The sequence below is a fragment of the Vibrio furnissii CIP 102972 genome (assembly GCF_000176175.1).
In the GTDB taxonomy this organism is placed as follows: domain Bacteria; phylum Pseudomonadota; class Gammaproteobacteria; order Enterobacterales; family Vibrionaceae; genus Vibrio; species Vibrio furnissii.
The window spans coordinates 1-57,671 of sequence record NZ_ACZP01000007.1 but is presented as its reverse complement, the minus strand read 5'-3'; the positions used below and the strand labels follow the sequence as shown (position 1 = coordinate 57,671).

Genomic DNA, 57,671 nt, shown 5'->3' with positions numbered 1-57,671 from the left:
CATCATTTAAAGAAAGCGTAATAGCTCACTAGTCGAGTCGGCCTGCGCGGAAGATGTAACGGGGCTAAGCTGTAAACCGAAGCTGCGGCAATGCGATTTATCGTATTGGGTAGGGGAGCGTTCTGTAAGCCGTTGAAGGTGTGTTGTAAAGCATGCTGGAGGTATCAGAAGTGCGAATGCTGACATGAGTAACGACAAGGGGGGTGAAAAACCTCCCCGCCGGAAGACCAAGGGTTCCTGTCCAACGTTAATCGGGGCAGGGTAAGTCGACCCCTAAGGCGAGGCTGAAAAGCGTAGTCGATGGGAAACGGGTTAATATTCCCGTACTTCTTACAATTGCGATGGGGGGACGGAGAAGGCTAGGTGGGCCTGGCGACGGTTGTCCAGGTTCAAGTGCGTAGGCTTGAGAGTTAGGTAAATCCGGCTCTCTTTAAGGCTGAGACACGACGTCGAGCACCTACGGGTGTGAAGTCATTGATGCCATGCTTCCAGGAAAAGCCTCTAAGCTTCAGATTGTAAGGAATCGTACCCCAAACCGACACAGGTGGTCGGGTAGAGAATACCAAGGCGCTTGAGAGAACTCGGGTGAAGGAACTAGGCAAAATGGTACCGTAACTTCGGGAGAAGGTACGCTCTTGATGGTGAAGTCCCTCGCGGATGGAGCTGATGAGAGTCGCAGATACCAGGTGGCTGCAACTGTTTATTAAAAACACAGCACTGTGCAAAATCGTAAGATGACGTATACGGTGTGACGCCTGCCCGGTGCCGGAAGGTTAATTGATGGGGTTAGACTTCGGTCGAAGCTCTTGATCGAAGCCCCGGTAAACGGCGGCCGTAACTATAACGGTCCTAAGGTAGCGAAATTCCTTGTCGGGTAAGTTCCGACCTGCACGAATGGCGTAATGATGGCCACGCTGTCTCCACCCGAGACTCAGTGAAATTGAAATCGCTGTGAAGATGCAGTGTACCCGCGGCTAGACGGAAAGACCCCGTGAACCTTTACTACAGCTTGGCACTGAACATTGAACCTACATGTGTAGGATAGGTGGGAGGCTTTGAAGACGTGACGCCAGTTGCGTTGGAGCCGACCTTGAAATACCACCCTTGTATGTTTGATGTTCTAACTTAGACCCGTTATCCGGGTTGAGGACAGTGCCTGGTGGGTAGTTTGACTGGGGCGGTCTCCTCCCAAAGAGTAACGGAGGAGCACGAAGGTGGGCTAATCACGGTTGGACATCGTGAGGTTAGTGCAATGGCATAAGCCCGCTTAACTGCGAGAATGACGGTTCGAGCAGGTGCGAAAGCAGGTCATAGTGATCCGGTGGTTCTGAATGGAAGGGCCATCGCTCAACGGATAAAAGGTACTCCGGGGATAACAGGCTGATACCGCCCAAGAGTTCATATCGACGGCGGTGTTTGGCACCTCGATGTCGGCTCATCACATCCTGGGGCTGAAGTCGGTCCCAAGGGTATGGCTGTTCGCCATTTAAAGTGGTACGCGAGCTGGGTTTAGAACGTCGTGAGACAGTTCGGTCCCTATCTGCCGTGGGCGTTGGAAGATTGAAGGGGGCTGCTCCTAGTACGAGAGGACCGGAGTGGACGAACCTCTGGTGTTCGGGTTGTGTCGCCAGACGCATTGCCCGGTAGCTAAGTTCGGAATCGATAACCGCTGAAAGCATCTAAGCGGGAAGCGAGCCCTGAGATGAGTCTTCCCTGATACTTTAAGTATCCTAAAGGGTTGTTCGAGACTAGAACGTTGATAGGCAGGGTGTGTAAGCGTTGTGAGGCGTTGAGCTAACCTGTACTAATTGCCCGTGAGGCTTAACCATACAACACCCAAGGGGTTTTGTATTGGACTCAAAGCTAAGCGCATAAGAATGTGTTGTGAGAATAGAAAACAGCTTTCCGAATTTTAAGAATTTGCTTGGCGACCATAGCGTTTTGGACCCACCTGATTCCATTCCGAACTCAGAAGTGAAACGAAACAGCGTCGATGGTAGTGTGGGGTCTCCCCATGTGAGAGTAGAACATCGCCAGGCTTTAAATTTAGACTCTTGAGTCTAACCAGTGCGGAGCGGTAGTTCAGTTGGTTAGAATACCGGCCTGTCACGCCGGGGGTCGCGGGTTCGAGTCCCGTCCGCTCCGCCACTTATTTTGAAAACCCAGTCTTTGACTGGGTTTTTTGCTATCTGACGTTTAGAAAACGCATCAAATTGCCATCCTTTATCTCAGCACGATTGCTCATTCAGCTCCCCTTCCCCTTTTTACGTCATGTTTCTCTGGCTTGATGAGGTTACCTACACAGCATCGCGCCGCCTGCACTCCCGTCCTTTTATGAATTGCACATCATGATTAGATTCCACACCAATGATCCCGTTACTGATTGAACCCATTGCTGATGGTGCGCTATTGAGGCGGTTATAGGGCGTCTAGGGGCTTCATTGTTTGAGCAGTGTGACAAACCGATGAGATAGCATGTGATTTGAGGAAGTGCTCGATGAGGTATTGAGACGTTGAGATAGAAGAGCGGGGGAGTCGAGACAAAAAAGCCGATGCAAAGGCATCGGCTCAAAGAGAGGGAGTCGCTCAGAGGATTTGTTTCAGCACGCGGTCGGCTTTGACGCGGGTGATTTTACGAATCAAACGCTGACGCTGAATGGTTATCGAGGCGTTCTCAACGTTGATCATCCCTGCTTACCTATGTTCGTAACAACTGACATGCCTACTGATTAAAAGGATAAACTGGAGAAGGAAGAGGAAGGATGTGGCGGCAATAAAAAAGCAGCAACGAAGTTGCTGCTTTCACCATGGATGACGATGGTGCCTTTAAACGTTTTGTTCTTGCTGTTCTTTGGCTTGTTCTGCCTCGCTTTTCGCAACCTGCAGTTCGTGTTCCATTTCTTTTTCAGCTTGCTTCGCTTTCTCAATCATTGGGGTAATGGTTGACCCTTGAATCAAGATAGAGAATACCACCACGGAATAAGTCATCACCAGAATCAGCTCTTTCACGTCAATGAGCTTGTCTGGAATCACCATCATGCCAGATGGAATTGATAGTGCCATTGCGAGCGCCAAACCACCGCGCAAGCCACCCCATGTCAGGATCTTAATCGACCAAGGGTTGTATTTCCGGTAACGCTTAAAACCGATGTAAGACACGAACACACTCAGGTAACGCGCGCACAGAACCAGTGGAATCGAGATGGCCATCATGATCCAGTCTTCCTCGTGGAATTCAAATAGCAGCATCGACATACCGATCAGCAGGAACAGTACGCCGTTGAGGAACTCGTCGACCAATTCCCAGAAGTGATCCAAATGTTCTTCACTCTCTTTCGAGAAACCGATAAAGCGGGTCCAGTTACCAATCATGATGCCCGACACTACCATTGCTAGCGGGCCAGAGACGTGAATCACATCAGCAAACACATAACCTGCGGTTGGAATACCAATGGTCAGTAACAGTTCCATGGAGTGGTCGTCAGTGGCACTGATCAAGTAGTGGAAAATTAGACCCAATACGAAACCATACAGAATGCCGCCCATGGCTTCTTGTGCAAACAAACCAAACACACTGCCGACGGTTGGTGTTTCATGGCCGAATGCGATGGTAAAGATGGTCACGAAGATCACCAGACCAAAGCCGTCGTTAAACAGCGATTCGCCTTCGATTTGCGTGGAAATACGTTTTGGGGCGTTGAGTTTTTTGACGATGGCCAGAACAGCGATGGGGTCGGTTGGTGAAATCAGTGCGCCAAACAGCAGGCAGTAGACTAAATCAAATTGGATACCGATAAGCTGACAGAGGCCGTAGAGACCGAAACCAATGAAGAAGGTTGAGAAGAGCGTCGCACCCAGTGCTAAAACCGTAATTTCCCACTTTTGATCTTTCAGGTTCGGCAGTTTAATGCCCAGACCACCGGCGAATAGAAGGAATCCTAAAATACCTTTGAGGAGGAAGTTTTCGAAGTTGATGCTGGTGACTGTTTCAGTAGCAATTTGAGTCAGATGAAACCAGTTATTCTGACCGGCGATGAGGATAAGTAAGGAAAGCAACATGGACCCGGCAGTGATTGCAATCGTGGTTTGCATCTTACCTATCTTACTGTTTAAAAAGGCGATCATCATTGCCGCAGCAGATAGAAAGCACAGAGTATAGTAGACCGACATTTTCTTCTCGTTGTGTAACAAAATATGAACGAAATTGTCCTTCGATGCTGGGTAAATAGCAAACACTTTTTTATATACCCTTTTATCAATTCGCGGGTCAATGAATCGAGAAAATTAGCTATTTTAGACGTCTAGATTTCTATTCAATGTGTGATAGGATGGGAAAAAAGCAAAAGGAATGAGGCTGTATTGTGGGAACTAATGTAAGACACCAAATTGAATCGCAACTGCAACAGCGAATCTTGTTGATCGACGGTGGTATGGGCACCATGATCCAAGGATATAAGCTGGAAGAGCAGGATTATCGCGGTGAACGTTTTGCCGACTGGCACAGTGATCTGAAGGGAAATAATGACCTGTTGGTACTTACTCAGCCTCAGTTGATCAAAGAAATTCATACCGCTTACCTTGAAGCGGGCGCCGACATACTCGAAACCAACACCTTCAATGCCACCACCATTGCGATGGCTGACTACGACATGCAGTCGCTGAGTGCTGAGATCAATTTGGCAGCAGCGAAGCTCGCGCGTGAAGCGGCAGACGAATGGACGGCGAAAACGCCGCATAAACCTCGCTATGTGGCTGGCGTGCTTGGCCCAACCAACCGTACGTGTTCGATTTCACCGGATGTGAACGACCCCGGCTATCGAAATGTCACCTTTGATCAGTTGGTTGAAGCGTATTCGGAATCGACTCGCGCACTGATTAAGGGCGGCAGTGATCTGATCCTGATTGAAACCATCTTCGATACACTGAACGCCAAAGCGTGTGCGTTTGCGGTCGAGTCGGTATTTGAAGAGCTGGGCATTGAATTGCCCGTGATGATTTCAGGCACCATTACGGATGCCTCTGGTCGTACGTTGTCGGGTCAAACTACTGAAGCCTTCTACAACGCGCTGCGTCATGTGCGCCCAATTTCTTTTGGCTTGAACTGTGCTTTGGGTCCTGACGAACTACGTCAATACGTGGAAGAGTTATCACGTATTGCCGAATGTCATGTCTCTGCTCACCCCAACGCCGGCTTACCCAATGCCTTTGGTGAATACGACCTTTCGGCAGAGGAGATGGCCGAGCACATTGAAGAATGGGCCAAAACGGGTTTCCTCAATTTAGTGGGCGGCTGTTGTGGGACGACGCCGGAACACATTGCTGCAATGGCGAAAGCCGTGGAAGGTGTGACGCCTCGCGCGTTGCCAACGCTCAATGTGGAATGTCGTCTCTCGGGCCTTGAGCCGCTGAACATCGCCAGAGAAACGCTGTTTGTGAACGTGGGGGAACGTACCAACGTGACCGGTTCGGCACGTTTCAAGCGCCTGATTAAAGAAGAGCTGTATGACGAAGCGCTCGATGTCGCGCGTGAACAGGTCGAAAATGGCGCGCAGATCATCGACATCAACATGGATGAAGGCATGTTAGATGCCGAAGCTTGTATGGTGCGCTTTCTGAACCTCTGTGCGTCGGAGCCAGAGATTTCGAAAGTTCCGGTGATGGTCGACTCATCCAAGTGGGAAGTCATCGAAGCGGGCCTGAAATGCATTCAGGGTAAAGGTATCGTGAATTCCATCTCCCTCAAAGAGGGAAAAGAGAAATTCGTTCAACAGGCGAAACTCGTACGTCGCTACGGCGCCGCGGTGATTGTGATGGCGTTCGATGAAGTTGGCCAAGCCGATACTCGTGAACGTAAATTAGAAATCTGTCGCCGGGCTTACCATATTCTGGTTGATGAAGTGGGTTTTCCACCAGAGGACATCATTTTTGACCCGAACATCTTCGCGGTCGCGACCGGCATCGATGAACACAATAACTACGCACTCGACTTTATTAACGCGGTTGCGGACATCAAACGCGATTTGCCGCATGCCATGATCTCTGGCGGTGTCTCCAACGTGTCGTTCTCCTTCCGCGGCAACAACTATGTGCGTGAAGCGATCCACGCGGTGTTCCTGTATCACTGTTTCAAAAACGGCATGGACATGGGCATCGTGAATGCCGGCCAGCTGGAAATTTACGACAACGTGCCAGAGACGCTGCGGGAAGCGGTCGAAGATGTGATCCTCAACCGTCACAACGACGCGACCGAACGCCTACTGGAGATTGCTGATGCGTATCGCGAAAACGCGGTGGGCAAACAGGACGATGCGTCTGCGCTTGAATGGCGGACTTGGCCAGTTGCGAAACGTCTGGAACATGCGTTGGTCAAAGGGATTACCGAATTTATTGTTGAAGATACCGAAGAAGCACGCGTCAATGCGAGCAAGCCGCTGGAAGTGATTGAAGGCCCGCTGATGGACGGCATGAACGTGGTGGGCGATCTATTTGGCGAAGGCAAAATGTTCCTGCCACAGGTTGTGAAGTCGGCGCGCGTGATGAAGCAGGCGGTGGCGCACTTAGAACCGTATATCAATGCTGAAAAACAGTCGGGCTCAACCAACGGTAAGATTCTGCTTGCGACAGTGAAAGGCGATGTGCATGACATCGGTAAGAACATTGTCGGTGTAGTATTGCAGTGTAATAACTACGAAATCATTGACCTGGGTGTGATGGTGCCGTGTGAACAGATCCTTAAAGTGGCGCGTGAGAAAAACGTCGATATCATCGGTTTGTCTGGCCTGATTACACCATCGCTGGATGAAATGGTACACGTGGCCAAGGAGATGGAGCGCCAAGGGTTTGATTTGCCGCTGCTGATTGGCGGTGCGACGACCTCGAAAGCGCATACTGCAGTGAAGATTGAGCAGAACTATCATCAGCCTGTGGTGTATGTAAACAATGCGTCACGCGCGGTGGGGGTGTGTACCTCATTGCTGTCGAATGAGTTGCGTCCAGCCTTTATTGAAAAATTGGATTTGGACTACGAACGCACTCGTGATCAGCATGCGCGTAAAACGCCGAAGACGCGTCCGGTGACACTTGCGGAAGCTCGGGCAAATAAGGCGCCGATTGATTGGGACAGCTACACACCGCCAGTGCCTGCCAAACCTGGCGTCCATATGTTTGAACACTTTGAGCTATCTACATTGCGTCAGTACATCGACTGGACGCCATTTTTCATGACCTGGTCTCTGATGGGCAAATACCCGGCGATTTTGCAACATGAAGAAGTGGGCGAAGAGGCGCAGCGTCTGTTTAATGATGCCAACGAATTACTGGACAAGGTTGAACGAGAGGGGTTACTCAAAGCCAGCGGTATGTGCGCGTTGTTCCCAGCCGCGAGTGTCGGGGATGACATTGAAGTGTACCGCGATGAGTCGCGTACGGAAGTGGCGCACACGCTGTATAACCTACGCCAGCAAACCCACAAGCCCAAAGGAGCAAACTACTGCTTGTCGGATTACATCGCGCCGAAATCGAGTGGTAAAAAGGATTGGATTGGTGCATTTGCGGTCACGGGCGGGATTGGCGAACGTGAGTTGGCGGATCAATACAAAGCGCAGGGCGATGATTACAATGCGATCATGATTCAAGCGGTGGCGGATCGTTTGGCTGAAGCATTTGCGGAATACCTGCATGAAAAAGTGCGCAAAGAGATTTGGGGCTACGCGACGGATGAAAACCTGTCGAACGACGAACTGATTCGCGAAAAATATCAGGGGATTCGTCCGGCGCCCGGTTATCCCGCGTGTCCTGAGCATACTGAGAAAGGCACCCTGTGGGAGATGCTTAAGGTTGAAGAGACGATTGGCATGTCGCTGACCACCAGTTATGCGATGTGGCCGGGTGCATCAGTGTCGGGCTGGTATTTCTCGCATCCGGATTCACGCTACTTTGCCATTGCGCAGATTCAAGATGATCAGGTGCAAAGCTACGCTCAGCGCAAAGGGTGGGATCACCTTGAAGCTGAAAAATGGCTTGGGCCCAATATCAACGGCTAAGCACGGAAACAGCAAAGCACAGAAACAACAAAGGTCACCCTCGGGTGACCTTTTCTTTATACGTGTGACTCATGAAATGATTGATTACTCGAACAGATCTTCATGCAGTTTCTGAATCACGTTCTTCGACACGGGGGCATCGACCAAGAAACACAGGTTGTGATCACTGGCGCCGTAGCAAATCATGCGCAGGTTGAAGTCACCCAATGTGCTGAATACTTGTTTGGCGTAGCCTTTGGTTTCCATCTGGTTACCGATCAACGCCACCAGACACAGGTTATGTTCCACCTCTACTGTCGCCAATTCTTCCAGTTCTGCGCGAGCCTCTTGCGGCAGCTCCGGTGCGCCGCCAGCGGTGTCGGTTTTGTCCAATGTCAGCGAAACACTGATCTCTGAGGTAGTGATCAGATCGACGGAGATTTTGTACTTGGCCAGCACCTCAAACACTTTGGCGAGGAAGCCGTAAGCGTGGAACATTTTGGCGCTGCGCAGGGTCACCATGGTTTGGTTGCAGCGCAGGGCCAAGGCGCGAAATTGTGGCGAGTTTTCTACTTCTTGGCGAATCCAAGTGCCGCCTTTTTCTGGCTCTTTTGACGAACCGACAAACACCGGGATACCGTGACGAATCGCCGGAACCAGCGTCGAAGGGTGCAGGATCTTGGCGCCAAAGTTGGCCATCTCTGACGCTTCGCTGAAGCTAATCTCTGGAATAGGGGCCGCTTTGGGGGCAATGCGTGGATCGGTGGTGTAGATGCCCGGAACATCCGTCCAGATCTCAAGGCCGCTGGCTTCAACAGCTTCGGCAATCAGCGCCGCGGAATAGTCACTGCCGCCACGACCTAGTGTGGTGGTGTTGCCTTGTTCATCTGAACCAATAAAGCCTTGCGTGATAACCACGTTTTGCTGGCACAAAGGCACCAGTGTTGCTTTTGCCAGACGCTTGATCTCGTCGAGCTGAGGTTCTGCACGGCCGTAATGATCATCGGTGCGCAGCACGTCGCGAATATCAAAACGTACTGCATTGACGCCTCGCTCGCGCATCAGTTGCGCCAAAATATGCGTCGACATCAGCTCACCACACGCCACTAGATGATCGGTTAGTTTTTTGCTGGATTGAAACGAGGCTGCTTCAGCCGCGCTCGCGACGCTGTCTAAAATCGTGTGTACCTCTTTTTCGACCTGAGTCGGATCCGCCAATTGGTCAATGATGGCATGATGAATATCTGCCAACTGTTTGAGGATCAGGGCGCGTTGTTCTGACTCTTGCACGCCATTGGCCAGTTCAACCAATAGGTTGGTCACACCTGAGCAGGCACTGCTGACCACTAATTTGGTGTGTGGATTGTTTTCAATGATGGCAGAGCAACGGCTCATGGCTTCGAAATTTGCAACACTTGTACCGCCAAATTTGGCGACATTGAATGCACTCACGGCATTTCTCCCAGACTTCCCAGAAAATAAAATGGTTGGTAATCCAACGTCCAATGTTTTGAAGAGAGTGTTCTTAGAGCAAAAAAGAGAGGTGTACTTTGACAGGTTTCCTCAGAAGCTCTTCATCAGCGTTGTACTGATGACAGTTGAAGGGATTCAGCCCATTCAACCGACAAACCAGAACCACAATTCTGATCCATCTCGGCACTGCTCCCCCTGAGTGTTCTGTTTTGGAGTTGAGGCTCCACAAAACACCTGCCTGGGCAGTGCTCCTCTTCTGCTAGATAGCTCAGACATTGAACGGTTTTATGTACTTAATGTCAATCGTAAATGTCTTAGCAAATGAAAATAATTATGCACTGAATGTGACAGTGGTTCGACCTCTAGACCTCCGTCGAATTGTGGTGGCGAACGAATTGGATTAACCTTGATTTTCCTCAACCCCCAAAGCAAGGAGCACTTATGACCATCCGCAGTTTCATTCCCCCACACCGCATTTTGATGGGCCCGGGGCCATCGGATATTTCCCCCCAGGTTTTGCAGGCATTAAGCCGCCCAACAGTTGGCCACTTGGACCCGCTGTTTGTCGGCATGATGGATGAACTCAAGCAGTTGTTGAAATATGCATTCCAAACTCAGAACGATTTTACCATTGCAGTCTCCGCGCCAGGCAGTGCGGGCATGGAAGCGTGTTTCGTCAACTTGGTTGAACCGGGCGATAAAGTGATCGTGTGCCGCAACGGTGTGTTCGGTGAGCGCATGCGTGAAAACGTGGTGCGTTGTGGTGGCGATGTGGTGACTGTGGATGATGAATGGGGCGCCCCCGTCTCGGTTGACAAAGTGGCTGACGCGATCGCACAACATCCTGATGCGAAGATTCTGGCGTTTGTACATGCGGAAACCTCGACCGGCGCGTGCAGTGATGCCCAAGCGTTGGGCGCATTGGCAAAGCAGCATGGCATGTTGACGATTGTCGATGCGGTGACTTCACTCGGCGGAGTACCGTTGCTGGTGGATGAGTGGCAACTGGATGCAGTGTATTCGGGCAGCCAGAAGTGTTTGTCGTGTGCACCGGGTTTATCGCCGCTGACGTTCTCTGCTCAAGCGATTGAGAAAATACAGTCACGCAAGACGCCGATTCAAAGCTGGTTCCTCGATCAGAGTTTGGTGCTGGGGTATTGGAGCGGGCAGGGTAAACGCAGCTATCATCATACTGCTCCCGTGAATAGTTTATATGCGCTGCATGAAGCGTTATTGATGCTGAAAAATGAAGGGCTGGAAAGTGCCTGGGCACGCCATCGGCAGATGCACGAGAAACTCAAAACGGGACTGGAACAGCTCGGATTGACGTTTGTGGTGGATGAAGCCAGTCGTTTGCCGCAGTTGAATACGGTTTACATTCCTGAGGGGGTTGATGATGCCGCGGTGCGCAATCACCTATTGAATGAATACAACTTAGAAATTGGTGCAGGTTTGGGGGCGTTGGCGGGGAAAGCGTGGCGCATTGGCGTGATGGGTTATGGCGCGCGAGCGGAAAATATTGCGCTATGTCTTAAGGCTTTGGAAGATGCTCTGACGCAATAAATGGCGACGTTGCATGGCAAAAAGTTTTACTGCAAAAAAGGTGGCTGAGGCCACCTTTTTTATTCGTCATCTTCATCCAGATTCGGTACGCTCGAGACCGCCGCAGAGGGCGGCTCGTAGTGCACAGTGGTGAAGTCTTGACGAGGAAACAGGAATTCTGCTTCGGCACGGATCTGTTCGGCGCGGCTGTGATCGCCCAAGCCTTGGTAGGCCAGAATCAGGTTGCTGTAAAACGCAGGGCGAGGTTTGTGTTTGATGATCGCCAACGACCAATCAATATAAGGCTGAATGTATTGCGGCTGCTGATTGTACAAACCGATATTGAGGTAAGTGCTGTAGACGTCCCAATCATAGCGATCCTGCCATACCACGGGATTGGTGACCTGATTCAACAGCGCCGGATTCTTTGGATGTGAGCCTTCAAACTTCATCAGAATGTAGTTGGTGTGTAATGCGCTGAGCATATACACCGCCGTCAGGAACGGTAGCAACAAACTGGTGATGCGCAGGGCGGACTTGCTGATTTTGCTAAAGCGCGCAAAGCGATATTTTGCGACGCGCTGGTCGATCCAAAATAGGAGGATCACAAAGGTAATCCAGTGAATGGCAGAGTGATAAAACGGATATTCCAACTGGCTGTGCAGCACCATCGGCAACAACAGCGCAAACATCGCCAGTCGCGTGCCTTTTTTGGCCGAACGGATGCGCATCAACACAAATCCTGCCGCAATCGCCATGCCTAGTATCGGCAGCAATCCACCTTCGACGCCCCAATACAGGATCTCATTGTGCGGGTGATCCATCGCGGGCAAACCGGGCGGGTAGCGGTTGTTCAGTTGATGCTGGCGCGCGGTATACAACATGTATTTGGCTTCAAAATTCCCGTAACCGTAACCGGTAAACGGTTTCTCGATCAGCATGTCCACCGCTTGAGGAAAGGTGTAACGGCGCGGACTGTCCAAATCAGCTTTTTGCTCAATCAATTGCGCAGTGCCCGCAGAGTGCCCTGCGGCGAGACCGAGAAGGACACCAGCGAGGGTGGCCAGCAGCCAGTTGATAAAACGCTGACGCGTTGAAAAGCGGTAGAGATACGGCAGAATTAACGCCACCCCGAAGAGGGCCGACAACCACCCTGTCCGCGATGCCAGCACAACCAGCAGGGGGAGCGTCATGAGCGGGGTTAAATAGAGCAGGCTGACTTCACTGAGGTGTTTGTTGTATTTCTTGGGCTGGCGAGCGAGGAGATACCCTGAAAGTACCAACCCCGTGGCCAAGAAGCTAGCCATCACATTCGGTTGTTGGAAAATGCCGTAAGGGCGATTAGCCGTGGTGTTGTAGCCAAAGAGATTGCCGGGTTTGAGCTCAAAGTATTGAAACAGGCCAAAGGCGGCTTCTATCAGACAAGCCAGAACGATGAACCAGAGCAAGCGTTGTTTGTGTTTGTTGCTGAAATAAAATTGCTGGAGCACAACAAACAACAGCATCCCAGCCCATAGTCCGGTCAAGCGGCTCAGTGCGCCTTGCCAATTGGCGTTGGTGTAACACATCGGCAGCGTCATGATCACGCAACTGAGTACAAATACGACAGTCAGTTTGGAGTAACGCAGCTTACGGGAATTGGCCAGTTGATAGAGGCCAACGGCGAGCGCAATGCTCAGTACCAGCCACGTGGTGACATTGAACGATAATGCCAATCCGGCGCCGCCCGGATTGGGCATAAAAAAGTGCATGGCGAGCAGGTACACGCCCCCCAACGCAAGCAGAAACGGTTTATTCAACGGAACACTGGGCGCTTGCGGTTCGAGTTGAGTGCCACTCAGTAACAATGTTGCCATAATGTCTCACAACCAAATGGAAAAAAAGAAACCAGCGTGAGGTCGCTGGTTTCGTCACTTTACCGCTTTTTTTTATTTCAACATAGGCTTAAGGAAGCGCGCAGTGTGTGATCCTTCGACCTGCGCCACATCTTCTGGCGTGCCTTGCGCAATAATTTCACCGCCCCCTTGTCCGCCTTCTGGCCCCAAATCGACAATCCAGTCCGCCGTTTTGATGACGTCCAAATTGTGCTCGATCACCACCACGGTGTTGCCGTTATCACGCAAGCGATGCAGCACATCCAACAGCTGCTGAATGTCATGGAAGTGCAGGCCAGTTGTGGGTTCATCAAGAATGTACAGCGTTTTACCAGTGTCGCGTTTAGACAGTTCTCGTGCCAACTTCACTCGCTGCGCTTCCCCGCCAGACAGCGTGGTCGCCGCTTGACCAAGACGAATATAAGACAAACCGACATCGATCAGGGTTTGCAGTTTGCGCGCGATCACCGGAACCGGTTCAAAAAATTCACGCGCATCTTCCACCGTCATGTCCAGCACTTCATCGATGGTTTTGCCTTTATAACGCACTTCCAAGGTTTCGCGGTTGTAACGCTTCCCTTTACACACGTCACACGGCACATACACATCTGGCAGGAAATGCATTTCGACTTTGATCACCCCGTCTCCCTGACACGCCTCACAGCGACCGCCACGGACGTTGAAACTAAAGCGCCCCGGTTTGTAGCCGCGAGAGCGCGATTCTTGCGTGCCGGAAAACAGCTCGCGGATCGGCGTGAAGATGCCGGTGTATGTGGCCGGGTTAGAACGCGGTGTACGGCCGATCGGGCTTTGATCGATGTCGATCACTTTATCGAAATGTTCCAAGCCCTTGATCGATTTGTACGGCGCTGGCGTTGAGGTTGTTGCTCCGTTGAGCGCCACATGCGCAATGTTGAAGAAGGTGTCGTTGATCAGGGTGGATTTACCTGAACCGGAGACGCCCGTGATACAACTGAACAAGCCGACCGGAATCGACAGATTCACGTTTTTGAGGTTGTTGCCGGTCGCGCCGATGAGCTCAACGGTTTTCTTGGCATCGCGGGGAACGCGCTGTTTCGGAATGGCAATCGCTTTGGCACCGCTCAGGTACTGACCGGTTAAGGAGTCTTTGTTCGCGATGATCTCATCCACGGTGCCTTCTGCCACCACCGAGCCGCCATGTACGCCGGCACCCGGGCCGATATCAATCACGTGATCCGCCAAACGAATGGCATCTTCATCGTGCTCGACGACCAGCACCGTATTGCCCAGATCGCGCAAATGGTTAAGGGTTTTGAGTAATCGTTCATTGTCACGCTGGTGGAGGCCAATCGACGGCTCATCCAGCACATACATCACCCCCACAAGACCGGCACCGATTTGGCTCGCGAGGCGAATACGTTGCGCTTCACCGCCAGAGAGTGTTTCGGCACTGCGCGACAGGTTGAGGTAGTTGAGGCCGACGTTGACCAGAAATTGCAGGCGGTCGTTGATCTCTTTCATCACCTTCTCGGCGATTTGCGCGCGTTGACCTTCTAGTTTCAGCGACTGAAAGAATGCCAGCGCATCTGCAATGCTCAGCTCGACAATTTGCGGCAGGGTGGTGTCGTTAACAAACACGTTGCGCGCTTCAAGGCGCAGGCGTGTGCCTGCACAACTCGCACACGGTTTGTTGGAAATGTATTTCACCAACTCTTCGCGTACCGAGCTGGATTCCGTGTCACGGTAGCGACGTTCCAAGGTATTGAGAATGCCTTCAAACGGATGACGTTTGACACGAATGTCGCCACGGTCGTTGATGTATTTAAATTCTACTTCCGTGCGGCCCGAGCCGTGCAGAATGATTTCCTGAGTTTTCTTGGGCAGTTTGTTAAATGGGGTGTGTAGATCAAACCCATAATGATCCGCCAACGAAGTCAGCATTTGGAAGTAGTAGTAGTTTTTCTGATCCCAACCGCGAATGGCACCTTGCGCCAGGCTGAGGTTGGCATCTTGAATCACGCGCGCCGGATCGAAGTATTGTTGCACCCCCAAGCCGTCACACGTTTGGCAGGCGCCCGCAGGGTTGTTGAATGAGAACAGGCGAGGTTCGAGCTCGCGCATGCTGTAACCACAATGCGGACACGCAAAATTGGCAGAGAAGACCTGCTCTTCGCCTTCGCCTTCCATCGGTGCGACGACCACAATCCCGCCAGACAGCTCCAGCGCGGTTTCAAACGATTCCGCCAGACGTTGTTGTAGATCGCTACGCACTTTAAAGCGGTCGACCACCACTTCAATGGTGTGTTTTTTGTGCAGTTCTAAGGTCGGTGGATCGGACAAGTCACAGGTTTCCCCATCGATCCGAGCGCGAATAAAGCCCTGAGCGGCGAGGTTTTCCAACGTTTTAACGTGTTCGCCTTTGCGCTCTTTCACTATCGGAGCCAGCAGCATCAGCTTGGCGCCTTCGGGCATTTCCAGCACCTTATCCACCATTTGGCTGATGGTTTGCGCGGTCAGCGGGACTTTGTGCTCCGGACAACGAGGTTCGCCGACGCGAGCGTACAATAGACGCAGGTAATCGTAGACTTCGGTGATGGTTCCGACGGTTGAACGCGGGTTGTGGGATGTCGATTTTTGCTCAATCGAAATCGCCGGAGAGAGGCCTTCAATGTGGTCGACATCCGGTTTTTCCATCAATGACAGAAATTGACGTGCATAAGCTGACAGGGATTCGACGTAGCGACGTTGCCCTTCGGCGTACAAAGTATCAAACGCGAGTGACGATTTGCCTGAGCCGGAGAGGCCGGTGATGACAATCAGTTTGTCGCGTGGAATGGTGAGGTTGATGTTCTTGAGGTTATGGGTACGAGCGCCACGTACTTCGATTTTATCCATCAGATTTGCTCTATGTCATACCAAGTCGAACAAGTATTACATAGAGTGAGATTTGTGCAAAGAAGTACTGGATAAAAAAACAGTTAAAAAGAAAGCCATCGTCTCCGATGGCTTTCATACGTTCTCATCATCAATGATTACGATTTTTTAGTTGAATGTTTTGCCAATTCAACAGTTTGCTGATCTTTTTTGTACAGGTGTTCAAAGCAGTAGTTGGTTGCTTCGATGTAGCCTTCAACGCTACCACAATCAAAGCGTTTGCCTTTGAATTTGTACGCCAGAACACACCCAGCTTTCGCCTGTTTCAGCAGCGCGTCGGTGATCTGAATTTCGCCGCCTTTGCCCGGTTCGGTATTTTCGATCAGTTCGAAAATATCGGGGGTCAGGATGTAACGACCAATGATCGCCAGATTGCTTGGCGCCGTGCCTGCTTCCGGTTTTTCGACCATGTCATCGACACGGAACAGATCGTCTTTGATCATTTCGCCAGCAATCACGCCGTATTTGTGGGTCTCGTTTTCAGGGACTTCTTGTACGGCCACGATTGAGCAGCGGAATTGTTTGTAGAGCGCGACCATTTGCTCAAGGACACCTTGATCTTCGTTGACGCACAGATCGTCTGCCAGAACCACAGCGAAAGGTTCATCACCTACCAGTTCACGTCCGGTGAGGATCGCATGGCCCAATCCTTTCATTTCGCGTTGGCGAATGTAAGTAAATTGCGCGGTTTCGATGATGTGGCGAATATCGACCAACAGCTCTTCTTTATTGGTCCCACGAATCTGGTGTTCCAGTTCGTAGTTCATGTCGAAGTGATCCATGATCGAGTGTTTACCACGGCCGGTCACGATGCACATACCCGTCATGCCCGCTTGAATCGCCTCTTCGACGCCGTATTCAATCAGGGGTTTGTTGACGACAGGCATCATCTCTTTTGGCATGGATTTGGTTGCAGGTAAGAAACGTGTGCCATAGCCAGCTGCCGGGAATAGGCATTTCTTAATCATAATTAAAGCCCTATTTTTTATTAGATTTGCGTATGGGGAAGCAAAGATTGCGGGCACTTTATCATGTTCTCGATGTGAACTTCAGCACATTCTCGGGTCTAGGGCGAGAAATGTGCTGATCGACCCAATTATGAGAGCAGGTTTTGGTTGGCCCATGTGATGGCTTGAGTTCGGTTCTTGACCGAGAGCTTTTTAAAGATCTGATAGAGGTGCGACTTGACGGTAAATTCACTGATGAACAGGTTTTCCGCCATCTGCATGTTTGAGGCACCCGTCTGCAAGCTGCGTAGGATTTGTAATTCACGTGTGGTGAGCTCGATGGTTGCTTGCGTGTGATGATGCTGGAAAATGTGGCGATAGTAATGCAATAACTGACTGCTGACATGGCGTGGCAGCCAATTCTGACCGTTGATGATTTCCGCCAATCCCTGCGCGATCGATGAGGGCGCGTCATCTTGATAAAACAAGCCTTTCAGGTTGCCAAAGGTGAGAAGTTCTTCCGTGCGCAGGCGTTTTTCTACACCAAATAAAATGGTTTCCAAGTGGGGGCTGGTGATGGGCAAGGGGCCTAAACGCTGGCGAATCGCGTCATGTTCACCATAATTAAACAGTAGGATTTTATGTTTGTCGGCCTGATACGCTTGCAACAGTTGTTCGGGTTCAATCTGTGGCACAGGCAGGGCGAGTCGTGTGAGTGCGTCACCCAATGGGGGTGGCGGAGGGAGGGTGGCATCCAGACACAAATAGTAAATCGTTCGGGCGTAATTGGCGCGTTGCATGAGCTCTTCCTTGAGGGTGCAAAGTATGAATCAGTTACCTTGCCGAACTTTGTGCGTGCAGGCGAATTTTTACTGAGTGTTTGCGTGAGAATTCAATCTGTGGCGTAAATGAGCGTCCTATCAAAACTGAATTTTTCGATGGATGCCGAAAAAAGAGCGACGTTGGCGTGGATTTTTAACTCGGGACCGATAACAATCCGGCGGATGATTGGTACGCGAATGAAAGCGTGTTATCCTTGCGGACTTATCTAAAAAACACCAGATTTGAATACGGAGCAGAACATGGCAAGCCGTGGCGTGAATAAAGTAATTTTGGTTGGCAACCTTGGTAGTGATCCGGAAGTTCGCTACATGCCAAGTGGTGGTGCAGTCGCAAACATCACTGTAGCCACGTCAGAAACATGGCGTGATAAAGCAACTGGCGAACAGCGCGAGAAAACAGAGTGGCACCGTGTTGCTCTGTACGGAAAACTGGCGGAAGTCGCGGGTGAATATCTACGCAAAGGTTCTCAGGTCTACATCGAAGGTCAACTGCAAACACGTAAGTGGCAGGACCAAAGTGGTCAAGACCGTTACTCAACCGAAGTGGTTGTGCAAGGTTACAACGGCACAATGCAGATGTTGGGTAGCCGTCAACAAGGCGGTATGCCAGCACAGGGCGGTGGCATGAACCAACAGCAACAACAAGGCGGTTGGGGTCAGCCTCAACAACCCGCGATGCAGCAGCATAAACCGATGCAGCAGCAAGCACCTCAGCAATCTCAGCCTCAGTACAATGAACCGCCAATGGATTTTGATGACGATATCCCATTCTAAGCGTTCTGTTTCTGAAAAAAGCCGCGAAATTCGCGGCTTTTTTATATAGTTAAGTATCCATCTGTTCCATTAAGTGTTTGAAACCCAGCTCGGTCTTGTGTCCTCAACCGATGAATAGGAAGGGAATTCAGTTTCATGCGGTATACACCGACTCTTAAATTGAGTACGCGTTTGGTCGCGTTTGTCACCCTGATCGTCACCAGCGCCATGTTCATCTTGTTCATTGGCGGCGCACTTTCCTTTCAGCGGATGGGGCAGGAATACCTCAATCACTACTTGCAAGGGATCGTGGAGGTGGTGGATAAAGAGCTGGAAGATCCGGACGCTGCCTATTCAATGCAGCGCTGGATGCCGAAAATGTTGCAAGCGTCAAACATCGTCGAAATGCAGCTCTCTTCTCAAGCGGGCACCATCTATCGTTTCAAAGACACCTCCTCAAAAGCGGAGCCCGATCGGCTCTATGCCGTCGACCTACCTTTGGCGCGTAACCAAGGCTATTCAATTCATTTCAAAGCGGTGCCACCGTACCTCGGATATGGGTATTCGATGGGCGCGATGTGGTCGATTTCTTTGGCGGTCGCGTTGATCGTGTTCTGTCTGGTTCGCAGCATTAAGTGGTTGCGTGAGCAGTTAATGGGGTCTGAATTGCTGGAGGAGCGCGGGCGCATGATTTTAGCCGGGCGTGTCGAGCAGTTCGCCAAAGGGGATGAGCGCGAATGGCCCTACACCGCCAGTGAAGCATTGGACATGCTGATTGAGGAGTTACAAGATGCGCGCCAAGAGCGCAGCCGCTTTGATACCTTCATTCGCAGCCAAACCTTTTTGGATCAGCTCACCGGTGCTGCCAACCGAGTGCTGTTTGACAGCAAGTTAGAATCGGCACTGCTTGAAAGCGGCGCGCGTGGTGGCGTGATCATGATTCGTTTGGATGAATTAGATGCCGCGCGGGAAGAGCAAGAAAAACGCACCATCGATGAATTTGTGGTGGAAGTGGGCGAATGCATTTCCAACGTGATTGCGCGTTATCCGGACGTCATTTTGTCGCGTTACTACGAATCCGTGTTCGCCATCTTTATGCCGCATCAAAGCTCTAAAGATGTCGCGCACGTTGCCACGCAATGTCTGAAACTGATTGAGCGTTTGTCGCCGCCTTATCCGCTCGATGCGGATAATTGGTTCCACATCGGCGTCAGCATGTATCAGGAAGGGGAGCGCCGAGGCCGTATTATTGATGAAGCGGAAACCGCGCTGAAGAGTGCCGGCCTTCAAGGCTGTAATGCGTGGAGTAAGTTTAAAAAAGTCGCCAAAGTGGAGGATGAGCGCGGCAGTGTACGCTGGCGTTCCTTATTCAATCAGTGTCTTACGCCTGAGAAAATCAGATTATTCCGACAGTCGTGCTATTTATCGGAAGAATTGAATGGATTAACATTGATTCACGACGAGCTGTTTGTTCGAATCTACGATCCTGAGCAAGGCATCCTGAAAGCATCCCGCTTCAGCGCCGCCCTGGAAACGGTCGGTTATGAAATGGTGTTGGATCGCGCGGTATTTGTCCGTGTGTTACAACTGCTGAAAATGACCGATTTCACGGGGCACTATTCCCTGAACATGAATGTCACGCCATTTGCCGATAAGCGTTATTTACGTTGGTTCCGCAATGAATTGATGCAACTGCCACACAGTTTGCGTTCGCGCTTGTCGTTTGAATTCTCTGAAGGTCACTTAGTGCAGCACCTCGACTACATGCGCCCGGTACTGAAAATGATTGCGGGGCTTGGCTGCGATTTAGTGGTCGGCCAAGCGGGTCGGACGATCGTCGCAACGCATTACATTAAAGATCTCAACATTAAGTATTTGAAATTACACCGCAGTTTGATAAAGAATATCGATCAGCGCCATGAAAATCAGCTGTTTGTACGCAGTATGATTGGCGTCTGTGGTGGTACGCAAACAAAAGTCATTGCCGTCGGCGTAGAAAATGAGACCGAATGGCAAACCTTGCTATCGCTGGGGGTTGATGGAGGGCAGGGACGTTTGTTTGAAGCGGAACAAGCGCTGTTACCTGCACCACTCGATCAGGCTGACACACACGTGAAACCGGGTAAACGCAATCGCTGGCGAACCAAGTAAGTGACCAATGAACATTGATGCTCTGATAAAGAAACTGCTCCCCAAGACTCTTCCTGACCGCTCTATTTTTGCCGTGGTTCAGCCAGATGCCATCTATTTTTCCTCGTCGACGGACCTCGTGTTACCCGACAGTGTTCCTCTTGCCAATCTATCATGGCCTCAAGCCTTAGCGCAGGCGCTCAAACAGAGTGCAGCCAAAGGCGTGACGGTCGATGTGGTGTTGCATTCTCAGTTGTACCACAGTTATCAAATCGAAAAGCCGGCGATTCCGCGAGAAGAGTGGCCGGCCGCATTGCCGTTCCTACTCAAAGATCTGATCAATGAAAAAGTCACCGAAGTGGTGGCTGATGCGCATCCGCTGACGGGCAGCAGCAAAATTCAAGCGTATGTAATGGCCAAGAAGCAGGTGTTGGAAGTGGCGGCTGAGCTGGAAGGGCTCGGGTGCCAACTTGGACGCATGCTGCCAGAGCAAGAAGTTTGGGCGCACTGTTTACCAGACTTGTCCCATTTTCTGTTGCTGCAACGCAGCAAAGGCGGCTATTTCAAACTCGATGCCTTTGTCGATAAACGGTGCAACTTTCAGCGTACATTACGCGGCATCGTAGCACCGATCACGGGCGTGGCAAGCAGTGCGTTGCAGTTGGATGGCTTAGCGCTTGAGCTGCAGCGCTCCATCGATTATCTCTCGTCGCAAATGAAAGGGGTGGCCCTTCATCAACTGCGTGTGTGTTGCGATGACGAAGACCACGCCGAGTTAGTACAAGCGCTGAATGAGCGTTTGAACGTCAAAGTGGCGCCGTTATGTGAAGATGAATGTTCGTCGGAATCGGGCCGAGTGCTGGCGCAGCATACGTCGCTCACGCCGACAGATACGCTTAACTTTTATCAGGATGCACTGAAACCGAAAAAAGAGTACTTCACGTTAACGACGATGGTCTCCGCGTGGGGCGCGGTGTTGGTGTTGATGCTGATGACGGCAGGATGGTATGGCTGGACCACCGCGCAGCAAGCAGAGCAGCTTCGTGTGGTCCAACAACAAGCGTCGCAATTGAACCAACAATTTAAAACGTTGAAGCAAGACTTGGATCGGCATCAGCCGTCTGCCAGCAAAGTGGCGGCGGTGGCGCGGCTGAAAAAAGAAATTGAAGCCAAACAGGCCTCTTTAAATGCGATTCATGATTTTGACCATGCACAGCAAGTGGGTTATTCCGGTGTGATGGATGCGTTGGCAAAATTGGCGCGCCGCGATATTTCTCTCAGTCAGATTGACATGGATCAACAGCGCTTTGATATTCAAGGCTTGGCGCGCGATGCCCAAGTGGTGCCGAGTTGGATCGCAGCCTTCCAAAGTGAATTGCATCTGGTTGGACGCAGCTTCGATCAATTGGTGATTGGTCGCAACGACGAAGATGTTGTGACGTTTGAGCTCAAAACCAAACAGGGAGCGAAATAATGAAACAGCAGTGGAATGCGTGGTCTGACGCATTTGACAAACGCTCACCGCGAGAAAAATGGTTGATTGGTTTGTGTGGCTTGATTGCTGTGGTGTTGCTGCTGCAAACCCTGCTGGTGGACCCGCTGATGGCGAAACATGGTCAGCAGGCCATGCAATTGCAGGGGCTGACCTCGTCCAATCAAAGTATGCAGCTCAGCATCGAGCAGCTGCAAGTGGCGTTGAGTCAGGATCCCGATGCCAGTGTTGATCAAGAATTAGCAACCTTGCTGGAGCAAAGTCAGTCCCTATCGATGGATCTGGCGCAGATCACCGAAACCTTGGTATCGCCAACGCAGATGGCGCAACTGCTGCAAAGCGTGCTGGATAGCAGCAGCAAATTGAAGCTGATTAGTCTGCAATCGTTACCCGCGGAATCGATCATTCCGGCTAAAACCAATTCGTATGCGGTGAAATATTATATTCATCCCGTTCGCATTGAACTGACGGGCAATTATTTTGCGATTCGCGACTACTTGTTGGCTCTGGAAAGTTTGCCTGTGAAGTATTTTTGGCGCAGCTTTAAATATCAAGTGGAAACCTACCCACAAGCCCGTTTGATTTTGCAGGTGTACACCCTTGGCTCTCGGGAGGAATTTATCGGTGGTTAAAGCAGGTGTATTGCTGGGCGCGTTACTGTGTTCAATGACGCTACAAGCCGCAGAAGACCCGACGGCTCCGCTCGGCTACGCGCCGAGTCAGGTACAAAAGAAGGCGCGTCAGTATCCGTTGCCAGAACTGCAAAGCATCATTTGCCAGCAGCAGTGTTCTGCGATCGTCAATGATCAGCTGGTGGCGGCGGGTGACAGCATTCGTGGTTATCAGGTCGCGAAAGTGACGCCATCCACGGTCACGCTGGTTCGCGGTGGTCAACGTTGGGAGCTTGAGCTTTTCTCCCTGAATATCAAGAATTAAGGTATGAATTTGCATATGCGTAAAGTGGCTATCGGTGTCATGATCACCGCCTTGGTGGGTTGCTCTATGGGACACAGAGATCCCGTGGAAGTGAAGCAGTCGTTGAATCAGTCGATCAACGAGGCCAACAGTCGCCAACTAGAACAGTTGCCTGCGTCGGTGGAAGCGGATCTAATGCCTGATCTGACCCCAAGCGATTCAGCCGCTGCAACGCACTTAAAGCGTTTTCGTATTCAGGCCAATAACGTGGCTGCGAAAGCCTTCTTTGCCAGCTTGGTGCAGAACAGCGAATACAGTGTGGCGTTGCATCCTGCGGTCGAAGGCCGTATTACCGTTAACCTGACCGATGTCACGTTGGATGAAGCGCTAAATGTGGTGCGCGATTTGTACGGATATGAGATTGAGAAAGTCGGCAAAGTGATTCAAGTCTATCCGGCGGGCCTACGCACGGTGACCATTCCGGTGGATTACCTGCAATTCAAGCGCAGTGGCCGCTCATTAACGGCGATCACCACCGGCACGATCACCAACACGGATACCAATTCGAACAACTCAAGTTCTTCGAGTTCGACATCGTCCAGTTCAAGTAGCAACAACAGCAGTTCCAGCAACAGCAACAGTACGTCAGCGCGTGGCGGGACTGAAATTGAAACGCTCAGTGAAAGTGATTTCTGGCCACAATTGGAAAAAGCCGTGTCACGGCTGATTGGCAGTGGCCGCGGGCAGAGTGTGGTCGTGACGCCGCAAGCTGGGGTATTGACCTTGCGTGCCTATCCTGACGAAGTGCGTGAAGTGCGTCAGTTCCTGAACGTGTCGCAGCAACGTATGCAGCGTCAGGTGATTCTGGAAGCCAAAATTCTGGAAGTGACGCTGACCGATGGCTATCAACAAGGCATCAACTGGTCAAATATGTCGTTTGGCAATGGCAAAGTGGTGATTGATCGCATTGGTTCTTCGGCGTCGACCCTGCCCGGGTTGGATGCGATTGGCACGCTGCTGTCCGGCCAGACTAACATTACCGTCTCAGACGGCAGTTTCTCTTCGGTGCTGAGCTTTATGGCGACGCAAGGGGATTTGAACGTGCTGTCGAGCCCACGGGTGACGGCCGCGAACAACCAGAAAGCGGTGATCAAAGTCGGCAGCGACGAGTACTACGTGACCGATTTATCCAGCGTGGTTGGCTCGGGTGACAACACTCAAGCTGCGCCAGATGTTGAGCTGACGCCCTTCTTTTCAGGGATCTCCTTGGACGTCACGCCCCAGATCGATGACAAAGGCAACGTGCTGTTGCATGTTCACCCCAGCGTGATCGAAGTGACTCAACAAGACAAAGAGATTACCTACAACGACAGTACATTTACGCTGCCGTTGGCACGCAGTTCGATTCGGGAATCGGATTCAGTGATCCGCGCTCAAAATGGCGACGTGGTGGTGATTGGGGGGCTGATGAAGACCAACACCAGCAATAAAGTATCGAAAGTGCCTTTCCTGGGGGATATTCCTGCGTTGGGGCATCTGTTCCGCAGCACCACGGAATTGACCGAAAAAACGGAATTGGTGATCTTGCTGAAACCAACAGTGGTTGGCGTGAATACGTGGCAGAAAGAGCTTGAACGCTCGCGTGATCTCCTACAAGAGTGGTTCCCGGACGCGGAGTAACGCGGATGTACTTGGAACACTTTGGCCTGACTCAGATGCCGTTTCACCTCACGCCGGACACGCGCCTGTTCCTTGGGCTTACGCCGCATTTTGAAGCGATTCAAACGGTGGGGGCGGCGCTGTCCATGGGCGAAGGTGTGATCAAAATTACCGGTGAAGTCGGGACGGGCAAAACCATGGTGTGTCGCATGTTGCTGACGCATTTAGCACAGGACATTGTGTTGCTCTATTTGCCCAATCCGGCGCTCAACGGTGCAGAATTGCGTCGAGCGGTCGCGACCGAGTTGAAGCTCGACATCGCGGATGAGGGCGATTGGGTTGAGGGCATTCAGACGGAGCTGATGCGGTTGCATTTTGCGGGCAAACGGGTGATTGCCATGGTTGATGAAGCGCAAGCCTTGTCCGATGACGCGTTGGAAGTACTGCGCTTGTTTGGCAACTTGGAAACTGAACAAGCCAAGTTGCTACAAATCGTCCTGATTGGTCAGCCTGAGCTCGATGCGCGACTTGAACAACATCATTTGCGCCAGTTTCGTCAGCGCATCACGTTTAGCGCGCACCTGCGCCCTTTAACGCTGAATGAAACAGTCGCTTACATCGACAACCGCCTTGAAAAATCGGGCGCGCAACCGAGTTTGTTTAGTCTTCATCAGAAAAAGGCCCTGTGGCGCGCTTGTCGCGGGGTGCCGCGGTTGCTGAACCAAGTGTGTCATAAGTCGCTGCTGCTGGCGTACTACGCGCAGCAACCCCGAGTTCAGAATCAACAATTGTTTACTGCGGTGCACGATACGTTTGATACGTGCAAACCGAAATTTAAAACCCCGATGCTGTGGGGATGGAGTCACTGATGAGTGAGATCAACAAAGCGTTATCGCAGCTCGCAACACAACACCATGCGACGTTGGATCAAATCCAAGCCGCGAATGTCCCATCAGTGCGTCAGCGCCCGGCGTGGTTGTGGGCCGTGGGCGGCTTTGGGTTGAGTTTGGCGGTGGGCGGTTGGGCGGTGTCGCAACAAGCCCCGGTCAACGACATCACCACCTCCGTGAGCGTGCCTGTGCCGGTGCAAACTAGCATCGCATCACCTACGCAAAAAACAGCCGTTTCTCCGGTCGCTATTTATCAGCAACGGAACAATGATCAGCAACCTCAACATAATGTGCCAGATCAACGGGTGGCGCCGCAGGAACCGTCATCCGTGAATGTCGCTGCCGCGTCGCAAACCGCGGCTGAGCATCCGTCGGAACCGCAGCTTCTTGCCAGTACGGCGAGTGCGCAGCCTGTAGAACATGCGGCGCTCACCTCAGCGGAGCCTGCACAAATTTCGATTGAGCAAGTGGAACTGACACCACAACAACTGGCGGAAAAGGCGGTGGTGCGCGCGAGCAAAGCGTTAGACAGCAACGATTTTCAATCTGCAGTGAGCGCTTACAGCGAGGCGCTGCGTTACACCCCAGAAAATGAACGCGTGCGCCAAAAACTGGCGGCGCTCTATTACGGCAAAGGCGATGTTCGCCGCGCGTTTGATCTACTACAGGTCGGCATTGAGCTAAACCATGATGGCGAAACATTGCGTATTGCGCTCGCGAAGTTGTTGATGAAAGAGAAACAAATCGAAGCCGCGTTATCGCCACTGGCCTATTTGCCGAATTCGGCATCGGTGGACTATTTGTCACTGCGCGCGGCGCTGGCACAAAAGAGCCAACACAACGACCTTGCGCTGGAAAGCTATCAACAACTGACGCAGCAAGACGCCAACAACGGGCGTTGGTGGTTGGGGCTGGCAATTCAGCAGGAACGCGCGTTTGAACTGCCACAGGCCAAACAATCGTATCAACAAGCGTTGTTGAAGGTGGGATTGTCCACGCAATCGCAAACCTTTATTCGCGACCGTCTGGCGGTGCTAGCCAGCCTAGAGGAGACCCAAAGTGCAAATTAAGCTTCGTAAACGCCTGGGTGACTTGCTGGTTGAAGAAGGTATTGTAACTGAGCAGCAGGTGGACCAAGCGCTGGTGGCTCAACGCCAAAGCGGCAGTAAACTGGGCAGCACGCTGATCGAACTTGGCTTTTTGACCGAGCAGCAAATGCTGAGTTTCTTGTCTCAGCAATTGTCGTTGCCGCTGATTGATTTGAGCCGCGCTCATGTCGATATCGACGCGGTGCCGTTGCTGCCGGAAGTGCATGCCCGTCGACTGCGAGCATTGGTGATTGGCCGCCATGGCGACACACTGCGTGTGGCGATGAGTGATCCGGCGGATTTATTTGCCCAAGAATCATTGCTCAACCAACTGCCGAACAACAACTTTGAATTTGTCATTGCACCAGAAAAACAGCTGGTGGAAGGATTTGACCGCTATTATCGCCGCACGAAAGACATCGCGACGTTTGCCGAGCAACTGCATGCCGAGCATCAGGTCAATGATGCGTTTGACTTCTCCATCGGTGATGCCGACAGCGAAGAAGTCACCGTTGTTAAGTTGATCAACTCGTTGTTTGAAGACGCGATTCAGGTGGGCGCATCCGACATTCATATCGAGCCCGATGCCAACATGCTGCGTTTGCGTCAGCGGATTGATGGGGTGTTGCACGAAACTTTGTTGAACGAAGTCAACATCGCGCCCGCATTGGTGCTGCGTCTTAAATTGATGGCGAATTTGGATATTTCCGAAAAACGTCTGCCTCAGGATGGGCGTTTTAACATTCGTGCTAAAGGGCAATCGGTGGACATTCGGATGTCGACTATGCCAGTGCAGCACGGTGAATCGGTGGTGATGCGTTTGCTCAACCAAACGTCGGGCGTGCGTAAGTTGGAAGAAGCGGGCATGCCCACGGATCTGTTGGTACGTTTTCGCCGCCAGTTGAAGCGCCCGCATGGCATGATCCTCGTCACCGGGCCAACCGGCTCGGGGAAAACCACATCGCTGTATGGCGCGTTGTCTGAGCTTAACACGCCGGGGAAAAAGATCATTACCGCAGAAGATCCGGTGGAATACCGCATCGAGCGAGTGAACCAAGTGCAAGTGAACTCAAAAATCGGCCTTGATTTCTCGACGCTGCTGCGCACCTTTTTGCGCCAAGACCCAGACATCATTTTGGTCGGCGAGATGCGCGATCAGGAAACGGTGGAAATTGGTCTGCGAGCGGCATTGACGGGTCACTTAGTGCTCTCGACCTTGCACACCAACGACGCGGTCGACAGTGCGCTGCGTTTAATCGACATGGGCGCGCCGGGGTATCTGGTTGCCAGTGCGGTTCGCGCAGTGGTGGCGCAGCGTTTGGTGCGCAAAGTGTGCCCAGATTGCAAAACCGAAGACACGCTGGATGATGCGCGTCAGCAATGGTTGTCGGTGCGTTTCCCGAATCAGGTACAGGCAAGTTTTTCCAAAGGTCGTGGGTGTCAGAACTGTAACCTGACGGGGTATCGCGGCCGTATTGGTGTGTTTGAAATGCTGGAATTGGAGCAGAACATGATGGACGCGCTGCGCGCCAACGATGCCGTTGGTTTTGCGCAAGCGGCGCGTGCATCTGAGGACTACAAGCCGTTGTTAGCATCCGCGATGGAACTGGCGCTGCAAGGGGTGGTAAGCCTTGATGAAGTGATGGCGCTGGGCGAAGGTGACGCTTCGGGTGTCGCACAAGCCATTTATCTGTAGGACAACGCATGCCAACGTATCACTACTCCGGACGGAATTTAGACGGCAGCAAAGCCAACGGCTCCATTGAGGCGCCGTCAGAAGACATCGCGGCGGAAAATTTGCTCCATAAAGGCGTGATACCCACCTCGATTTCGCACGGCAAAGGGCAGGGCAAGGCTAGTGTTGATTGGCGTGCCTTGCTGGTGCCAGCGGTGCCCTTGGAAGTGTTGGTGATTTTTTGTCGTCAGCTGTACAGCTTGACCAAAGCGGGCGTGCCATTGCTGCGTTCGATGAAAGGGTTAACCCAAAACTGCGCCAACAAGCAACTGCAACACGCGTTGGAAGAGGTGTGTAGCGAACTGACGAATGGCCGAGGATTGTCAGCATCGATGCAGATGCATGCCGGGGTGTTCAGCCCGCTGTTCGTGTCGATGATCAACGTGGGTGAAAATACCGGTCGTTTGGATGAAGCGTTACTGCAACTGGCAAACTACTACGAACAAGAGCTGGAAACCCGCAAACGGATCAAAACCGCAATGCGTTATCCGACATTCGTGGTGAGTTTTATTGTGATTGCGATGTTTATTTTGAACGTCAAAGTGATCCCACAATTTGCCAGCATGTTTAACCGCTTTGGTGTAGAACTGCCACTGCCGACGCGCATCTTGATTGGCATGTCGAATTTCTTCGTCAATTACTGGATGGTGATGTTGGGTGCGATGGTGGCACTGTTTTTTGCTTTTCGTGCCTGGCTCAATACTTCGTCAGGGCGAGAAAAGTGGGACAAAATTCGTCTGCGGATGCCGATTGTCGGCAACTTGGTGAATCGCGCTCAGTTGTCACGTTTTTCTCGCACGTTTTCTTTGATGTTGCGTGCGGGTGTGCCACTGAACCAATCGCTGGCGTTAGCGGCGGAAGCGCTGGACAACAAATTTTTGGAAGCGCGCTTACTGGAGATGAAAGCGGCGATTGAAGCGGGCAGTAGTATCTCTGCAACAGCGATCAACACCGGTATTTTTACACCGCTGGTGATTCAAATGATCGCGGTGGGCGAAGAGACCGGTCGAATTGATGAACTGCTGCTGGAAGTGTCGGATTTCTATGATCGCGAAGTGGATTACGATCTGAAAACCCTGACCGCGCGTATTGAACCGATTTTGTTGGTGATCGTGGCAGGCATGGTGCTGGTGTTGGCGTTGGGGATTTTCCTGCCGATGTGGGGCATGCTCGATGCGATCAAAGGGCAGTGATCATGGGGGCTGAACGTTCGCGTTTGATCCTCTGGGCACTGGTGGTGTTGAGCCTGATTGCCGTCTTGCTGATGGCGTGGCAGCCGATTAATCGGGAGCTGGATGCAACCGCGATGACGGTGGCCAATCAACGTATCATTGAGCGCGCAAATGTCTACAAGCAAGAATGGTTGCTGCGGGGAAGCCCTGATGAAATGGCGTTTGATGGACAACGATTGACGTTTTCGCCGACGGGATGGGTGTTCCCTCGACAAGATGACAATATTGATTGTGGTCGCTTGTTGCAATGGCTTTACCCGGATGAAAAAATTCTCAATATTGCGCCGATGATTCATGGTGAAAATCTAAGCGATGGTTACATGTGTTATTTCGATTTTTACGCACATCGGTCAATCAAAATTATTTTACAAAACAATAGGTTTACATCGTCCGTCATCCCTTCGACGTAATCCAATTATTTGACGTTCAGCAGATGTTTGTTCGCAATGTTCCGCTTATAATAGGCAGCGTTAATGAATGTGGTAGGATGTGAGATGTACAAAAAACAGTCGGGCTTTTCCCTCGTGGAATTGGTGATCGTGATTGTGGTCGTCGGCCTGTTGGCGGTGGCGGCATTACCGCGTTTTCTGGATGTGACCGACGAAGCTAAAAAAGCCAGTATTGAAGGTGTCGCAGGTGGTTATGCAACTGGTATACTATCTGCGCGAGCGCAATGGGAGGCGAAAGCGCGTCCTTCCGTGGTAGTCGGCGCCGAGCGCTACAACACCGTGAATTATGACGGCGTTGATTTTTGGCTGACGCGTTCTCAGGATAGCAGCGGAGCGGATACGGATTTTCGCGATGGGTATCCGGTTGCGCTCAATCGCGACAACGCAAGTTTTCCGAGCAGTTTGAGTGATCAAAACTGCATCGATTTAATGGAAAATCTGCTGCAAAACCCACCGGCGGTTGATACGGTGAGCAATGCCAGCAGCAATTCCAATATCAAGTATTCTGCTCAGGCGGATGGGGGCAACTGGACGTGCACGTATGTGCAGCAGGAAGGGAAAAGCGCTCACCAGTTTGTGTATGAAGTAAAGACGGGCCGTGTCACGGTCACATTGCAATAATTCATTATATGTTGAGCTAAGAGAGAGAGTCATAATGAAAAAACAAGGCGGTTTTACCCTTATCGAATTGGTAGTGGTTATCGTAATTCTGGGTATTCTCGCAGTGACTGCGGCCCCACGTTTCCTTAACCTGCAAGATGATGCGCGCAAAGCTTCACTGCAAGGCCTGAAAGGCGCGATCGATGGTGCAGCGGGGATTGTGTACGGTAAAGCTGCGGTTGCAGGTGTGGATGCAAGCGATAGTGGTTCAATTACAGCTGGTGATGTAACGATCGCCACTATCTATGGCTATCCTGCCGCAACATCTGCAGGCATTACTGCTGCTGTGAAAGGCTTGGATGCGGATTGGGATAGCAATGATTCTGCGACTGCGGGCACTGCTCAATACTCATTTAAAGGTACAACTAAATGGGATGTTTCAGAGACTACAGGATGTAATGTGACTTACACGCAAGCGACAAGTACTGCAGAGGCGACTACTGCCGTATATTCAGGTGGTTGTTAATTGACAAAATAAAGGCCAGCGTTGCTGGCCTTTATGCTCTGTCAGATTAGACTGAAGTTCGCCCATGGCCTGTTGCTTGGTGGGCGAGTTGGTTACACTCCTTTTCCTTCTTTCGAGCCGAGATAGCGATGCGAGCATACACACGAAAAGCAGGCGGTTTCACCTTAGTCGAGCTGATTGTCGTGATTGTGCTGGTCGCCATTTTGTCGGCTTACGCCGCCAGCCGCTTTATCGGTGTGTCCAGTTTTTCCGCATTCGCTGCTCAAGAGCAGGCCATCTCGATCATTCGCCAGATTCAAGTGAGCCGCATGCAATCGAATTTGTCGGACACCGCATTGTCGGCGGTTGCCGATGCCGACAACTATTTCACCCTCGCCATCACGGCAAGTTGTCTCGGCTCCGTGTCGGCATGCAGTGCTGCGAATGACGACAGCCGCAGCGATGTGCTGCGCGGCAACAATCTATCCTTCTCTTCTTCCGTGACACTCACCAATCAGCGCGTGCAGTTTAACTTACTGGGCAACCCCCAAGGTAATGCCGCCGCCGGAGTGACGGTGACCATTTCGGCGCCCGATAGCACCGCTTCGGTGTGCATCAACGCGCAAGGTTACGTCGCAAGAGGCGCCTGCTTATGAAGCGAATTACCGGCTTTACCTTAGTCGAAAGCATTATCGCCATGGTGATCCTTGGGCTGGCGATGGTGGTGCTGATTAGCTTCTTGTATCCCCAAGTGGAACGCTCTGCGACGCCCCACTACCAAACGCGCGCTGCCCATTTGGGCCAAAGCTTGATGAGCCAGATTTTGGCACGTGGGTTTGATGACAACAGTGATTTTGATGGCGGCGCCATTCGGTGTGGTGAAGCGTCAACAACGTGTTCATCGGTGCTTGGGCCTGAGGGAGAAAGCTCTCCCGCCCAGTTTAACGATGTCGATGACTATATTGGCTGCTGGTACGGCGACCGTGCTGCTGATTGTGGTTCAGTCACCCGTACGCAGTCATTAACCAATATTTTGGGCGAAAACATCGCACCGAATTACCGCCATTTCACCGTGTTCGTTGACGTCACCTATGTGAATAGCGATTTTCAACCGGTGACCTCGATCACCGACATGAAACGAGTTGAGCTGGTGGTGGATACCGGTCGTTACGGCCGCTATTCCTTCGTTGCCTATCGGGGGAATTACTGATGCGTACCCGTGGCTTTACCCTGATTGAAATGATCCTCACCATCATTGTCGGTTCCATTTTAGTGCTTGGCATCGCTGGGTTTGTCGAGTTGGGCAGCCGTGGTTACGCCGATACCGTGGCTCGTCAGCGCATTCAAACCCAGGCGACATTTGTGTTGGAGAAGATGACGCGTGAACTGCGCCACGCGGTACCCAACAGCATTGCGATTTCTGTCGATACCAGCTCACAACAATGTGTGTCGTTTTATCCTATTGTTTATTCAGGCTTCTATGCGCTAAATACCGCCGATGACAAGCAGTTGTCGTTTATTGTGGGTAACCTGTCTGGCAGTACCGACGCACTGAATTTTGATGGGCTGACGATGATCATCAACCCCAGCAATCAGGACGAATTGACGTCTAGTGCGGCGATTGCCATGAGTGGCAGTGACAAAACCATCACGTTAAGCACGCCATTGGCGAGTCAATCGGTGGCGCAGCGTTTTTACATCTATCAACATCGGGTGGAGTATTGCCTCAATTATGGCGCGAGCACCATCACGCGGAATTTGATCCAGGTTGCGGACAGTGTGTCGTCGGGGGCGTTTACTTATGACGAACCGACGCTACAACGAGGTGGGGTGGTGCATTTATCTCTGGCGTTCGCGCAAAACGGAGAGGTGAGTGAGTTTGAACAAGATGTGCAGGTGCTGAATGTTCCCTAAAATCAAAAAACAAGCGGGTAATCTGTACATCGTGGTGATTTTTGTCATCGTGGTGATGGGCTTTCTTGCTGCCGCGTTGGGGCGGATGGAATGGTCGAATCAAGATGCGTTGTCTCGTGACCTTCTGGGCACCAAAGCGTGGTTTGCTGCACATTCCTTAAATGAGTTGGCACTCACGCAGCTCTATCCGGTGGGGGCGTCGTCTGCTGTGAGTACGACCTGTGAAAGTCATTGGAATGCTGTGCAAAATGCAGCAACGCGTTTGATTGCGCAATATGCGGGGTGTTCTGAGTCGATCACCTGCGATTCGCTCGGCACGTTAAATGATGAGGATGTGTTTAAAGTGGAAAGTCGCGTGGTGTGCGGCTCTGGGCGCTACCAAGTCGAACGTGTTCAAGAAGTGTTGGTCAAGGAGTAACGTGATGAGCCAATGTTGCCGTGTTTTATTCGTGCTTCTCGGGGCTTTGTTGTGGTCTTCGATGAGCTATGCTGCATACGATGCTGCGACGTGCGATAACTTAACCTCGACAAGCGATTTCGGGATTAATTTTTCAATCGATCGTGCCAATCTCAAAGAAACCGTCAATGCGCTAAAGGGGGTCGGCAGCGACACCAAAGCCACGGTACCTTTGTGGAGCAATGACAGTACCGTGTCCTCTCCTGTAATTCGCGATGGCATCACTCAGGAAAACGGCAGCTATGAAGTATGGCTTAAATATGAAGCGAGTAACGATACAAACAAGACTGGGCTGTTGAGTTACTACTTGCTGATTGATGGGCAGTGGAAATTGATCACGGCAGATCAAGAGGCTGATTTACGAGATCTAAAATCAGTCCATGTCAAAGTCACCCATGTTGGCGTCAATGAAGTGGCTTGCGGAAATACCGCAACGCCACCTCCGATTACACCCACTTTCGATAAATGTGAATACTTTCCCGGTCCACTGCAAGGGAACCGGTATAGCGCGCAAAAACCTTGGGCAAGCACGTTGAGTATTTCTGGGGGCTCTGGGAAAGGAAATCGGATTTATCTCGACAATGGCTATGTCATTCCTTTTGCGACGTTGCAATTTGACTCCAATAATCCAAATAACAACCCGGGAGAGGGAAACGGCTGTGTTTACGGCGGTTCGGCACCGGATAGCAGTACAACGCCAACGATGTGTACGATTGATTCTGAGGCGATTGTTTTTGGAGGTAATCCCCCTCTTCCAAAAACATTTACCACGAATGGGCAGGCCATTACTGTTCCAGACAACAATGCCAATTCACCAATGGTGTTAAATGCAGATGAGTACAAATCGATCACTTTCGGAATGAATGGTAGTACGCTGATGCTGAGTGCCGGTGAATATTGGGTTGAGGCGTTAAATCTGAACAAAAACAATGCTCAACTGAAAGTGAATGGCAAAGTCATACTTCATTACAATACGATATCTGTCTCGGGAAACTCGATTCAAATCAATGCTCAGGGCAGTGCGGACGATCTGAACATCATTGGTCATGGTGAAAGTTCGAGTCTTATTCTCAATAATGCCAACGACTTTACCGTCACTGCAAACTGGTATATTTCACCTGAAGTTTCAGCATCAGGAATCGATGCGAATAACGTTGCGCGCTTCCATTACACGGGGGCAATTAGTACGCCATTTTTGTATTTTCGGGCTTCAGATGAAAGTTGGATCAATGCGACTGGTATTAATTCGTGTGATACCTCTCCGCCAGATAGTGACTATCAATTGGTGCTCCAACCCACGGAAGCCTACGCGCTCATTTGCGAAGATCAACGGCTCGAGTTTCAGGTGGTGGATAACAATAACCAAGCAACGGGCGATTTTACCGGAACGATTTCAGTAAGCCCTGCTTCTGCTCGCCTTGCCTTGGTTCAAGGAAAAGGGTCGGGCAGCAATGGGAGCTACACGGCCAATGCGAATGGGGAATTGTGGTTCGATTTAAGTGCCAGCGCGAGTCAAACCGTCACGATTACCGGTACTCTGAACCCACAAGGCGACAGCGATTCGGTGTCCGGCACGTATCACTTTGTGCCCTACAAGCTTGCGGCGGAAGATCAATATGTGATTGCCAATAAACCGCAAACAATCGAGCTGAAAGCGTTGGCGTGCAATGATAACGGTGGCGTGGTGGATATCAACTACGCGGGCACCCCGACGATCCAATCGGATTGGGTGGCACCCACCTCGGGAGTGGGAAGCCTGACGTTTGCGCCAAGCTTTACTCAGGGAGTTGCCAGTAGTGAGCTGACGATGGAAGACTCTGGCATTCAAACCGTCACCATGACCGACAGCAGTTTTGATTGCTCTGGATTGACCGACTGCCCAGTGGAAGGTTCTGGCGTGCTGAAAGGCAGTTTTACTATCTATTCCCGCCCATGGACGTTTGCGATCTGTTCACCCGATAACAATGCGATGGATGGCAATATTACCGATGCTGCGAGCGAAAAATTTACCGCTGCCGGGAATACCTTTGCGCTCAATATTCGCCCGCTGCGTTGGGTCAGCACTTCCGGTGACGACAGCTCGCCGCAAGCGGGTGGTAGCGCGATTGAAACGTCGGCCTACTGCAGCTCCGCGGTCGCGCAAAACTTCTTTTCGGATGAGAGTCAATTAGCGGCGTTAGTTGTGCTCAGTCATCAGGTGGCGCAACCGGCTAATGGCAATGATGGCACGTTCAATGGCACGCTTGAACAACTCAACACCACGGGGGGCAATAGTGAGTACTTGCCGTTTTCGGGGTTGAGCTGGAGCGAAGTGGGTGTACTGCGCGTGAACGCGGACATCAGCGGTACCTATTTGGACATGAAGGTGAATCAGGGCTACCGCGAGATCGGCCGTTTCTCACCTGATCATCTCACATTGATCAGCAATGATTGGGACTATGCGGATGGTCACACGGGTTTTGTGTACATGAATCAAACCATTCCTTACCAGTTCATCGTCGAAGCGCAGAATTTACAAAATGAAGCCACGACCAACTACAGTGCTTTTTCTGAAGCCTTGATTGCCGATATCAAATTGCTGGCTGTTGACAGCCAGGGAGAAGAGCTGGGCGATCGAATTCAAGATTACGATCTGCAATTTTGGGATGGATCAGGCGTTGGTGCTTGGTCGGGGGCGTTGTTCTCCCTGAACAGCAGCAATAATGCGTTTACGTTCTTAAAACAACAGCAATCGGCGTCGCCTTATACCACCAGTGTCGATGGTCCTTATCAAAGCGGGTTTGGCTTGCGTGTGACCGATAAAGTCGACGGGGTCGATTTTGCGTCGGCAGATTTAGATTTGAATGCGTCATCGACGCTGCTCGACACCGGAAAGGCTTTTGCCACTCAACCGGACATTCGATACGGCCGTATGGCGCTGAAAGATGTGGGCGGTACGTCCGTGAGTACGATTAACATTCCTTTGCGCGTAGAGTATTGGCAGGGCGGTCGCTTTGTGACCAACAGCGATGACTCGGGATCACACTTTGCCACGCCGGATGACTACATTTGTCGCCAAACCGTTTGGTCACAAGCCAGCAGTAGCGCAAATGCTACTTTGTCGGGGGCGGATACATCGTCCAACTGGACAAAAGTGGCCTCCGGGCAAAGCTCAAAGCTGTTTGCGAAGCCAGCGAGTTCGGATGAGTCAGTGAATGATCGCCAACAGATCCGCTTTTGGTTGCGTCTCGATGATGACACGAGCAATGCCAGTGACGACACGCGTTCACCGCAAGTGGGCGAAACCGGGGTGACTTGCGGGGCGCAATATACCGCTCAACCTTGGTTGCAGTACAACTGGCGTGACAAAGGGGATGAGGATCCGTCGGCCGTGGTCACCTTTGGGATTCATCGTGGTAATGACAAAGTAATTTTCCGTGGGGAAACCCGCCTGACCGGACAATGATTCGCAGTTTTTTCTAACTCAGGTTAGGAATCTGTTAGAAATTGCGTGTTTCAGTCCATGTTTATACGTCAATGCCTTGCTGTGATCGCAAGGCATTGGTACATTTAGAGCAATTTTCATCTTCATATCTTGCAGGACGAGCGAAGAATATGTTCAAAAAACTTCGTGGCATGTTTTCAAACGACCTATCTATCGATTTAGGTACAGCCAACACTCTTATTTACGTCAAAGGACAGGGCATTGTTCTTGACGAGCCTTCCGTAGTCGCTATTCGCCAAGACAAAGGCCGTGGCGGAAAAACCGTTGCCGCCGTCGGTCACGCGGCGAAACAAATGTTAGGTCGTACGCCGGGCAATATTTCTGCCATTCGTCCGATGAAAGACGGCGTGATTGCTGACTTCTATGTGACTGAAAAAATGTTGCAGCATTTTATCCGCAGCGTGCATGACAACAGCATTCTGAAACCAAGCCCACGTGTACTGGTGTGTGTGCCTTGTGGTTCCACACAAGTTGAGCGCCGTGCGATTCGTGAATCGGCACTGGGTGCGGGTGCACGGGAAGTGTATTTGATCGACGAGCCAATGGCCGCGGCGATCGGTGCTGGCCTGCGCGTTTCTGAACCGACCGGTTCGATGGTGGTCGATATCGGTGGTGGTACCACAGAAGTGGCGGTGATTTCCCTGAACGGCGTGGTGTATTCATCATCTGTGCGTATCGGTGGTGACCGTTTTGATGAAGCGATCATCAATTACGTGCGTCGTAACTACGGCAGCTTGATCGGTGAAGCCACTGCAGAAAAGATCAAACACGAAATTGGTTCAGCTTACCCTGGCGATGAAGTTCAGGAGATCGAAGTTCGTGGTCGCAACCTTGCTGAAGGTGTGCCGCGCAGCTTTACGCTGAACTCCAACGAAATTCTTGAAGCGCTGCAAGAGCCACTGACGGGCATTGTGTCCGCGGTAATGGTTGCGCTGGAACAGTGCCCACCAGAACTGGCTTCGGATATTTCAGAAAACGGCATGGTCCTGACGGGCGGTGGCGCACTGCTGAAAGATCTGGATCGTCTGTTGACTGAAGAGACCGGCATTCCTGTGGTGATCGCTGAAGATCCACTGACCTGTGTGGCTCGTGGCGGCGGTAAAGCTCTTGAAATGATCGACATGCATGGTGGTGACCTCTTTACCGACGAGTAATGGCTTGTCAGGCGCTCGCAAGAGCGCCCGAATACAACTCTAGGATTGTTATAAGATGAAGCCAATATTTGGTCGTGGACCATCTCTTCAACTGCGTCTGTTTTTCGCGGTCATTTTATCAGCCAGCCTCATGCTGGCTGATAGTCGTTTAGGCGCATTCACTCATGTGCGTTTTTTACTCAATAGCTTAGTGGCCCCCATTCAGTATGCTGCCGACCTGCCGCGCAGTATGTTTGATGGTTTCTACGAAAACTTCAATTCCCGTCAGCAGTTGATGGAGTCGAACCGCGCACTCAAACGGGATGTGCTGACGCTGAAAAGTGATTTGATCTTGTTGGATCAATATCGCGAAGAAAACCAGCGTTTGCGAAAGCTGTTGGGCTCGTCGTTCGTCCGTGATGAAAAGAAAGTGGTGACTGAAGTGATGGCGGTGGATACATCGCCTTATCGTCATCAGGTAGTGATCGATAAAGGTCGCATTGATGGCGTGTACGAAGGGCAGCCGGTGATCAACGAAAAAGGCATTGTGGGCCAAGTCACGTTCGTGGCGGCGCATAACAGCCGCGTGCTGTTGCTGATTGACCCTAACAACGCCATTCCGGTACAAAACATTCGTAACGACATTCGCGTGATTGCTTCTGGCAATGGGCAGACGGATGAAATCCAACTCGAACACATCGCAACCAGCACCGACATTGAAGTCGGCGACATGCTGGTGACTTCGGGCCTTGGCGGCGTGTACCCAGAAGGGTATCCGGTGGCTTACATTTCCGAAGTCGATAAAGACACTCGTCGCGAATTCGCGGCCATTAAAGCCACACCAGTGGTGGACTTTGACCGTCTGCGTTATCTGCTGCTGATCTGGCCGAATGAAGATCGCCAACAAAAAGCGATGAGTGCGGAAAATCAACCAATGACTGGGGATGTCAGCAATGGCCAATAATGATTGGGCCGGCCGTTTGGTCATCTGGGCCTCCTTCTTTTTCGCGTTAGTCTTGCAAACCATTCCTTGGCCGGGCTCCCTCGATTTACTGCGCCCGTCTTGGTTGCTGTTGGTGACCTGTTACTGGGTGCTGGCGCTGCCGCATCGTGTCAACGTCGGGACGGCGCTGGTCATGGGTTTGCTGTGGGATTTGCTGCTCGGTTCGACGCTCGGCATTCGCGGCATGATGATGGCGATTGTGGTCTACATCGTGGCGATGAACTTTTTGGTGCTGCGCAACATGGCGTTGTGGCAGCAAGCGATCGTGATTGCGTTGTTGTCGATGGCACTCGAAGTGCTGATCTTCTTCGGCGAATATTTGATTCAAGATGTGACATTCAATCCTTTATCACTCTGGAGTGGCTTGATTAGCTGTATACTTTGGCCATGGATGTTTTTATTGCTGCGTCGTGTACGGCGCCACTGGCACGTGAAATGATGGCCGACCATGACTAACCGAAAACTGATCCTGGCATCGGGTTCGCCTCGCCGCCGGGAATTACTGTCGCAACTGGGGTATTCATTTGAGGTTCTGGTGCCCAATGTGGAGGAATCCCAGCAAAGTGACGAAAACGCAGCGCAGTACGTCGAACGTTTATCACGGGATAAAGCGTTGGCAGGGTTGGCTCTCGCCAATGCCGATGTGGTGGTGATCGGTTCAGATACCATCGTGGTTCAAGACGGGCTGGTACTGGAAAAACCGCGCGATTTTGCAGATGCCGAGCGCATGCTGCAACACTTGTCGGGCCAGCGTCATCAGGTCATGACGGCTGTGACCGTTGCGACACAACAACATTCTCGCTCTGTGGTGGTGACCACGGAGGTGTGGTTCAAGGCCTTGTCACAACAAGAAATCGAACAATATTGGCAAAGCGGCGAACCTTGCGATAAAGCTGGCAGTTATGGCATTCAAGGATTGGGTGGACGATTTGTAACAAGAATTGAAGGTAGCTACTACGCCGTGGTTGGGCTACCCCTCTATGAAACTGACCAGCTCTTGCACGAATTCTTATAATTTAAAACTATTGAGGTGCGCTCATGAGTGCAGAGTTGCTCTTAAACGTCACGCCGAGTGAAACTCGCGTGGCGATGATTGAAGGCGGTGTCCTTCAAGAAATCCATATCGAACGTGAAGCAAAACGGGGCATTGTTGGCAATATCTACAAAGGTAAAGTCAGCCGTGTCTTACCGGGAATGCAAGCCGCCTTTGTCGACATCGGGCTTGATAAAGCGGCATTCCTGCATGCCTCCGACATCGTTCCTCACACTGAATGTGTGGCGGAAACTGAAAAACAGCAGTTCCAAGTGCGCGATATTTCTGAGCTGGTTCGCCAAGGGCAGGATATCGTGGTGCAAGTGGTGAAAGATCCACTCGGCACCAAAGGCGCACGTTTGACCACCGACATCACACTGCCTTCCCGTTACTTGGTGTACATGCCAGGGGCGAGTCATGTGGGCGTGTCGCAACGGATTGAAAGCGAAGCCGAGCGCGAGCGTCTGAAAAATGTGGTGGCGCATTATTGCGATGAGCATGGCGGCTTTATCATTCGCACGGCGGCTGAAGCGGCGAAAGAGCAAGAACTGTCACAAGATGCCGCGTTCTTAAAGCGCTTGTGGGGCAAAGTGATGGAGCGCCGTGAGAAATACAAAAACCGTTCAACCTTGTACGGTGAATTGGGGCTCGCGCAACGTATTTTACGTGATTTCGTCGGTACCGATTTGACCAAAATTTTGGTCGATTCACGGCTGGAATACGAAAACTTGTTGGAATTTACCTCCGAATTTGTACCGGAGTTAACCGACAAGCTGGAGCTGTACGAAGGCGACAAACCGATTTTTGACATGTACGACACCGAAAATGAGATTCAACGTTCGCTAGAGCGTAAAGTGGAACTCAAATCCGGTGGCTACCTGATCATCGATCAAACGGAAGCCATGACCACCATTGACATCAACACGGGTGCCTTTGTAGGTCGTCGTAATCTGGAAGAAACCATCTTCAACACCAACATCGAAGCGACGCAAGCGATCGCGCGTCAACTGCGTCTGCGCAACTTGGGCGGCATCATCATTATCGATTTCATCGATATGCTGTCGGAAGAACATCGTAAGCGAGTACTAACTTCACTGGATGCCGCGTTGAACAAAGATCGCGTCAAAACCAACATCAATGGCTTCACGCAACTGGGTTTGGTGGAGATGACGCGTAAACGTACGCGCGAAAGTATTGAACATGTGCTGTGTTCGACCTGTCCAACCTGTGAAGGGCGTGGCAGTGTCAAAACGGTGGAAACGGTGTGCTTTGAAATTCTGCGTGAAATTACACGCGTCAACCGCGCTTACGATGCTGACCAGTTTGTGGTGTACGCATCGCCTGCCGTGGCGGAAACGCTGCAAGGTGATGAATCGCATTCGCTGGCAGAGCTGGAAGTCTTTATCGGCAAGGAAGTGCGTATTCAGGCAGAGCCTTTGTATGTACAAGAGCAATTTGACGTCGTGATGATGTAATAGGACAACGGGTGATCTCAACCTTAACTCGCCTTGGGCGGATTGTACTGTGGCTGCTGGTCAGCTGTTTGGTTTTGTTGGCGATTGCCATCACGGCGCTGCGCGTGCTGTTGCCGGAGATGAACCGCTTCAAGGACGAGATTCAAGACTGGGTGAGCGAACAGAGCCACATTCAGTTTGTGATCACCGATGTGCGTGGCTTTTGGCGTAACACGCACCCGTCCTTGGCGCTGCAAGGGGTTCAAGCCAATTTGCCCGATGGCAGCCAAATCCAGTTCGATACCGGACGGATTGATGTTGAATTCGATCTGGTGCAGAGCGTGCTCCAGCGCCAACCGGTGATCGCCAACCTCATCATTCACCAACTCAAACTCGATATTCGCTCCATTGACTGGACGCGCCTCAACCAAACCGATGGCCAGTCCAGTCAAGCCAACACGCAGGGCAAGATCCTGCGTCGCCTTGATGATCTGTTCCTGCGTCAGTTAGATGACTTTACGGTGCAGGACTCGACCATTCTTTATCAAACGCTGGCCGGCGACATGCGCCAGTTGAACATCGAAAAACTGCACTGGAAGAATCAAGGCGCACGCCACTTTGCCGATGGTGAAATCAGTATCGCCGATACGGAAATTAACTCTTTGCAAGTGAGTGCTAACTTCGAAGACCACGGTTCGCTGCAGGATATCTCGGGCAATTTCTACCTCAGTGCCGACAAACTACGCGTTCGCCCGTGGCTCACTCGCTATTTGACCGACGAAACGGGCATCGAGCGCGGCGTGGTCAGCTTTAATGCGTGGATGACGCTGAAAAACAGTCAACCCGTGGATGGCTATGTCGAACTCAAGCCCTCGGAATTGGCGTGGCAAAGCGATGAACGTCATGAATTGCTGCTTGAATCCGGCATTGTCCAGCTTTCACCGACTGAAAAGGGCTGGCAGGTGAATGCGCACTCACTCAAATTGCGCACAGACGACACGCCGTGGCCGGAAGTGGATGTGGCGCTCGACTGGCAGCCGGAGCAATGGCGTCTGAACGTTTCGCAACTCGACATTCAAGCGCTGCTGCCGCTGATGAAGTTGGTGCCTGAATCGAAGCAAACCAATCAACTGCTGAGCGAATTGAACCCCAGCGGCTTGGTGGAAGATTTACGTATCGCCCAAGGGGCACATCAAGCACCGCTGCGCTACTCAGCCACGCTGACGGATGCAGGCATTTCGCAATGGGAACTGTTGCCGGAAGTGCATCATTTGCAGGCGCGCATTTCGGGTACACCGACGAAAGCGCTCATTAACGCCTCGTTGATTGATGACACGTTGCCGTATGGCGATGTGTTCCAAGCGCCGCTCAATATTCGCCAAGGGCAAGTGGATTTGGTGTGGCAAAGCGATGACGCAGGTTGGTCATTGTGGGCGGACAAAGTCACGGCGGCAACGCCGGATCTGCAAGTGCTGGGCGCGTTTCGTCTCGATTTCCCGAATGATAAAAGTCCATTTTTGTCATTCTATGCCGAAGCGGATGCTTACAACGCCGGTGAAACGTGGCGTTATCTGCCGACACTGGCATTGGGCCACGACCTGACCGATTACCTCTCCACCGCGATTCAGGGCGGGAAAGTCACGACGGCGAAGCTGGTGTGGTACGGCGAATTGGATCATTTCCCGTATCAACATCACAATGGCATTTTTCAAGCGTGGGTTGGGCTCAAAGAGGGAAAATTCAGTTTTGATACCGCGTGGCCGGCGATCACGGACATGCAGTTAGATTTGCTGTTTGAAAATGATGCCATGTATCTCGATTCTCATGCCGCGACTTTGATGGATGTGAAAGCGACGCGCATCACCGGCCGAATTCCCGAGCTGGCGCCTGATGGTCACATTGAAATTGAAGCGACTGCGGTTGCCCAAGGCAATGCGGTGCGCGACTACATGACCGCCACACCGCTGGTGGATTCCGTGGGGGCGGCGTTAACCGCGATTCAAGTCAGCGGCGAAGTGAATTCCGAATTCCGGCTCAATATTCCTTTTACCACCGATAAAGAGCCACGCGCTTGGGGTTGGGCGGATCTCAAACGCAACCATGTTGAGATTGATGCGCCGCCCATGATGCTCGATTCGGTGTCGGGACGCATTCAGTTTGATAACGATGTGGTGACGGCTGCCGGGTTGTCGGCTCAATTGCTCAAACAACCGATCTCATTTGATTTTAAAGGCGAAAACGCCCAGCAAGGGTATGCGGTCAATATTGATTTGGTCGGCGATTGGGACATCAAACCGCTCACGCCTTACGTCGGCGCGCGTTGGTTAAGCCGCCTGCAAGGTCACGCGCCGTGGCAAATGGGCGTGGACATTCAGCTCAATGACGTCGGCTTTACCTACCAGATTGATGCGCAAGCAAACCTGAATCGCGTGGCCAGTCGTTACCCGTATCCGTTGTCGAAAACACTCAATACGCCGGGCAGTGCCCGTTTGCAAGCGTCAGGTAATCAGGAAGCGATTACCGCGCGTTTGCAACTGCCGAATGCCAAATATCAGGCTGAAATTGACATCACCAAAGCGACGCCGGTCTTGACGGCGACGAACGTGGTGCTGGGGCAAGGCAGCTTTAAGATCAGCCCAGTGGTGGGCCATCACGCGCAGATTCGAACGGATAAGCTCAATCTCGATGACTGGTTGGCTCTGGCCAATGAAACGCCACAGACCAAAGCGAGTCAACAAGCGGCGTTGGCGACACTCAATACGCCGGAAATTCCTATGCCACAGCGGGTCGATCTGAAAGTGAAGGATCTGACGTTGGCCGGTTTGGAATGGCACGATGTGAACTTTAACGCGCGCGAGAAAAATCTCGGTTGGCTGCTGAACCTCGACAGTCAGGAAATTAAAGGCCAAGCGAACTATATTGAACCGTATGATCTGTCGGTCTCTTTAGAGCGTCTGCATGTCTACCTTCCGGAGCTTGACAACCAAGACGCCAAAGTGCCGCTGGTGGATGTTGAGAAACAAAATACCCCGTTGATCTCGGATTTTGATCGTCAGTTCCACGCGATGATGCCGAATCTCACTTTGGTGATCGACGATTTTTGGTTGCAGGGATATAAGATCGGCAAGCTCAATATGGATCTTGAACGCCATGAAAACACACTGATGTGGAAGCGCATCGATGTGGCGAGCGGCACCAATCAAGTACACATTAACGGCAGTTGGACGTTGACCGATACCACCAGTCATACCGAAATGAATCTGGATATGAAAGGCGACAACAACAGCGATCTGATGGAGCGCTTTGGCATCAGTTCCGGGATTCAGAAAGCCCCCTTTGAGATGTCGAGTCGCACACAATGGGACGGCGCACCGTGGTCGATGAAGGTCAACACCTTGCAGGGCAACCTAGAAACCAAGTTGGGGAAAGGGGTGATCTCCAACGTCAGCGGTGCTGCGCGTTTGCTGGGGCTGTTTAGTCTGGATTCGATCATTCGCAAGATGCAGCTCGACTTTAGTGACGTGTTTGATAAAGGGATGGCGTTTAACTCGATTACCGGCAGTGGCGAGATTTCTCAAGGTGTCTTTCTGACCAACAACATCAAAATGGATGCGGTGGCCGGTGAAATGACGATCAAAGGATTGGCGGATCTCAATACGCGCATGGTCGACGCGGAAGTGAATTTCGTGCCGGACATTACCTCGGGCATTCCGGTCTTGACCGCGTTTGCCGTCACGCCAGCCACGGCGCTGTATGTGCTGGCTGTGACCACAGTGATTTCGCCAGTGGTCGAGATCTTTACGCAGGTCAATTATGAAGTGAAAGGCCCGCTGGATTCGCCGACGGTGAAAGAGCTGTCGCGTAGCAAAGGTGAATTCAAGTTACCGAAAAAACTCAGAAAGCTGGTTGAATAAGGATAAACACATGGAACGTGTCGGTATCATCCAAATGACTTCAGGGCCGCAGGTCGCAGACAATTTGGCGTTTATCGCTAAGCACGCGAACCGATTGGCGACGCAAGGGGCGCGTTGGATTGTGACGCCCGAAAATGCAGTGGTGTTTGGCAATCGCAACGACTATCACCAGCACGCTGAACCGATGGGAAACGGCCCAATTCAACGTGAACTCGCCCAAATTGCACGTGAAAATGGCGTGTGGTTACTGGTCGGCAGCATGCCGATAGCGCGTGCTCACGGCGTGACCACCACATCGATTTTATTCAATCCACAAGGCGAACCCGCAGCACATTATGATAAGCTGCACATGTTTGATGTGGATGTCGCAGACAGTCACCAACGGTATCGCGAGTCGGAAACGTTCACGCCGGGCGATGCGCTGACGGTGGTTCCGACCCCGATGGGGGAGTTGGGATTGTCGATTTGTTACGATGTGCGTTTTCCGCATCTGTATTCTCAGTTGCGCCGTTTAGGCGCACAAATTTTAGTGGTGCCTGCGGCATTTACCGCGGTCACCGGACGTGCGCATTGGGAAGTCCTGCTGCGCGCCCGAGCGATTGAAACCCAATGCTGGGTGGTGGCTGTGGGGCAAGGTGGGCACCATGTGTGCGGTCGAGAAACTTGGGGGCATTCCATGGTGATTAGCCCTTGGGGGGACATCGTGGCCTCGCTGGAGCAACCCGCGGCAACGTTGATCGCCGACATCGATTTGCATCAGGTGGAACAAGTGCGCCTGACCATGCCGATCATGGCGCACACGCGCTTTGATAATCAATTTAAAGAGAAAAAGAGTTAGCTATGAGTATTACCCGAATTGAAGAGGCACTATTAACCCCTGCAGGGCTGACAGAGCAAGATATCGCTGACACTCTGGCGACCATCGCCACTCGTGAAATTGATTATGCGGATATTTACTTTCAGTCCAGCTGGCATGAGTCGCTGGTATTGGAAGACAGCATTATTAAAGACGGCTCGTTCAACATCGATTGTGGTGTGGGTGTGCGTGCCGTGACCGGTGAAAAGACCGGTTTTGCTTACTCTGATCAGATTCAACTCGATGGCTTAAAGCAGAGTGCCATTGCCGCACGCGGTATCGCTCAGCAAGGCCAGAATGGCCGCGTGCAAGCGTTTAAACGTTCAGACAATCAAAGCTACTACGCGGCGGATAACCCACTGCAAAGCTGGGAAAAGCAGAAAAAAACCGAACTGCTGATGCAGTTGGATGCCTACATTCGAACCAAAGAGCCGCTGATTCAGGAAGTTTCCGTCAGCTTGAGTGGTGTGCACGAACAGATGCTGGTGGCCGCAACCGATGGCACGTACGCCGGTGATATTCGTCCGCTGGTGCGTTTGTCGATCAGTGTGCTGGCACAAAAAGGCGATCGCCGTGAACGCGGCAGCGCGGGCGGCGGTGGTCGTTTTAACTACGATTACTTCCTGACGGAAGAAAACGGTCAGAAAATGGCATTTGCTTACGCGGATGAAGCGATTCGTCAGGCGTTGGTGAATTTGGAAGCGGACGCGGCACCTGCGGGCACCATGCCGGTGGTTTTGGGTTCTGGTTGGCCGGGCGTGCTATTGCACGAAGCGGTTGGCCACGGCCTTGAAGGCGACTTCAACCGGAAAGGCTCGTCGGTGTTCTCAGGCAAAATGGGCAAGCAAGTGACCTCAGATCTGTGCACCATTGTTGATGACGGCACACTCAAAGATTTACGTGGCTCGCTCAACGTCGACGATGAAGGCGTGAACGGTCAGTACAACGTGCTGATTGAAAAGGGTGTGCTGAAAGGCTACATGCAAGACAAGCTCAACGCACGCTTGATGGGTGTGGCGCCTACGGGGAACGGCCGTCGTGAATCGTACGCGCATCTGCCGATGCCTCGTATGACCAACACTTACATGCTGCCGGGTCAGCATACACCGGAAGAGATCATCTCCACCGTGAAAAAAGGCGTCTACGCGCCCAACTTTGGCGGCGGTCAGGTGGATATCACCTCCGGCAAGTTCGTGTTCTCGGCGTCGGAAGCATATCTGATCGAAAATGGTAAAGTGACGCGCCCGATTAAAGGGGCGACCCTGATTGGCTCGGGCATTGAAGCGATGCAGCAAGTCTCGATGGTGGGCAACGATCTCAGCATTGACCGCGGGGTCGGTGTGTGTGGCAAAGCGGGTCAAAGCGTTCCCGTCGGTGTGGGGCAGCCCACGCTTAAACTCGACGCATTGACCGTTGGTGGTACCGAATAACCCGAAAAAGCTGCGTTGAACGCAGCTTTTTTCTTGGTGCAGAAAGGCAGAGCGCTTCCTGAGATCGTTGACGGCGATGCTGATGGGCGTTGATGGTCAATGGAAGCGTCTGCGGCCAGAAAGATCGCGTGGAGATCACTTTGTGGCTGGCAATTCATGACGATCCATGCCATATTTCGTCGCACTGAAATTTGATCCAACTTAACCATTCTGGAGCCACATTTATGTCTCACGAAGATGAATATCTGTCCGTTGAAGATTTTATTGAGATTCAAAAAGAAGAGACTCGCGACATCATTCAAGCGCTGCTCGAGGATGGCAGTGATCCAGAAGCTTTGTATGAGATCGAACACCACTTCTTCGCGGAAGATTTTGACAAGCTAGAAAAAGCGGCTGTGGAAGCATTCAAACTGGGTTTTGAAGTGTTGGAAGCGGAAGAAGCGGAAGACGAAGATGGCAATAAACTGCTGTGTTTCGATGCGACCATGCAATCTGTACTGAATCCAGAAGCGATTGATGCACAAGTTGAAAAACTGGTGAATCTGGCTGAAAAATACGACGTGATCTACGACGGTTGGGGGACTTACTATGAGGGTGAAGACGCTCTGTACGCCGACGAAGATGAAGATGACGACGAAGAGTAATCATTGATGATTTGTAAGATACCAGCCACACGGCTGGTATTTTTTTATGCAACTGACGTTTGTGTTAGCGAAATGAACTGTGTTTAAATGGCGCAAACCCTGACGACCGACCACTGATTATGCAGCTTTCTCTCGCCGGACTCTGGCAACTTTCTCCGCTGACCGATTTATCCATTCCTCAAGATGACGTGACGTTTCCGGCCCCCTTGAGTGCGGTGCTGCCTGACAGTTTGTCGGAATCGGCCATTGCCGCACAGGAGTGGCATTTGATGCACGACATCGAAGTCGACGACGCACTACTTGGGTTTGCCGCGATCGATTTGGTGCTAGAAGGGGTCGATTATCACGCTGAGGTGCGTCTCAATGGGGTGGCGCTGTTTGATTGCGATGGCTCTCAGGCGGTGTATAAAAAAGATATTCGTCCGCTGCTGAACCCAGGGCGCAACCGATTTGAGATTCTGTTTCTTGAACAGGAAGACGACTGGTTGGTTGACGACGAGGAAGCGGACGGCGCTTTGTGCTCACTGGCGCCCGCCAAAGCCGAGCCGTACGATGCGCGCATGGGGATTTGGCGTGCGCCTTACTTGCAATGCATTCGCCATCTGCGCCTTGAGCATGTCGCCACCGAGCAAATCTGGCACCATGGCGGCGGCTGTGAGTTGTTGGTGAATCTGTTTTTCACGACCTATTCGCCGGGCTTAATTTCTGCTGCCGTGCGCTTTGATAGCATGACTTATCACCTGCCGATTGATGTGCGCAGCGACCATGCCAGTGCGTTGTTTCAGGTTGAAGCGCCGAAGTATTATGACGTGAATCATCCTGATCCGCGCGATCTTTACGAGGTCAGTGTGGAGTTGGATGGTCAGCGCCAAGCCTTTAAATTGGGCCTCAGCCACTCCCAATGTGTCACCCATTTTCCGGTTTGAATGCAGTGAATCGTTAGAATCGCGTTTATCTTTCGAAGACAATTTCTCTTTAAAACATGAAGCCCCGCATTCGCGGGGCTTCATGTTTTAATCTTAGTGGGCACATTGCCAAGGTCCGGTACTGGCGTGTTTGCTTTGCCACACTTTTTCATGGAAGTAGTACGCACAGGTGTTAAAGCTCGGTTCAATCAGGGCCATCACACCACCCACCAGAAAACTGCCCGTTAACAAGTAGGCGACGTTGAACGCCACGGTAAAGTGAATCACGGCAAAGCTGGCCGTTTTCAGGCGCGGGTTCGACGCATAGCGTTGCAAGGGGGCATACTGGTTCCAAGCTTTCTCGTGGAAGTAGAAAGCAACCGTGTTCACCATCGGTTCAAGCATTGCGATCAGGCTACCGATGATAACGTCACCGGTCAGGGCGTACGCGACGGTAAAAGCAATGCTAAAGTGGATAGCAGCAAAACTCAGTGTCTTTTTCATGGTAATCGTCCAATCTCGTTTCTCTTTGATGGAATCATTATTGATAATTATTCTCATAAAAGAAAATGGGAATGAACGATTAGTGTGATAGTTAAAAACGAATAAAAAAAGGCGCATTGAGCGCCTTCATCGAATCATTGTGAGTTTCAGCCTTGCGGTTTGACCACCAGAACGTTGATCGGGGAGTGTTCCACCACTTTACTGGCGACAGAGCCCAGCATCACTTTGTCGATACGTGAACGCTTGTGACTTGGCATCACAATCAGATCTGCACCCAGCTTCTCGGCATAGTCGAGAATGGTGGCGTAAGGCTTGCCTTCGGCGACATGCAGTTTGTACACCACATCTTCGACGATGTATTTCTCGGCGAACGCTTTGAGTTGCGCGCGAACGTCATCTTTCATTTTGGCAGCCGCATCTTTGGGGAAATACGTGGCAACCATCGACATGTGAATGCCCGGCAGAACGTTAAGCAGATGCAATTCGGCATTGGATTGTTTTGCGTGCCACACGGCATGCTGAACGGCTTTGTCAGAAAAGCCTTTTTCGTTCAAATCAACAGGTACCAAGATGTGTTTATACATTATTCGTTATCTCTGTTTAGGTGGAGCCAGATGGCAACAAGTCTTTGGCTTGAGTATATGCCCTGCTGACACAGGGCATTTTGATTAAGCGCGGATTTTGTTAAACATTAAGTACGAATGGTCTCTTTGGCGGCCCGTCGCTTCTGGTTCCAGCCCAGGAGCAAGGTGAGCAGCAGGGCAGGGACAAACACCCATTCCTTCATTGGGCGATCGCTATCGACGACGATAGAACGAATCTCCCAACCAAAATCAATGCCTGCAGATTCTGCCGGACTACCAAACTCCACCATGTCGATCATCATGCGATTGTTTTCAGGATTGAGCATCAGGCCCATCGACGAGATACGTTCCTGCGCGGTACGGGCGCGGTCATCAAACGGCAGAATCACGGTTTTCGAAACGTAATCGCCCTCTAATGTTTCACCAGCCACCAACATCGCGACCGATTGTCCGACCGGTGTTTTCTCCACGATGTGCGCCAATTCGGTCCCCGGGTAGAGTTTTTGCGCCGGATAGATCATGTCCCACCAGAACCCCGGACGGAAGAAAGTAAACGTCAGTAGCAGCAGCGCCGCGATCTCCCACCACTTGGTTTTGGTGAACCACCACCCTTGCGTGGCGGCGGAGAAGAGCAACATCGCGATGATCGAAGAGCTGACCGTGAGTGCCAGATGCCACCAAGAATCAATGCCCATCAGCAGGAGCTGGGTATTGAACACGAACATAAATGGCAAGATCGCGGTACGAATATCGTAGGTAAACCCTTGAATACCGGTGCGAATAGGATCTGATTTCGCAATCGCTGCGGCGGCAAACGCTGCCAAGCCCACCGGCGGGGTATCATCGGCGAGAATCCCGAAGTAGAACACGAATAAATGCACCGCGATGAGTGGAATGATCAAGCCGTGCTGCGCGCCCAGCGTCACAATCACCGGCGCCATCAGTGTCGATACCACAATGTAGTTCGCGGTGGTTGGCAGGCCCATGCCCAGAATCAAACTGATGACAGCGGTAAAGATCAACATCATGATCACGCTGCCGCCGGAGATGAACTCAACAAAGTCGGTCATCACCAAGCCGATCCCCGTTAGCGTCACGACACCCACAACCGTCCCCGCGGCGGCGGTGGCCACACCGATCCCGATCATGTTGCGCGCGCCAGATACCAAACTTTCGAGCAAATCGGTCACGCCTGCTTTTACTTCACGTGTGAGGTCACCTGTCTGATTAAAGACCGCCATCAACGGACGTTGTGTGAGCAGAATAAAGATCATGAACACGGTGGCCCAGAATGCAGACAGACCCGGCGAGAAGCGTTCGACGGTCAAACACCACACCAACACGACAATGGGTAACAGGTAGTGCAGGCCAGATTTCACGGTCGGGCCGGTGTCAGGAATCTCTTGCAGATCTTCGTCGATCGCCAGTCCACCTTCCGCCGCATACTTAGACGAAATACGCACCAGCAATACGTAAACCACGAGCAGGGCAACGGTCACGATGGGTGTGGCGGCTGCGCCAAAGACATCTTTGGTCCAGCCGACACCGTAATAGACCACGGCACTGATCACACACAGCCCCAAGATGGTGCCGGTAAATGACAGCAGGCTTTGCAGCAGCGTTGGGTTGTGACGACGTGGCAAGCCTTCCATACCCGCTTTACACGCTTCTAAATGGACGATGTAAATCAAGGCAATGTAAGAAATCAATGCAGGCAGCAGCGCCGCGCGAATCACTTCCACATAAGAAATCCCAACATATTCAACCATCAGGAATGCTGCGGCGCCCATGATCGGCGGCGTCAACTGACCGTTGGTTGAGGCGGCGACTTCCACCGCACCGGCTTTGGTGCCCGGAAAGCCAACCCGTTTCATCAGCGGAATGGTAAAGGTCCCCGTGGTCACCACGTTCGCGATAGAGGAACCGGAGACCAGCCCCGACAGACCTGATGCCACGACGGCCGCTTTGGCCGGACCGCCGCGCATGTGACCAAGCATGGAGAACGCGACTTTGATGAAGTAAGCCCCAGCGCCGGCTCGTTCGAGCATGGCACCAAATAGAACAAACAGGAATACGAACGAGGTTGATACGCCCAGCGCGACCCCGAATACCCCTTCGGTGGTCAGCCACAGGTGTGACATCGCTTTATTGAGACTGGCCCCTTTATGGGCAATCACATCCGGCATGTAAGGGCCGGCAAAGGTGTAGAGCAGGAAGACAGCGGCAACAGCCATCAACGGAGGACCGAGTGCGCGGCGCGTTGCTTCCAGTAGTAGCACCATGCCCATTACGGAAACCACCACGTCCAGCGTGGTCGGTGCACCAGAACGACCGGCCAATTGTTCATAGAAAAGATAGATGTAGGCGGCCGAGAAGCTACCGGCGAGCGCCAAAATCCAATCGATGGATGGAATGTGATCGCGTGATGAGTTTTTCATCGCCGGGTAGGCGGTGAATGCGAGGAAAATAGCAAAGCTGAGGTGAACGGCCCGAGCTTGCGTGTCATTGAGTACGCCGAAATCGAAAATGAATGGCAGTGGCGATGCGTACCACAACTGGAAGAGTGACCAGCATAGTGGCACCAACCACAGAATGCGACCTGGGATGCCGGTTGGGTTCCTTGCACCTGTATCAGCCTGTGCAACCATCTCTTGCACATCTTGCGACGGAGTGTTTGTCTGCGTCATGCACGTTATCCTTATTATTTGATGGTCTTAAAATATCGAAAGGTGGCCTGTCAAACGGAGTCAAAGCCAAGAGAGTGATGACCGCGCGCAACGTGGTGACGCGCTGAGCGGCCATACTAATAAGGAGGCGCCCGGCCTCCTTATTTATGGAGTGGTGCGTACTGAATTATTTCAGTAGACCGACTTCTTTGTAGTATTTCACTGCACCTGGGTGGAGTGGGATAGAGATACCTGCTTTCACCATGTCCTCTTTTTTCAGGTTAGCAAATGCTGGGTGTAGGCGAGTGAAGGTATCGAAGTTTTCAAACACGGCTTTGGCCACGTTGTACGCGACTTCGTCAGAGACATCTGCGCTGGTGACTAAGGTTGCGGCCACACCGAAGCTTTTCACGTCCATGTCGGTGCCACGGTACATGCCTGCAGGCACGGAGGTGTATGCGTAGTAAGGGTTGTCTGCCACAACTTTATCGATTTCTGGACCTGTTGCCGGCACCAGTTTCGCATCACAAGATGTCGTCGCTTCTTTGATGGAACCGTTCGGGTGGCCCACCATGTAGATGAATGCGTCGATCTTGTTGTCACACAGGGCTTGTGAACGCTCAGAGCCTTTTAGCTCAGAAGCCAGTTTGAAGCTGTCGTTGGTCCAGCCAAATGCGTCCATCACGACCTGCATGGTCGCGCGGTCGCCCGAGCCTGGGTTACCAATGTTCACGCGTTTACCAGCCAGATCCTGTACGTTGTTGATGCCAGCATCAGAGCGCGCGATGATGTTAAAAGGTTCTGTGTGAAGAGAGAACACAGCGCGCAGTTTCTTGTATGGACCTTGCTGAGCAAATTCGCTGGTGCCGTTGTAACCGTGGTATTGCCAGTCAGACTGAACGATACCGAAGTCTAACTCGCCAGAGCGGATCGTATTGACGTTGTAGATCGAACCCCCAGTGGATTCTACAGAGCAGCGGATATTGTGTTCTTTACGGTCTTTGTTAACTAGCTTACAAATCGCACCGCCGGTTGGGTAGTAAACACCCGTGACCGAACCCGTACCAATCGTGATGAATTCCTGAGCGTTAACCGCGCCTGCGCCCAATACTGCAGCAGCAATCGCACCGACCTTAATTATTGTATTCAATGCCATGAATTTCCCTTCCTTCTTTTCATTATTTGCTCCCAAAACAAGTGTAGTTGCTTTGGGCGTTTCTTCATCGAGAAACGGAAGCTTTTTCAATCCATTTGTTGAAAAAGTGACTGAATAATACCAAAAAATCGAAAGATAATTATAGGAATGTAAAAATATGTAGCCAAACAGGCTAGTGATTTCGCCAAAACTCAGCGGAGTTGTGCGAGGTGATATGTATAAAAATCAATAAGTTAAATTGAATTTAATGCAGGTGAAGAGAGTTGGTTAAGATGTGATTGGAGTCACGCGTCACGGACTTTTCGTGACTCCATCGTTCTGTTTTATATACAGTTTCTCAATAATGAGATCAGCCAGCGTACTCGAAAAGTTCACAAACGGACTTAAACAGCTGCTTGGTTGAGACGTTCAGCGTTGGCGTAATGAAGATCGTGTCATCGCCAGCAACCACGCCCAAAATGCCTTCGGATTTGCCCAGTGAGTCGAGTAAACGGGCAATTAACTGTGCAGCGCCAGGGCCGGTATGGATGACAACCAGCGCGTTGTTGTGGTCGATATCAAGCACCAGTTCACGCAACGAACTTGAAACCGTAGGAACGCCGAGTTCAGCGGGTAAGCAGTACACCATTTCCATTTTGGCATTGCGAGTTCGAACGGCGCCGAACTTTGTCAGCATGCGGGACACCTTCGATTGGTTGATGTTATCAAACCCTTCGTGTTTCAGTGCATCCACAATATCGCCCTGAGAGCCAAAGCGTTCCTCTTTCAGCAGAGCTTTAAAAGCTCGGACTAGATTGTCTTGTTTGTCTGTATGGCGCATCGTCTTCTTACTATCGCTATTCATAACTGCGGTGTATTTTCCCATAGGTCGGGTATCAGTGCCAAATTATCGCTCAAAACTGTCTTAAAGGTCACTGTAAATATGGTAAATATTCGGTTAGATAACACTTTAACTCTTTGTCATCGAAGAAAAATAGACTCATAATCGGGCCCGGAGTTGTCGCACACGAATACGTAGTTGCGCAAAGTCGCAAAGCTGAGGTTAATTGATTGTAATCAACTTGTGATTGCTATAGCTTCTTGGGGTCGGATACTAGATACCCTACCAAAAACATTTATAAGAGATTTACTCTCAAGGAGAACTACGATGAAAGTCGCTGTTATTGGTGCCGCTGGCGGCATCGGTCAAGCCCTAGCCCTATTGTTGAAAAACCGTCTTCCTGCAGGTTCTGATCTTGCGCTGTATGATATCGCGCCTGTAACTCCGGGTGTTGCAGCGGACCTAAGCCATATCCCAACGCCGGTCTCTATTAAAGGCTACGCGGGCGAAGATCCAACACCGGCACTGGATGGTGCGGATGTGGTTCTGATCTCTGCGGGTGTTGCTCGTAAACCGGGTATGGATCGTGCGGATCTTTTCAATGTGAACGCAGGTATTGTCAAAGCACTGGCTGAACGCATCGCGGTAGTTTGTCCTCATGCATGTATTGGTATCATCACCAACCCAGTGAACACCACTGTGCCAATCGCAGCGGAAGTTTTGAAAAAAGCAGGTGTGTACGACAAGCGTAAACTGTTTGGTATCACGACGCTGGACGTGATTCGTTCAGAAACGTTCGTGGCTGAATTGAAAGGCCAAGATCCAGGTCAGGTTCGTGTTCCTGTGATCGGTGGTCACTCAGGTGTAACCATTCTGCCACTGCTGTCTCAAGTTGAAGGGGTGGAATTCACTGACGCTGAAATTGAAGCGCTGACTAAACGTATCCAAAACGCGGGGACTGAAGTGGTTGAAGCGAAGGCGGGTGGCGGTTCTGCGACACTGTCAATGGGCCAAGCAGCATGTCGTTTTGGCCTGTCTCTGGTGAAAGCACTGCAAGGTGAAAGCGTGGTTGAGTACGCTTACGTTGAAGGTGCTGGTGAGCACGCACAATTCTTTGCACAACCAGTGAAACTGGGCAAAGACGGCGTGGAAGAAGTACTGAGCTACGGTCAACTGAGTGCATTTGAAGAAGCAGCACTGAACGGTATGTTGGATACGCTGAAAGGTGACATCCAAATCGGTATCGATTTTGTGAAATAATCATCACGCTTCTCGTGAACGATTTTCAAAAGCCGCTTGTCGCAGGATAAGCGGCTTTTTTACGTCTATGCTTTGCGTGAACCGCCTGCATTCTAAACATGCGCGATTGTTGAATTAATAGTCATAAAATTTATCTGGCTTCGAGTTTATATTTAAACATTCCATCAAAGTTGTATTATTCAGAGTTTTTTACCAACTACAGACAATTTTGCGTTGATAAGTGTGTGACTTTTTGATCGTTGGCAATGAATGTGTTGTTAAAAACACTTTCTCGGTGATGTGGATCACGCACTGTATGCATCCTTTCATCATTTGCCTTTAAAATAACGCCCTTCTCGAAAGCAGAATCGGAAATAACCATGGATAACAAACTGGGTTTAGGCTCGTTAACCGCACTGGTCATTGGCTCAATGATTGGTGCTGGCGTTTTTAGCCTGCCGCAAAACATGGCCGCCGTGGCGAGCCCTCTGGCCGTGATGATTGGCTGGATGATTACTGGGGTCGGCATGATTTTTCTTGCACTCTCTTTCCAGCAGCTCGCAATGCATAAACCGCACATCAACAGCGGCGTGTTTGGTTATGCGCGGGAAGGTTTTGGTGATTTCACCGGCTTCTGTTCTGCCTGGGGGTATTGGTTTAGCGCGATGGTGGCCAATGTGTCCTATCTGGTGATCGTGTTCAGCACGCTCGGCATGTTGTTTGATACACCGGATCGCACGCTGTTTGGCAGCGGCAACACGTTGTTGTCGGTGGGCGGCGCGTCGGTTCTTCTTTGGTCGGTGCACTTGCTGGTGCTACGCGGCGTGCAAACCGCAGCACTGATTAACCTGGTCACCACATGTGCCAAGATGGTACCGCTCTTGCTGTTCATTGTCTGCGCGGCGTTGGCATTCAAATGGCAGACGTTCACCGTCGATTTCTCTGGGCTGCATTTTGGCGAGCAGCATGATCTGTGGTCGCAGATCAAAGCCACCATGTTGATCACGGTCTGGGTGTTCATTGGTGTGGAAGGGGCTGTTGTGGTGTCTAACCGTGCTCGTCATCGCAGAGACATTGGCCGTGCGACGATCCTTGGCTTACTGACCGCGTTGTCGATTTATGTGTTGGTGACGTTGTTGTCGATGGGCGTGATTCGTCCGGTTGAGCTGGCGCAGTATCACAACCCGTCGATGGCGAAAGTGTTGACTGAGATCTTGGGCCCGTGGGGACAATACATCATTGCTGGTGGTCTGCTTGTTTCGGTGTGTGGCGCGTTCTTAAGTTGGACGGTATTGGCGTCCGAAGCGCCTTATCTCGGTGCCAAAGACAAGATGTTCCCCGCGCGTTATGCGAAGCAAAATGAGGCGGGTAGCCCGTATCAAGCCCTGACGTTGACCAACATCTGCATTCAG

At 51.5% G+C, this 57,671-nt stretch carries 43 protein-coding genes, 1 tRNA gene, 2 rRNA genes and 1 riboswitch (1 of these 47 running past the window's edge); of the genes, 35 read left to right on the top strand and 11 right to left on the bottom strand.

Translation table 11 applies throughout. The annotated features are described in order from the left end of the window. From VFA_RS01095 to VFA_RS01085, 3 genes are all read left to right on the top strand, one after another. Positions 1-1,829, top strand: a 23S ribosomal RNA gene (locus VFA_RS01095) (its annotated part extends 116 nt beyond the left edge of the window); the annotation flags it as partial. 94 nt (positions 1,830-1,923) lie between these two features. Then, positions 1,924-2,039 (top strand): 5S ribosomal RNA (gene rrf / locus VFA_RS01090). A 32-nt stretch (positions 2,040-2,071) separates the two neighbouring features. Beyond that, positions 2,072-2,148, top strand: a tRNA-Asp gene (locus VFA_RS01085). A gap of 678 nt (positions 2,149-2,826) precedes the next feature. Here VFA_RS01085 and VFA_RS01080 read toward each other — a convergent pair. After that, positions 2,827-4,170, bottom strand: coding sequence for a cation:proton antiporter (locus VFA_RS01080; RefSeq protein WP_038150628.1), 1,344 nt, complete (start codon positions 4,168-4,170; stop codon positions 2,827-2,829). A 191-nt stretch (positions 4,171-4,361) separates the two neighbouring features. Between VFA_RS01080 and metH the strand changes: the two genes are divergently transcribed. Then, entirely contained in the window at positions 4,362-8,042 is a 3,681-nt protein-coding gene (metH, locus tag VFA_RS01075; RefSeq protein ID WP_038150626.1) for a methionine synthase, read from the top strand. A gap of 84 nt (positions 8,043-8,126) precedes the next feature. Here the strand turns inward: metH and lysC are convergent, their stop codons facing one another. Next, entirely contained in the window at positions 8,127-9,473 is a 1,347-nt protein-coding gene (gene lysC, locus VFA_RS01070; protein ID WP_004724095.1) for a lysine-sensitive aspartokinase 3, read from the bottom strand. A 107-nt stretch (positions 9,474-9,580) separates the two neighbouring features. Beyond that, a riboswitch (Lysine riboswitch) is annotated at positions 9,581-9,758 on the bottom strand. Positions 9,759-9,935: 177 nt separating this feature from the next. Between lysC and VFA_RS01065 the strand changes: the two genes are divergently transcribed. Beyond that, on the top strand, positions 9,936-11,057 hold the full coding sequence (locus tag VFA_RS01065; RefSeq protein ID WP_038150624.1) for a pyridoxal-phosphate-dependent aminotransferase family protein: 1,122 nt from the start codon (positions 9,936-9,938) through the stop codon (positions 11,055-11,057). A 59-nt stretch (positions 11,058-11,116) separates the two neighbouring features. Here the strand turns inward: VFA_RS01065 and VFA_RS01060 are convergent, their stop codons facing one another. From VFA_RS01060 to VFA_RS01045, 4 genes are all read right to left on the bottom strand, one after another. Continuing rightward, positions 11,117-12,892, bottom strand: a complete 1,776-nt coding sequence (locus tag VFA_RS01060) for a PglL family O-oligosaccharyltransferase (protein WP_004724092.1) — start codon at positions 12,890-12,892, stop codon at positions 11,117-11,119. Between the two features lie 72 nt (positions 12,893-12,964). After that, positions 12,965-15,787 (bottom strand): excinuclease ABC subunit UvrA, encoded by a 2,823-nt coding sequence (gene uvrA, locus VFA_RS01055; protein WP_004724090.1) that lies wholly within the window; start codon positions 15,785-15,787, stop codon positions 12,965-12,967. 137 nt (positions 15,788-15,924) lie between these two features. After that, entirely contained in the window at positions 15,925-16,794 is an 870-nt protein-coding gene (gene galU / locus VFA_RS01050; protein ID WP_004724089.1) for a UTP--glucose-1-phosphate uridylyltransferase GalU, read from the bottom strand. Between the two features lie 128 nt (positions 16,795-16,922). After that, entirely contained in the window at positions 16,923-17,573 is a 651-nt protein-coding gene (locus tag VFA_RS01045; RefSeq protein ID WP_004724086.1) for a LuxR C-terminal-related transcriptional regulator, read from the bottom strand. Between the two features lie 282 nt (positions 17,574-17,855). Here VFA_RS01045 and VFA_RS01040 point away from each other — a divergent pair, with 282 nt between their 5' ends. The 28 genes from VFA_RS01040 (at position 17,856) to VFA_RS00905 (ending at position 49,311) form a co-directional block, all read left to right on the top strand. Further along, entirely contained in the window at positions 17,856-18,389 is a 534-nt protein-coding gene (locus VFA_RS01040) for a single-stranded DNA-binding protein (RefSeq protein WP_004724084.1), read from the top strand. Positions 18,390-18,524: 135 nt separating this feature from the next. Further along, a complete protein-coding gene (gene csrD / locus VFA_RS01035; protein ID WP_050780245.1) occupies positions 18,525-20,519 on the top strand; it encodes an RNase E specificity factor CsrD in 1,995 nt (664 codons plus the stop codon). 7 nt (positions 20,520-20,526) lie between these two features. Beyond that, the gene (locus VFA_RS01030; protein WP_038150620.1) at positions 20,527-21,972 is read left to right on the top strand and encodes an MSHA biogenesis protein MshI; all 1,446 of its coding nucleotides are present in this window, start codon (positions 20,527-20,529) and stop codon (positions 21,970-21,972) included. Further along, positions 21,972-22,622 (top strand): type II secretion system protein GspM, encoded by a 651-nt coding sequence (gene gspM, locus VFA_RS01025; RefSeq protein WP_004724077.1) that lies wholly within the window; start codon positions 21,972-21,974, stop codon positions 22,620-22,622. Before VFA_RS01030 ends, gspM begins: the two co-directional genes overlap by 1 nt. Further along, entirely contained in the window at positions 22,615-22,926 is a 312-nt protein-coding gene (locus VFA_RS01020) for a hypothetical protein (protein WP_004724074.1), read from the top strand. The genes gspM and VFA_RS01020 overlap by 8 nt, the downstream gene beginning before the upstream one ends. 15 nt (positions 22,927-22,941) lie before the next feature. Continuing rightward, positions 22,942-24,585, top strand: coding sequence for a pilus (MSHA type) biogenesis protein MshL (gene mshL / locus VFA_RS01015; protein WP_004724073.1), 1,644 nt, complete (start codon positions 22,942-22,944; stop codon positions 24,583-24,585). Between the two features lie 5 nt (positions 24,586-24,590). Continuing rightward, positions 24,591-25,433: an ExeA family protein gene (locus tag VFA_RS01010; RefSeq protein ID WP_004724071.1), complete on the top strand. Its 843-nt coding sequence runs from the start codon at positions 24,591-24,593 to the stop codon at positions 25,431-25,433. Continuing rightward, entirely contained in the window at positions 25,433-26,524 is a 1,092-nt protein-coding gene (locus tag VFA_RS01005) for a tetratricopeptide repeat protein (RefSeq protein WP_004724068.1), read from the top strand. Before VFA_RS01010 ends, VFA_RS01005 begins: the two co-directional genes overlap by 1 nt. Further along, on the top strand, positions 26,514-28,238 hold the full coding sequence (locus VFA_RS01000) for a GspE/PulE family protein (protein WP_004724067.1): 1,725 nt from the start codon (positions 26,514-26,516) through the stop codon (positions 28,236-28,238). Before VFA_RS01005 ends, VFA_RS01000 begins: the two co-directional genes overlap by 11 nt. Before the next feature lie 8 nt (positions 28,239-28,246). Further along, on the top strand, positions 28,247-29,470 hold the full coding sequence (locus VFA_RS00995; protein WP_004724065.1) for a type II secretion system F family protein: 1,224 nt from the start codon (positions 28,247-28,249) through the stop codon (positions 29,468-29,470). A gap of 2 nt (positions 29,471-29,472) precedes the next feature. Beyond that, entirely contained in the window at positions 29,473-29,919 is a 447-nt protein-coding gene (locus VFA_RS00990) for a hypothetical protein (protein WP_004724064.1), read from the top strand. A gap of 84 nt (positions 29,920-30,003) precedes the next feature. Next, positions 30,004-30,579, top strand: coding sequence for a prepilin-type N-terminal cleavage/methylation domain-containing protein (locus VFA_RS00985; RefSeq protein ID WP_004724061.1), 576 nt, complete (start codon positions 30,004-30,006; stop codon positions 30,577-30,579). Between the two features lie 34 nt (positions 30,580-30,613). Continuing rightward, positions 30,614-31,084 carry a type II secretion system protein gene (locus VFA_RS00980; protein ID WP_004724060.1) on the top strand — a complete coding sequence of 157 codons (471 nt, stop codon included), beginning with the start codon at positions 30,614-30,616 and terminating at the stop codon, positions 31,082-31,084. A gap of 128 nt (positions 31,085-31,212) precedes the next feature. Further along, positions 31,213-31,719, top strand: coding sequence for a prepilin-type N-terminal cleavage/methylation domain-containing protein (locus tag VFA_RS00975; RefSeq protein WP_004724057.1), 507 nt, complete (start codon positions 31,213-31,215; stop codon positions 31,717-31,719). Next, positions 31,716-32,273 carry a type IV pilus modification PilV family protein gene (locus VFA_RS00970; RefSeq protein ID WP_004724056.1) on the top strand — a complete coding sequence of 186 codons (558 nt, stop codon included), beginning with the start codon at positions 31,716-31,718 and terminating at the stop codon, positions 32,271-32,273. The genes VFA_RS00975 and VFA_RS00970 overlap by 4 nt, the downstream gene beginning before the upstream one ends. Beyond that, positions 32,273-32,977, top strand: a complete 705-nt coding sequence (locus VFA_RS00965; RefSeq protein ID WP_004724054.1) for a PilW family protein — start codon at positions 32,273-32,275, stop codon at positions 32,975-32,977. The genes VFA_RS00970 and VFA_RS00965 overlap by 1 nt, the downstream gene beginning before the upstream one ends. After that, positions 32,967-33,395 (top strand): hypothetical protein, encoded by a 429-nt coding sequence (locus tag VFA_RS00960; RefSeq protein WP_004724051.1) that lies wholly within the window; start codon positions 32,967-32,969, stop codon positions 33,393-33,395. Before VFA_RS00965 ends, VFA_RS00960 begins: the two co-directional genes overlap by 11 nt. A 61-nt stretch (positions 33,396-33,456) precedes the next feature. Continuing rightward, complete coding sequence (locus VFA_RS00955; RefSeq protein ID WP_232281676.1) at positions 33,457-36,879, top strand: DUF6701 domain-containing protein; 3,423 nt, start codon at positions 33,457-33,459, stop codon at positions 36,877-36,879. A gap of 149 nt (positions 36,880-37,028) precedes the next feature. Continuing rightward, on the top strand, positions 37,029-38,072 hold the full coding sequence (locus VFA_RS00950; protein ID WP_004724046.1) for a rod shape-determining protein: 1,044 nt from the start codon (positions 37,029-37,031) through the stop codon (positions 38,070-38,072). 55 nt (positions 38,073-38,127) lie between these two features. Next, positions 38,128-39,015, top strand: coding sequence for a rod shape-determining protein MreC (mreC, locus tag VFA_RS00945; RefSeq protein WP_004724045.1), 888 nt, complete (start codon positions 38,128-38,130; stop codon positions 39,013-39,015). After that, positions 39,005-39,493, top strand: coding sequence for a rod shape-determining protein MreD (gene mreD / locus VFA_RS00940; protein WP_004724042.1), 489 nt, complete (start codon positions 39,005-39,007; stop codon positions 39,491-39,493). Before mreC ends, mreD begins: the two co-directional genes overlap by 11 nt. A 9-nt stretch (positions 39,494-39,502) precedes the next feature. After that, a complete protein-coding gene (locus tag VFA_RS00935) occupies positions 39,503-40,069 on the top strand; it encodes a Maf family protein (RefSeq protein WP_004724041.1) in 567 nt (188 codons plus the stop codon). Between the two features lie 23 nt (positions 40,070-40,092). Continuing rightward, a complete protein-coding gene (gene rng / locus VFA_RS00930) occupies positions 40,093-41,562 on the top strand; it encodes a ribonuclease G (protein ID WP_004724039.1) in 1,470 nt (489 codons plus the stop codon). A gap of 11 nt (positions 41,563-41,573) precedes the next feature. After that, entirely contained in the window at positions 41,574-45,455 is a 3,882-nt protein-coding gene (locus tag VFA_RS00925) for a YhdP family protein (RefSeq protein ID WP_004724036.1), read from the top strand. A 10-nt stretch (positions 45,456-45,465) separates the two neighbouring features. Further along, complete coding sequence (locus VFA_RS00920) at positions 45,466-46,293, top strand: carbon-nitrogen hydrolase family protein (protein WP_004724035.1); 828 nt, start codon at positions 45,466-45,468, stop codon at positions 46,291-46,293. Positions 46,294-46,295: 2 nt separating this feature from the next. Then, on the top strand, positions 46,296-47,741 hold the full coding sequence (gene tldD / locus VFA_RS00915; RefSeq protein ID WP_004724033.1) for a metalloprotease TldD: 1,446 nt from the start codon (positions 46,296-46,298) through the stop codon (positions 47,739-47,741). 224 nt (positions 47,742-47,965) lie between these two features. Then, the gene (rraB, locus tag VFA_RS00910; protein WP_004724031.1) at positions 47,966-48,385 is read left to right on the top strand and encodes a ribonuclease E inhibitor RraB; all 420 of its coding nucleotides are present in this window, start codon (positions 47,966-47,968) and stop codon (positions 48,383-48,385) included. 119 nt (positions 48,386-48,504) lie between these two features. Next, a complete protein-coding gene (locus tag VFA_RS00905) occupies positions 48,505-49,311 on the top strand; it encodes a glycosyl hydrolase 2 galactose-binding domain-containing protein (RefSeq protein WP_004724029.1) in 807 nt (268 codons plus the stop codon). Positions 49,312-49,404: 93 nt separating this feature from the next. Here VFA_RS00905 and VFA_RS00900 read toward each other — a convergent pair whose 3' ends face one another. From VFA_RS00900 to argR, 5 genes are all read right to left on the bottom strand, one after another. Then, positions 49,405-49,794 carry a DUF2061 domain-containing protein gene (locus tag VFA_RS00900; RefSeq protein WP_004724028.1) on the bottom strand — a complete coding sequence of 130 codons (390 nt, stop codon included), beginning with the start codon at positions 49,792-49,794 and terminating at the stop codon, positions 49,405-49,407. A gap of 146 nt (positions 49,795-49,940) precedes the next feature. Continuing rightward, the gene (locus VFA_RS00895) at positions 49,941-50,378 is read right to left on the bottom strand and encodes a universal stress protein (protein WP_004724026.1); all 438 of its coding nucleotides are present in this window, start codon (positions 50,376-50,378) and stop codon (positions 49,941-49,943) included. 107 nt (positions 50,379-50,485) lie between these two features. Continuing rightward, complete coding sequence (locus tag VFA_RS00890; protein WP_004724025.1) at positions 50,486-53,065, bottom strand: TRAP transporter permease; 2,580 nt, start codon at positions 53,063-53,065, stop codon at positions 50,486-50,488. A 166-nt stretch (positions 53,066-53,231) separates the two neighbouring features. After that, positions 53,232-54,200, bottom strand: a complete 969-nt coding sequence (locus VFA_RS00885; RefSeq protein WP_004724023.1) for a TAXI family TRAP transporter solute-binding subunit — start codon at positions 54,198-54,200, stop codon at positions 53,232-53,234. A gap of 349 nt (positions 54,201-54,549) precedes the next feature. Continuing rightward, a complete protein-coding gene (argR, locus tag VFA_RS00880) occupies positions 54,550-55,020 on the bottom strand; it encodes a transcriptional regulator ArgR (RefSeq protein WP_004724020.1) in 471 nt (156 codons plus the stop codon). A 327-nt stretch (positions 55,021-55,347) separates the two neighbouring features. On the opposite strand from argR, the gene mdh reads away from it, so the two are divergent. After that, positions 55,348-56,280, top strand: coding sequence for a malate dehydrogenase (gene mdh, locus VFA_RS00875; protein ID WP_004724018.1), 933 nt, complete (start codon positions 55,348-55,350; stop codon positions 56,278-56,280). Positions 56,281-56,639: 359 nt separating this feature from the next. Next, positions 56,640-57,671 (top strand): basic amino acid/polyamine antiporter (locus VFA_RS00870; RefSeq protein ID WP_038150615.1); only part of this gene is annotated, 1,032 nt, incomplete at its 3' end.

Coding starts and splice junctions, on each gene's coding strand:
- VFA_RS01010 (WP_004724071.1), top strand. CDS start 24,591: ATGTACTTGGAACACTTTGGCCTGACTCAGATGCCGTTTCACCTCACG.
- mdh (WP_004724018.1), top strand. CDS start 55,348: ATGAAAGTCGCTGTTATTGGTGCCGCTGGCGGCATCGGTCAAGCCCTA.
- tldD (WP_004724033.1), top strand. CDS start 46,296: ATGAGTATTACCCGAATTGAAGAGGCACTATTAACCCCTGCAGGGCTG.
- mshL (WP_004724073.1), top strand. CDS start 22,942: ATGCGTAAAGTGGCTATCGGTGTCATGATCACCGCCTTGGTGGGTTGC.
- rng (WP_004724039.1), top strand. CDS start 40,093: ATGAGTGCAGAGTTGCTCTTAAACGTCACGCCGAGTGAAACTCGCGTG.
- VFA_RS00955 (WP_232281676.1), top strand. CDS start 33,457: ATGAGCTATGCTGCATACGATGCTGCGACGTGCGATAACTTAACCTCG.
- VFA_RS01080 (WP_038150628.1), bottom strand. CDS start 4,170: ATGTCGGTCTACTATACTCTGTGCTTTCTATCTGCTGCGGCAATGATG.
- VFA_RS00935 (WP_004724041.1), top strand. CDS start 39,503: ATGACTAACCGAAAACTGATCCTGGCATCGGGTTCGCCTCGCCGCCGG.
- VFA_RS00975 (WP_004724057.1), top strand. CDS start 31,213: ATGCGAGCATACACACGAAAAGCAGGCGGTTTCACCTTAGTCGAGCTG.
- VFA_RS00950 (WP_004724046.1), top strand. CDS start 37,029: ATGTTCAAAAAACTTCGTGGCATGTTTTCAAACGACCTATCTATCGAT.
- VFA_RS00970 (WP_004724056.1), top strand. CDS start 31,716: ATGAAGCGAATTACCGGCTTTACCTTAGTCGAAAGCATTATCGCCATG.
- VFA_RS00965 (WP_004724054.1), top strand. CDS start 32,273: ATGCGTACCCGTGGCTTTACCCTGATTGAAATGATCCTCACCATCATT.
- VFA_RS01040 (WP_004724084.1), top strand. CDS start 17,856: ATGGCAAGCCGTGGCGTGAATAAAGTAATTTTGGTTGGCAACCTTGGT.
- VFA_RS00920 (WP_004724035.1), top strand. CDS start 45,466: ATGGAACGTGTCGGTATCATCCAAATGACTTCAGGGCCGCAGGTCGCA.
- VFA_RS00895 (WP_004724026.1), bottom strand. CDS start 50,378: ATGTATAAACACATCTTGGTACCTGTTGATTTGAACGAAAAAGGCTTT.
- rraB (WP_004724031.1), top strand. CDS start 47,966: ATGTCTCACGAAGATGAATATCTGTCCGTTGAAGATTTTATTGAGATT.
- VFA_RS00980 (WP_004724060.1), top strand. CDS start 30,614: ATGAAAAAACAAGGCGGTTTTACCCTTATCGAATTGGTAGTGGTTATC.
- VFA_RS01065 (WP_038150624.1), top strand. CDS start 9,936: ATGACCATCCGCAGTTTCATTCCCCCACACCGCATTTTGATGGGCCCG.
- uvrA (WP_004724090.1), bottom strand. CDS start 15,787: ATGGATAAAATCGAAGTACGTGGCGCTCGTACCCATAACCTCAAGAAC.
- VFA_RS01030 (WP_038150620.1), top strand. CDS start 20,527: ATGAACATTGATGCTCTGATAAAGAAACTGCTCCCCAAGACTCTTCCT.
- VFA_RS00905 (WP_004724029.1), top strand. CDS start 48,505: ATGCAGCTTTCTCTCGCCGGACTCTGGCAACTTTCTCCGCTGACCGAT.
- VFA_RS01005 (WP_004724068.1), top strand. CDS start 25,433: ATGAGTGAGATCAACAAAGCGTTATCGCAGCTCGCAACACAACACCAT.
- csrD (WP_050780245.1), top strand. CDS start 18,525: ATGCGGTATACACCGACTCTTAAATTGAGTACGCGTTTGGTCGCGTTT.
- argR (WP_004724020.1), bottom strand. CDS start 55,020: ATGCGCCATACAGACAAACAAGACAATCTAGTCCGAGCTTTTAAAGCT.
- VFA_RS00900 (WP_004724028.1), bottom strand. CDS start 49,794: ATGAAAAAGACACTGAGTTTTGCTGCTATCCACTTTAGCATTGCTTTT.
- gspM (WP_004724077.1), top strand. CDS start 21,972: ATGAAACAGCAGTGGAATGCGTGGTCTGACGCATTTGACAAACGCTCA.
- VFA_RS01045 (WP_004724086.1), bottom strand. CDS start 17,573: ATGCAACGCGCCAATTACGCCCGAACGATTTACTATTTGTGTCTGGAT.
- VFA_RS00890 (WP_004724025.1), bottom strand. CDS start 53,065: ATGACGCAGACAAACACTCCGTCGCAAGATGTGCAAGAGATGGTTGCA.
- VFA_RS01060 (WP_004724092.1), bottom strand. CDS start 12,892: ATGGCAACATTGTTACTGAGTGGCACTCAACTCGAACCGCAAGCGCCC.
- VFA_RS00985 (WP_004724061.1), top strand. CDS start 30,004: ATGTACAAAAAACAGTCGGGCTTTTCCCTCGTGGAATTGGTGATCGTG.
- VFA_RS00885 (WP_004724023.1), bottom strand. CDS start 54,200: ATGGCATTGAATACAATAATTAAGGTCGGTGCGATTGCTGCTGCAGTA.
- mreD (WP_004724042.1), top strand. CDS start 39,005: ATGGCCAATAATGATTGGGCCGGCCGTTTGGTCATCTGGGCCTCCTTC.
- VFA_RS00995 (WP_004724065.1), top strand. CDS start 28,247: ATGCCAACGTATCACTACTCCGGACGGAATTTAGACGGCAGCAAAGCC.
- VFA_RS00960 (WP_004724051.1), top strand. CDS start 32,967: ATGTTCCCTAAAATCAAAAAACAAGCGGGTAATCTGTACATCGTGGTG.
- mreC (WP_004724045.1), top strand. CDS start 38,128: ATGAAGCCAATATTTGGTCGTGGACCATCTCTTCAACTGCGTCTGTTT.
- galU (WP_004724089.1), bottom strand. CDS start 16,794: ATGATTAAGAAATGCCTATTCCCGGCAGCTGGCTATGGCACACGTTTC.
- VFA_RS00990 (WP_004724064.1), top strand. CDS start 29,473: ATGGGGGCTGAACGTTCGCGTTTGATCCTCTGGGCACTGGTGGTGTTG.